The 57,671-nt window shown below is 70.4% G+C and carries 45 protein-coding genes (2 of these 45 only partly in view); 21 read left to right on the top strand and 24 right to left on the bottom strand.

Features of this window, described 5'->3' with window-relative positions:
• A protein-coding gene (locus WMF14_RS27335) for a DUF6688 family protein (protein WP_437790726.1) crosses the window boundary here: on the bottom strand, positions 1–378 show its start. The gene continues 864 nt to the left of window position 1, outside the view; 378 of the gene's 1,242 nt are visible here — the first part of the coding sequence; the start codon lies at positions 376–378; the stop codon falls past the left edge of the window.
• Positions 379–726: 348 nt separating this feature from the next.
• On the opposite strand from WMF14_RS27335, the gene WMF14_RS27330 reads away from it, so the two are divergent.
• Positions 727–2,109, top strand: coding sequence for a hypothetical protein (locus WMF14_RS27330; protein ID WP_437790724.1), 1,383 nt, complete (start codon positions 727–729; stop codon positions 2,107–2,109).
• Between the two features lie 150 nt (positions 2,110–2,259).
• Here the strand turns inward: WMF14_RS27330 and WMF14_RS27325 are convergent, their stop codons facing one another.
• From WMF14_RS27325 to WMF14_RS27305, 5 genes are all read right to left on the bottom strand, one after another.
• Complete coding sequence (locus tag WMF14_RS27325; RefSeq protein WP_437790722.1) at positions 2,260–4,245, bottom strand: hypothetical protein; 1,986 nt, start codon at positions 4,243–4,245, stop codon at positions 2,260–2,262.
• Positions 4,246–4,478: 233 nt separating this feature from the next.
• The gene (locus tag WMF14_RS27320) at positions 4,479–5,318 is read right to left on the bottom strand and encodes an ABC transporter ATP-binding protein (RefSeq protein WP_437790720.1); all 840 of its coding nucleotides are present in this window, start codon (positions 5,316–5,318) and stop codon (positions 4,479–4,481) included.
• Between the two features lie 4 nt (positions 5,319–5,322).
• On the bottom strand, positions 5,323–6,135 hold the full coding sequence (locus WMF14_RS27315) for an ABC transporter permease subunit (protein ID WP_272093825.1): 813 nt from the start codon (positions 6,133–6,135) through the stop codon (positions 5,323–5,325).
• The gene (locus tag WMF14_RS27310; RefSeq protein WP_437790718.1) at positions 6,132–7,175 is read right to left on the bottom strand and encodes a sulfonate ABC transporter substrate-binding protein; all 1,044 of its coding nucleotides are present in this window, start codon (positions 7,173–7,175) and stop codon (positions 6,132–6,134) included. Before WMF14_RS27310 ends, WMF14_RS27315 begins: the two co-directional genes overlap by 4 nt.
• Entirely contained in the window at positions 7,172–7,507 is a 336-nt protein-coding gene (locus WMF14_RS27305) for a hypothetical protein (protein ID WP_437790716.1), read from the bottom strand. The genes WMF14_RS27310 and WMF14_RS27305 overlap by 4 nt, the downstream gene beginning before the upstream one ends.
• A gap of 2 nt (positions 7,508–7,509) precedes the next feature.
• Here WMF14_RS27305 and ssuD point away from each other — a divergent pair, with 2 nt between their 5' ends.
• Complete coding sequence (gene ssuD / locus WMF14_RS27300; protein WP_272093822.1) at positions 7,510–8,649, top strand: FMNH2-dependent alkanesulfonate monooxygenase; 1,140 nt, start codon at positions 7,510–7,512, stop codon at positions 8,647–8,649.
• A 25-nt stretch (positions 8,650–8,674) separates the two neighbouring features.
• Here the strand turns inward: ssuD and WMF14_RS27295 are convergent, their stop codons facing one another.
• On the bottom strand, positions 8,675–10,396 hold the full coding sequence (locus WMF14_RS27295) for a S8 family serine peptidase (protein WP_437790714.1): 1,722 nt from the start codon (positions 10,394–10,396) through the stop codon (positions 8,675–8,677).
• 316 nt (positions 10,397–10,712) lie between these two features.
• On the opposite strand from WMF14_RS27295, the gene WMF14_RS27290 reads away from it, so the two are divergent.
• A complete protein-coding gene (locus tag WMF14_RS27290) occupies positions 10,713–12,287 on the top strand; it encodes a hypothetical protein (RefSeq protein ID WP_437790713.1) in 1,575 nt (524 codons plus the stop codon).
• A gap of 26 nt (positions 12,288–12,313) precedes the next feature.
• Here WMF14_RS27290 and WMF14_RS27285 read toward each other — a convergent pair whose 3' ends face one another.
• From WMF14_RS27285 to WMF14_RS27270, 4 genes are read right to left on the bottom strand one after another with little or no spacing between them, the layout of a single operon-like run.
• Entirely contained in the window at positions 12,314–13,879 is a 1,566-nt protein-coding gene (locus WMF14_RS27285) for an APC family permease (protein ID WP_272093819.1), read from the bottom strand.
• The gene (locus WMF14_RS27280) at positions 13,872–17,663 is read right to left on the bottom strand and encodes a 5-oxoprolinase/urea amidolyase family protein (RefSeq protein ID WP_437790711.1); all 3,792 of its coding nucleotides are present in this window, start codon (positions 17,661–17,663) and stop codon (positions 13,872–13,874) included. Before WMF14_RS27280 ends, WMF14_RS27285 begins: the two co-directional genes overlap by 8 nt.
• Positions 17,660–18,334, bottom strand: a complete 675-nt coding sequence (locus tag WMF14_RS27275; protein WP_272093817.1) for an urea amidolyase associated protein UAAP2 — start codon at positions 18,332–18,334, stop codon at positions 17,660–17,662. Before WMF14_RS27275 ends, WMF14_RS27280 begins: the two co-directional genes overlap by 4 nt.
• On the bottom strand, positions 18,331–19,179 hold the full coding sequence (locus WMF14_RS27270) for an urea amidolyase associated protein UAAP1 (RefSeq protein WP_272093816.1): 849 nt from the start codon (positions 19,177–19,179) through the stop codon (positions 18,331–18,333). Before WMF14_RS27270 ends, WMF14_RS27275 begins: the two co-directional genes overlap by 4 nt.
• Positions 19,180–19,463: 284 nt before the next feature.
• On the opposite strand from WMF14_RS27270, the gene WMF14_RS27265 reads away from it, so the two are divergent.
• Entirely contained in the window at positions 19,464–20,270 is an 807-nt protein-coding gene (locus WMF14_RS27265; protein WP_437790709.1) for a TetR/AcrR family transcriptional regulator, read from the top strand.
• A gap of 316 nt (positions 20,271–20,586) precedes the next feature.
• Here the strand turns inward: WMF14_RS27265 and WMF14_RS27260 are convergent, their stop codons facing one another.
• Both WMF14_RS27260 and WMF14_RS27255 read right to left on the bottom strand, forming a co-directional pair.
• The gene (locus WMF14_RS27260) at positions 20,587–22,350 is read right to left on the bottom strand and encodes a cytochrome-c peroxidase (protein WP_437790707.1); all 1,764 of its coding nucleotides are present in this window, start codon (positions 22,348–22,350) and stop codon (positions 20,587–20,589) included.
• Positions 22,351–23,409: 1,059 nt separating this feature from the next.
• Positions 23,410–24,372: a glycoside hydrolase family 5 protein gene (locus tag WMF14_RS27255; protein ID WP_437790705.1), complete on the bottom strand. Its 963-nt coding sequence runs from the start codon at positions 24,370–24,372 to the stop codon at positions 23,410–23,412.
• Between WMF14_RS27255 and WMF14_RS27250 the strand changes: the two genes are divergently transcribed.
• Complete coding sequence (locus WMF14_RS27250; protein WP_437790704.1) at positions 24,350–25,495, top strand: hypothetical protein; 1,146 nt, start codon at positions 24,350–24,352, stop codon at positions 25,493–25,495. The two genes, WMF14_RS27255 and WMF14_RS27250, sit on opposite strands and share 23 nt — an antisense overlap.
• 50 nt (positions 25,496–25,545) lie before the next feature.
• On the opposite strand, the gene WMF14_RS27245 is transcribed toward WMF14_RS27250, so the two are convergent.
• The 5 genes from WMF14_RS27245 to WMF14_RS27225 form a co-directional block, all read right to left on the bottom strand.
• Positions 25,546–25,743 carry a hypothetical protein gene (locus WMF14_RS27245; protein WP_437790702.1) on the bottom strand — a complete coding sequence of 66 codons (198 nt, stop codon included), beginning with the start codon at positions 25,741–25,743 and terminating at the stop codon, positions 25,546–25,548.
• A complete protein-coding gene (locus tag WMF14_RS27240) occupies positions 25,740–26,714 on the bottom strand; it encodes a GAF domain-containing protein (RefSeq protein ID WP_272093811.1) in 975 nt (324 codons plus the stop codon). Before WMF14_RS27240 ends, WMF14_RS27245 begins: the two co-directional genes overlap by 4 nt.
• A 204-nt stretch (positions 26,715–26,918) precedes the next feature.
• Positions 26,919–28,142, bottom strand: a complete 1,224-nt coding sequence (locus tag WMF14_RS27235; RefSeq protein ID WP_437790701.1) for a pectate lyase family protein — start codon at positions 28,140–28,142, stop codon at positions 26,919–26,921.
• A 59-nt stretch (positions 28,143–28,201) separates the two neighbouring features.
• Positions 28,202–29,458, bottom strand: coding sequence for a pectinesterase family protein (locus tag WMF14_RS27230; RefSeq protein WP_437790699.1), 1,257 nt, complete (start codon positions 29,456–29,458; stop codon positions 28,202–28,204).
• A gap of 216 nt (positions 29,459–29,674) precedes the next feature.
• Complete coding sequence (locus WMF14_RS27225) at positions 29,675–31,408, bottom strand: hypothetical protein (protein WP_437790697.1); 1,734 nt, start codon at positions 31,406–31,408, stop codon at positions 29,675–29,677.
• Positions 31,409–31,544: 136 nt separating this feature from the next.
• Between WMF14_RS27225 and WMF14_RS27220 the strand changes: the two genes are divergently transcribed.
• The 4 genes from WMF14_RS27220 (at position 31,545) to WMF14_RS27205 (ending at position 36,200) form a co-directional block, all read left to right on the top strand.
• A complete protein-coding gene (locus WMF14_RS27220) occupies positions 31,545–32,180 on the top strand; it encodes an RNA polymerase sigma factor (protein WP_437322914.1) in 636 nt (211 codons plus the stop codon).
• A gap of 166 nt (positions 32,181–32,346) precedes the next feature.
• Positions 32,347–33,735, top strand: coding sequence for an IS1380 family transposase (locus tag WMF14_RS27215; protein ID WP_437789980.1), 1,389 nt, complete (start codon positions 32,347–32,349; stop codon positions 33,733–33,735).
• A 245-nt stretch (positions 33,736–33,980) separates the two neighbouring features.
• Positions 33,981–35,177: a FecR domain-containing protein gene (locus WMF14_RS27210; protein ID WP_437790695.1), complete on the top strand. Its 1,197-nt coding sequence runs from the start codon at positions 33,981–33,983 to the stop codon at positions 35,175–35,177.
• 3 nt (positions 35,178–35,180) lie between these two features.
• The gene (locus WMF14_RS27205) at positions 35,181–36,200 is read left to right on the top strand and encodes a hypothetical protein (RefSeq protein ID WP_437790693.1); all 1,020 of its coding nucleotides are present in this window, start codon (positions 35,181–35,183) and stop codon (positions 36,198–36,200) included.
• 28 nt (positions 36,201–36,228) lie between these two features.
• Here WMF14_RS27205 and WMF14_RS27200 read toward each other — a convergent pair whose 3' ends face one another.
• The 5 genes from WMF14_RS27200 to WMF14_RS27180 form a co-directional block, all read right to left on the bottom strand.
• Positions 36,229–37,590 (bottom strand): pectate lyase family protein, encoded by a 1,362-nt coding sequence (locus WMF14_RS27200; protein WP_437790691.1) that lies wholly within the window; start codon positions 37,588–37,590, stop codon positions 36,229–36,231.
• A 272-nt stretch (positions 37,591–37,862) separates the two neighbouring features.
• Positions 37,863–38,813 carry an STAS domain-containing protein gene (locus tag WMF14_RS27195; protein ID WP_437790689.1) on the bottom strand — a complete coding sequence of 317 codons (951 nt, stop codon included), beginning with the start codon at positions 38,811–38,813 and terminating at the stop codon, positions 37,863–37,865.
• A gap of 286 nt (positions 38,814–39,099) precedes the next feature.
• On the bottom strand, positions 39,100–40,662 hold the full coding sequence (locus tag WMF14_RS27190) for a DUF1552 domain-containing protein (RefSeq protein WP_437790687.1): 1,563 nt from the start codon (positions 40,660–40,662) through the stop codon (positions 39,100–39,102).
• A 64-nt stretch (positions 40,663–40,726) separates the two neighbouring features.
• Positions 40,727–42,178, bottom strand: a complete 1,452-nt coding sequence (locus WMF14_RS27185; RefSeq protein ID WP_437790685.1) for a DUF1592 domain-containing protein — start codon at positions 42,176–42,178, stop codon at positions 40,727–40,729.
• A gap of 453 nt (positions 42,179–42,631) precedes the next feature.
• A complete protein-coding gene (locus WMF14_RS27180; RefSeq protein ID WP_437790684.1) occupies positions 42,632–43,288 on the bottom strand; it encodes an RNA polymerase sigma factor in 657 nt (218 codons plus the stop codon).
• A gap of 874 nt (positions 43,289–44,162) precedes the next feature.
• On the opposite strand from WMF14_RS27180, the gene WMF14_RS27175 reads away from it, so the two are divergent.
• Both WMF14_RS27175 and WMF14_RS27170 read left to right on the top strand, forming a co-directional pair.
• Positions 44,163–45,158 carry a zinc-dependent alcohol dehydrogenase family protein gene (locus tag WMF14_RS27175; RefSeq protein WP_272093799.1) on the top strand — a complete coding sequence of 332 codons (996 nt, stop codon included), beginning with the start codon at positions 44,163–44,165 and terminating at the stop codon, positions 45,156–45,158.
• Positions 45,159–45,389: 231 nt separating this feature from the next.
• Positions 45,390–46,175: a hypothetical protein gene (locus WMF14_RS27170; RefSeq protein ID WP_437790682.1), complete on the top strand. Its 786-nt coding sequence runs from the start codon at positions 45,390–45,392 to the stop codon at positions 46,173–46,175.
• Between the two features lie 98 nt (positions 46,176–46,273).
• Here WMF14_RS27170 and WMF14_RS27165 read toward each other — a convergent pair whose 3' ends face one another.
• Positions 46,274–47,941, bottom strand: coding sequence for a hypothetical protein (locus tag WMF14_RS27165; protein ID WP_437790681.1), 1,668 nt, complete (start codon positions 47,939–47,941; stop codon positions 46,274–46,276).
• 501 nt (positions 47,942–48,442) lie between these two features.
• Between WMF14_RS27165 and WMF14_RS27160 the strand changes: the two genes are divergently transcribed.
• The 10 genes from WMF14_RS27160 to WMF14_RS27115 all read left to right on the top strand — a co-directional run.
• Positions 48,443–48,922: a hypothetical protein gene (locus WMF14_RS27160; protein ID WP_437790679.1), complete on the top strand. Its 480-nt coding sequence runs from the start codon at positions 48,443–48,445 to the stop codon at positions 48,920–48,922.
• A complete protein-coding gene (locus WMF14_RS27155; protein ID WP_437790678.1) occupies positions 48,919–49,308 on the top strand; it encodes a hypothetical protein in 390 nt (129 codons plus the stop codon). Before WMF14_RS27160 ends, WMF14_RS27155 begins: the two co-directional genes overlap by 4 nt.
• Positions 49,309–49,927: 619 nt before the next feature.
• Positions 49,928–51,127, top strand: coding sequence for an MFS transporter (locus tag WMF14_RS27150; RefSeq protein WP_272093793.1), 1,200 nt, complete (start codon positions 49,928–49,930; stop codon positions 51,125–51,127).
• Between the two features lie 222 nt (positions 51,128–51,349).
• Positions 51,350–52,576, top strand: coding sequence for a flavin-dependent oxidoreductase (locus WMF14_RS27145; RefSeq protein WP_272093792.1), 1,227 nt, complete (start codon positions 51,350–51,352; stop codon positions 52,574–52,576).
• Positions 52,573–53,019, top strand: a complete 447-nt coding sequence (locus tag WMF14_RS27140; protein WP_437790676.1) for a DUF3237 family protein — start codon at positions 52,573–52,575, stop codon at positions 53,017–53,019. Before WMF14_RS27145 ends, WMF14_RS27140 begins: the two co-directional genes overlap by 4 nt.
• 435 nt (positions 53,020–53,454) lie before the next feature.
• Complete coding sequence (locus WMF14_RS27135) at positions 53,455–54,411, top strand: hypothetical protein (protein ID WP_272093790.1); 957 nt, start codon at positions 53,455–53,457, stop codon at positions 54,409–54,411.
• A 291-nt stretch (positions 54,412–54,702) separates the two neighbouring features.
• Entirely contained in the window at positions 54,703–55,680 is a 978-nt protein-coding gene (locus WMF14_RS27130) for a fumarylacetoacetate hydrolase family protein (RefSeq protein WP_437790673.1), read from the top strand.
• Positions 55,677–55,799: a hypothetical protein gene (locus WMF14_RS27125; RefSeq protein WP_272093788.1), complete on the top strand. Its 123-nt coding sequence runs from the start codon at positions 55,677–55,679 to the stop codon at positions 55,797–55,799. Before WMF14_RS27130 ends, WMF14_RS27125 begins: the two co-directional genes overlap by 4 nt.
• 38 nt (positions 55,800–55,837) lie before the next feature.
• Entirely contained in the window at positions 55,838–56,989 is a 1,152-nt protein-coding gene (locus WMF14_RS27120) for a 4-hydroxyphenylpyruvate dioxygenase family protein (protein WP_437790671.1), read from the top strand.
• Positions 56,989–57,671 carry the 5' portion of a homogentisate 1,2-dioxygenase gene (locus WMF14_RS27115; RefSeq protein WP_437790669.1) on the top strand. The gene runs 478 nt beyond the window's last position, so the window shows 683 of its 1,161 coding nt (coding positions 1–683); its start codon is at positions 56,989–56,991; the stop codon falls past the right edge of the window. Before WMF14_RS27120 ends, WMF14_RS27115 begins: the two co-directional genes overlap by 1 nt.

The following is a 57,671-nucleotide window of genomic DNA, read 5'->3' as shown; positions in this document are numbered from 1 at the left end:
TTTCCGGCGTCGTGACACGACATAGGCGAGCGCGGTGAGGGCGTGCAGCGCGATCAGGCCGTGGACTTCCGGTTCGGCGAGCGGCCGGAACGCCGTCGTGCCGGCGTCGCATGCCGGGACAACGCACGTCCCGGGGGCATCGTGGCTGTATGCCATGCCCCAGGCGGGCAGGAGGATCAGCGTGAGCACCTCGGCCGCCACCTGGAAGGAAGCGCGCCCCCGGCGCCGTATCGCGCGGTACGTCCATACGGTCAGGCCGATCCAACCGGCCAGCCCGAGCGCTCCGGCGACGAAGATCGCGCCATCGACTCGGACCAGCATCGCCGCGCCGAAGAGCAGCGCCGCGAGCGCCGGAACGCCGTAGCCGGTGGCGACCAAGGCGGCGAGGGCACCGTCTGTCAGCGAGAACGGCGGCTCGGTCGGCGACTGCTGCGGCTCGGTCGGCGACTGCTGCGGCTCGGTCGGCGACTGCTGCGGCTCGGTCGGCGACTGCTGCGGCTCGGTCGGCGACTGCTGCGGCTCGGTCGGCGACTGCTGCGGCTCGGGCGGTGGCTGCTGCGGCATGCGTCCACCATGGTAACGGCTCCCGTCGCAGGAGATCCATCCTGCGAGGTGGAGGGCGCGTCCTTCGCGAGCCACGTCGCACGTGGGAGAGCGAGCCGTGCCGGCTGCTCGCGCAGCGAACCCCGCGTCGAGCGGATGCTGATAGGATCCATGGGATCTGGCATGAGCCCGGACCGAAAGCGCCCTCCGCGCCCCGCAACCTCCGCCGAAGAGCGGCCGCTCCGGCGGCGGGCGCACGCGATGGTCGAGGATCTCCTTACGTCGGCCATGAGCCACGAGGAGCAGGTGAGGCTGGCGCGCGTCGTGCTCAGGTCCGGTTCCCGTGAGGCGATCAACCGGCTCTTCGAGTACTTCCAGCGCTGCCAGGCCGAGACCCGGTGGGGAAGAGACAACCCCCTGCACGAGATCGCCGGGGCAATGCGCGTCCAGGCGATCAGGGCCCTCCGGGGCCCGCCCGGGCAACACAGCCGCAATCACAGGAGCGCGCTCCTCGTTTTGTGGGTAGCCGGTCGCCCAGGCGATGTTCCGCTCCTCGTGTCGCTCCTGGCAGCGCAGGACCCGGACGGCCTGGATCGCGACATCTTGCCGGTACTTCAGCACGTCATTTCGGGCTACGAACCCAGCGATCCCGACCTCATCGCCGCGATCGAGCGGTTCATCGAGCGGACAGCGTCGCTGCAGGACATCCACGCCGCGTCGCTCGTCCTCCGCGAGTACCGCGTTTCGGAGGCCGAGTCGGCGCTCCAGCGGGCCCTCGCCTCTCCGGATCCGTGGCGGCGCGCTCCCGTGATGGCGGCCCTGGTCGTCAGGAATCCAGGACAGCACTGGCACGCCGGCGAGGCGTTGCTGGCCGCGCTGAAGCTCGAAGCGCGGACGGCGGAGGCCTGGGACAAGGATTCGGTCCAGAGGGCGCTCGCCGAGGCGCTCGACGGGGCCAAGGAAGGGTTCGAGTCCAGGGAGGAGGTCGGACTTCCCCCGGTTCCCGAGGCGTGGATCGAGGAGCTCGACCACGTGCCCGACGAGGACTGCGCCGCGTTCCTCGACAGGCTTGGACGGGAGTTCACCCTGGATCAGGCGCCCCTGCTCCCGCGCCTCCAGACCGCGTCCCTGGCCCGGAAAAAGGCGCTGCTCCGCGCCCTCGGGGCCGTGGCGACCGGCGGAACCCCGTTCTTCCATGCGGTATGGCCTTTCACCTCCGATCCCGACGAGGAGATCGCGGCGCTGGCCATCGCCGCGTGCGGGACCACGCGCTCGGATCAGGCAAGGATGCGGCTGACGGCGAGGCTCAGGGGCGCGATCGCGAGGGACGACGCTGCCGCCGCAAGGCCGCTCCTGACCGGCCTGCGCGGCTGTCTCCACGACGGCGCGGTGTGGAGCGCGGCGCTGTCCTTGCGCTGCGAGATCGCCCGGAGGTTGGCGATCGAAGGGCTCGAGCACGGCGCCGTCCTGCGCGGGCCGGCGATCGAGCTGCTGAACGAGGCTGCGAGGCGGGAGAGCAACCAGGGGCTTCGCCGGCGGATGGACCGTCTTCTCCGGGAGCGCTGACCCCGGTGACGGCGGCGGGGGCGTCTACGGCTATCACCATCCCCCGTGACGTGGTTGGGTCCGCGACGGCCCATCGCCCGTGACGTGGTTGAGTCCCGCGCCCGTGACGTGGTTGAGTCCCGCGATGCGAGGGACCGCGCGGACGCGGCGCTAGCGCCTCGCGGGGCCCAACAAGCGCCCGTCGGCCGGCGGCGTCGGCCCGGAGGGCGTCTCCAGCACGAGCTCGCCGCCGTGGGTCAGCACGTGCCAACGTGCGTCCGGCGGCGCGGGCGGCGGGGGTCCCAGCCCTCCCTGGACGTCCGGTGCGGGCTTTGGACGCACACGGAACCGCACCTGCCCGTCCCGCATCTCCATCAGCGTCAGATCCTGGTCGACATCCACGTCGCGCGCCAGGGTGAGCGCCGGCTGCCCTGGGCGATCCAGCGTCACATCGAGGCGTCTGCCCGCCGAGGCCGTGGGCGAGCTCGCGATGAGCGCCGCGCCCCCGGGAGCGGGAAGCGCCGCGACGCCGTCCGGCGCCGTGACCCGGCGCCACGCCTGCGGTGTGCCGAGCGGCAGCGGGCTGCGCACGAGCGCCTGCAGCGGCTCGCGCTGCCGGGCGCTCGCGGGCGGCGTCGGCTCGAGCAGGAGCAGCGTGCCATCCGGCGCCGCGGCGATCCCCTCGAGCGCCTCGGCCGGGGTCGCCTGGCTCCCCTCCGCATGCCATGCACCTTGCGCGCCCCGCACGAAGAGGACCGCGCCCCCGCTGCCTCCGCGGCAGATCAGCACGCCGATGCCGGCGGCGTTGTGCAGCGCGACCGGCTGCGGGCACCCCTCGGGCGCCGCGACAGGCGTCACGGTGCTCGCGATGTGGTCGACGACCGCGAACGTCGGTGGCCGCGTGAGGTGCGCGGCGCAGTCGCTGCCGGGCGGTCGCACGCTCGTCGGTCCGCAGATCCCGTCGCCGAACGTCGCGATCCGTGTGCGCGTCGGCTGTGGCCGCGGCGCGGCGCTTTCGAGCAGGCAGAGCGCGCCTCCGCACGAGACGCCAGCCTCGCCGATGAGCCCGATACCGCCCACGACGCCATCGTCGTCGCTTTTGCACGGCGGTTCCCGCCCGACCGCGGTGTCGCCGCGCCGGGGCGGCTCGGGCGCTGGCGGGACGACGGCCGAGCGGAACGAGCCGGCCGCGGTGGCGCGGATCGCGGGGGAGAGGTGCAGCGCGACGCCGAACGAGGGTCGGGCGTAAAGGCCAGCAGCGGCCCTGGTCCACGCCTGGCCATCGCGGCTCAGCACGGCGGGGCAGCTCGCATTGCCGTTCCAGATCCAGGATCCTTCGCGCTCGATCGATCGCGGCTGGAACGCAGATCGCTTCCAGGTCTTCCCGCGATCCAGCGAGAGGAACGTGTCGGGCTCCGCCGGCTGCTGGCCGCGCGCCGGCGCCTCGACCACGGCCGCGAGCACGCCGTCGGGTCGCACGAGCACCGCGCGCACCGTCTTGCCGGGCGCGACCACGGCCGAGGTGAAGCTGCGGCCCTCGTCGGCGGAGACGCTGACGCGCTCTCCCGCCGCGGCCGCGATGAGGGCGCCGGCGGCGTCCCAGGCCGTCGCGCCAGGCACGCTGCTACGCGGCACGAAGCCGCCGTCCGGCCTCAGTGCATCGCGGACGCCGGCGGCGCGGTGGAGCACGCCATCCGGCGTGGCCCCATAGAGCGTGTCGATCTGCGGGCCGGCGACGCCAACCCAGGTGAAGCGAGCGGGCAGCTTCAGGGGGCCGACGACGCCGAGCTTCTCGTCGACCGCGAAGGCTCCGCCCGCGGGGTCGGCGCCGCCTCCCTTCGCCGCGAAAATCGCGACGTGCTCGCCGAGGGCGATCTCGGTGTGCTCGCGGAACGGGTCCCGACCAGCCCTCGCCCGCTCCTGCGCTCCGAGGGCCGGCTCGACCCAGGTTGCCGGCGGGATCGCGGCGATCGGCAACGTCAGTGGGGCCGATGGATCCACGGCCGGCGCGCCCGCGGCGCGCGCGGGCGTTTCCAGCGGGGCGGGGGGGATGGCGACCGAAGCCGGCGCGAGCGCCGCGGGGGCCGACCCGGCGGCGGGACCACACGAAGCAGCGAGAAGCGTGAAGGGAAGGAGCGCGAGCCGCGAAGCCACCATGCAGGGAGGGTCTCCTGGTGCACCCTTACCAAGCTTCCTGACGGGAATCACCAGGCGGTGCGCTCGCGGCGCGCCGCGCTGGTCATCGCCTCGGCCATCTGCTGACCTGGACCCGCGCACACCGCGCACACCGCGAACGCCGAGCCCCGCGAGCCAATGCGGCGAACGAGCCGCAGGCGGCGCCCGCGCCTAACGCTCCTCCGGCGCCTGTGGCGCCTGAGCGAGGCATCCAGTCAATGACGAGCGATCCCGAGGCCGGCGGGGGCCAAGAGGGTCGTGGGATGCCTGGCGGCGTCCTCGCGCGGGGCGCGCCGTGACAGCCCTCCTGCTTCCGGAGATCTCCTGAAGATCGCGTCGAGGAGCACGCCGGCGAGGCGGCCGACCTCCGGGAACTCTCTGGCCCGGGGGCGCGGCAGATCCACAGCGACGCTCTCCACGACGCGCCCCTCGTCGAACACCAGCACGCGATCTCCGAGCAGGACCGCCTCCTCCACGTCGTGCGTCACCAGGATGGCCGTGAAGCGGCGCTGCGCCCACAGCGACTCGACGAGGCGTTGCGCCCCGATCCGCGTCAGGGCGTCGAGCGCGCCGAACGGCTCGTCGAGCAGCAGCACCTTCGGGTCGTGCACGAGCGCGCGCGCGAGGGCGACCCGCTGCCGCTGACCTCCCGAGAGCACGCCCGGGTAGTCGCTCAGCCGATCTCCGAGCCCGACGCGGTCGAGCACGTCGCGCGCGCGCGCGTCGCGCCCTCTCGGCCCGCCGATGCACGTGTTCTCCAGCACCGTGCGCCAGGGCAGCAGCCGGGGCTCCTGGAAGACGACGCGCACGGCCTCCCGCGCCGCGACCTCCCTCGAGGCCAGGACGCGCGCCGCGCCGCGCGTCGGCTGCTCGAGGCCGCACAGGACGCGGAGCAGCGTGCTCTTGCCCGAGCCGCTCCGCCCGACGATCGTCACGAACTCGCCAGGGCGGATGTCGAGATCGATGCCCGAGAGCGCGAGCCGGTCACCGTACCGCTTGTCGACCTGCTCCAGCACGACGCGCGCGCCGGCGGTCTGATCGCCCGAACCGCTCATTCGCTCACCTCGCCTCGAGCCGCTGCAGCGGCGGCTGCCACGGTAGGAGTCGGCGCTCGAGCCACCGCGCCAGGGAGTCGGCCAGCTTGCCGAGCAGGGCCCAGAGCACGATCGTGAGCACCAGGAGATCCATCTGCATGAACTCGCGGGCGTTCATCGCGACATAGCCCAGGCCCTGGCTCGCGCCGAGGGTCTCCGCGACGATGAGCACGAGCCACGAGAGCCCGAGCGCGAAGCGCAGACCCACGAGGATCGAGGGGAGCGCGCCCGGGAAGATGACCTCCCGGTAGAGCGCGAACCCCCGCACGTCGTAGACCTGCGCCATCTCGATGAGCTGCGGATCCACGCTGCGCACCCCGTGGAACGTGTTCAGGTACACGGGGAACAGCACCGTGATCGCGACGATGAAGAGCTTCGCGGTCTCACCGAGCCCGAACCACAGGATCACGAGCGGCACCAGCGCCAGCGCGGGGATCGCCCGCAGCATCTGCAGCGGCCCGTCGATGACCAGCTGGAGCGGGCGCGAGAGCCCCGTGCCGAGGCCGAGCGCGAGCCCGATGACGGCGCCGACGACGAGCCCACCGACAGCCCGCAGCGCGCTCACGCCGAGGTGCGCGGGCAGCTCGCCGCTCCTCGTGGCGTTCGAGGCGGCGACCAGCACCTCCACGGGCGACGGCAGCAGGGTCTTCGGGATGATCTGCAGCCGCGACAGCACCTCCCAGAGGATCACGAGCGCCAGCGGGGCCAGCCAGGGCGCGATGCGCACGCCGAACCCGCGCACCGCGCCGCCTCCGATCGGCGCTTCGCCGGCCGTCATCGCGCGCCTCCGCTCGCGGACGCCGGCAGGAGCGCCTCCTCGACGCGGATGTCGCGCGGGATGATCGCGAGCTTGTGGAACGTATCGGCGATGGCCTGCTGCTTCTGCACGATCTCGGGCGTGATCGGCAGTATCTGGAACGCGCGCCGGTGCTCGGACCGCAGGAATGCCTCGTACGAGATCCCCGAAGATTTCGCGAGGAGCTGCGAGGCTTCCTCTCGGTGCCCGTCCTCCCAGGCGCTCAGCGCGCGGTACTCGTCGAACACGATCTGCAAGAGCGCTGGCTGCGCTTCCGCGAACTCTCGCCGGACGACATAGAAGAGGCGGTTGTCGACGAGCCCCTCGCCGTCCTGGAGGACACGGGCCCCGGCGAGCTCGGCCGCTGCCAGGAACGGATCCCAGATCACCCAGGCATCGACATTGCCACCCTCGAACGCGGTCCGCGCATCGGCGGGGGCGAGGAAGACGACCTGGATGTCGTCCAGCGTCAGCCCGGCGCTCTCGAGGGCTCGAACCAGCAGGTAATGGACGTTGGAGCCGCGGTTGAGGGCGACGCGCTTGCCTTTCAAGGCCGCGAGCGTGCGGATCGGAGAGTCCTTCTTGACGACGATCGCCTCGGCCCTGGGCGCCGGCGCGTCGGTGGCGGCATAGACGAAGGGCACGCCGCCCGCCTGCGCGAACACCGGCGGCGTCTCGCCGACGTGGCCGACGTCCACGGCGCCCGCGCGCATCGCCTCGAGCAGCGGAGGACCGGCTTGAAACTCGACCCACTCGGCGCGGGCGTTCCTCGCCTCGAGCGCCTTCGTCAGGGCCTCCGCGCGCTCCTTGAGGAGAAACGGCGTGCCGATCTTCTGGTACCCCAGCCGGACCACCACCGCCGCCCGCGTATCCTCCGCCGTCTCCCTGGCGCTCACCGCCTTCTCGCCCGTGGCGCCCGCCTCGCCGCCGTCGCGGCCGCACCCGAGCAGCAACCAGCTCGAGAGAGCTGCGCAGCCCAGCAGCGCGGAGCGGACCGTCGTGAACGAGATGTACCTGCTCATGAGGGCTCTTTCGCCTCCTCTACAACCCACGTCAGCACGTAAGGATGATATTGATGATGTAAAATTGCATCTGCGACGGATTCGCGGAGTAAACCTTGGTCCAGCAGCCGCTGTGCCAGGTCCACGCGTGGCGCTCCGCCGGGGAGCACCCGTGGAGGAGCGGTCGACTGCTGCTCCAGAAGCAGTCGATCAGCACTCGGTGTTGCTAGGGCAGCAGCGGCCCGCCCGGCGAGGTTCGCTGGCGCCGCGGGCCCCAGCGCGCCGCGGCGCGCGGTGCGGATCGTGCTCTCGCGCGCCTGACCCGGCGAAGCACGGGCGAGGAGCTTCTCCATCGATGAACGTCTTCTGGTTTCTCCCGACGCACGGGGACGGCCGCTACCTTGGCACCGCCGAGGGCGCGCGCCCCGTCACGCTCCCTTATCTCCGTCAGATTGCGCAGGCCGCCGACGACCTCGGCTATCACGGCGTGCTGATCCCCACCGGGCGATCGTGCGAGGACGCCTGGGCGGTCGCGTCGGCCATGATCCCGCTGACGCAGAGGCTCCGCTTCCTCGTCGCCGTGCGGCCGGGCGTCGTGTCGCCCACGTGGGCCGCCCGCATGGCGTCCACGGTCGATCGCCTGTCCGACGGCCGCCTGCTCGTCAACGTCGTGACCGGCGGCGATCCGGCGGAGTCCGAGGGGGATGGAGTCTTCCTGAAGCACGATGAGCGCTACGTCGTCACCGACGAGTTCCTCGGCATCTGGCGGCGCGTCATGGCCGGCGAGACGGTCGACTTCACGGGGCAGCACCTGCGCGTGAAGGGCGCGAAGATCCTCTTTCCACCGCTCCAGGCGCCGCACCCGCCGCTCTACTTCGGCGGGTCGTCGCCCGCGGCGCACGCGCTCGCGGCGCGCCACATCGACGTCTACCTGACCTGGGGAGAGCCTCCGGCCGCCGTGGCCGAGAAGATCGCGGACATCCGCCGCCGCGCGGCCGCGGAGCAGCGCACGGTGCGCTTCGGGATCCGCCTTCACGTCATCGTCCGCGAGACGGCCGAGGCGGCGTGGGCCGCCGCGAACGGCCTGATCCGGCACCTCGACGACAGCACCATCGCCGCGGCGCAGCAGGCCTTCGGGCGCCTCGACTCCGAGGGGCAACGGCGCATGGCGGCGCTGCACAAGGGGCGGCGCGACGCGCTCGAGGTGAGCCCGAACCTCTGGGCCGGCGTCGGGCTCGTGCGCGGCGGGGCCGGGACGGCGCTCGTGGGTGACGCGGAGACGGTCGCGCAGCGCATGCAGGAGTACGCGGAGCTCGGGATCGAGACGTTCATCCTGTCGGGGTATCCGCACCTCGAAGAGGCCTATCGGGTCGCCGAGCTGCTCTTCCCGCGGCTCCCCGTCGAGCGGAGGGCTGCAGGCCTCCGCCCGAACCTCACGGGGCCGTTCGGCGAGATCATCGCCAACGACATCGTCCCGCACCGATCGCAGAGCTGAGGCGGCCGATCCCGCCCCGAGACGATCACCTCGTCAGATAGGCCTCCCAGGTTCCAGGCTCGGGAGCGAACGGTCGATCCTGCTCCAGGTCCCTCGCGCCATCGGTGTGCGCTTCGCTGCCGACGCTCTCGTCGTCCTCGCCGGAGCGTGGCTCCAGGCCAACCCATGAGGGTTTCTGGATCCTGAGCTTGAACACCGGCAGGGCGCCGATGAAGCTGCGCGTGGCCCTGCGGTAGATCGCCCGGACCACCTCGGCGGCGACCAGATCGGGCTCGTCGACCAGGATCTCGGCCGCCACGTGAGCGACGATGGGCGCGGCCATCGATGTCCCGCTCATCCTCTCCAGGAAGAACGAGTTCCCGCACCGCGCCTCCGCGGCCTCGGCCAGGGTCCTCAGCTCGTCGTCGCTGGGATCTTCCTTTCTCAGGACGTCGGTCTCCTTCACGGGGCAGATGCCGCTCGGGACCGTGGAGAGCACGTCCTCGCCCAGGGTGAACACCACGTCCAGGCCGCTCAGAGGGATGTTGCTGAACGCCGCCAGGTCATCATTCTCGCGCAGCGCGCCCACGCAGAGCACGTTGGAGGCGTCGATCCCGCAGGGGTAGTGCACGCGCGTGCTGCCGTCCAGCCAGGTCCTGGAGTTGCCGGCCGCGACGACGAAGAGCACGCGCGGGTGCCGGAGCACGGTCGTCCGGAGGCGCTTCGCCAGCGTCCTGAGCATCTCCTGTCGCTCGGGCGTGTCGTTGCCCGGAACCTCCCACGACATGTTGATCACGCGCGCCCCGTCCTCCACGGCGGCCTCGATGACGGCGGAGGTCTCCCGGGCCAGTTTGTCGACGGCATCTGCGGGCGGCTTCTCGTCCTTCGGGATCCTGTTGCTGGGCATCACCCGATAGGCCAGAAGCCCGATATCGGGCCGGTCATAGACCATCAGCCCGGCCACGTGCGTCCCGTGCTTGACGTTCCTGCTCAGCTCCTGCCCGACGTTGCGCGACGGATGGTAGAAGCGCGCCATCTCTGGAAAGGCATCGACGAGCCGTGAGGCCGTCTTCCACGCGGCCATGGACGCGGCGCGCGAGCGCTCGTCGAGCCGCTCGTCGTAGCGCGAGGTGCGCGCCACATAGGGAGCCGGCCACACGTCGTCGCCGATGAGGTCGCGCCCCAGCGCCGCCGGCGTCCCCGCGGCGTCCAGCGAGAAGTGCATGTTCTGCAGGAGCAGAGGATGGTTGTAGTCGACGCCGGCGTCCAGCACGGCGACCAGGACCCTGTGCCGCGCGTTCTGGCCGCGGAAGTCGCGCGGCGTCGGCGTCGGATCGACGACGGCGCGATCCTCGGGCGTGGCGATCCGCTGATCGTCGATCCCCGTCACGCATCCGCTCGCCGGGAGGAGCGCGTTCAGGGCTGCCAAGACGCCGATTTTTCCGGTGAATCGCGCGTGGGAGAATGCCGGTGATCCTGGGCTCTTCGCGTGGCTCATGGCAGCACCATCCTCGGCTCGCAGGGTGTACGTAATGCCCTGTCGCACGATGAACAAGGTTGTGCCGAGACGGATTGTTGTGTCGATTCTCCCGGATGTGGGGGCCGCTCGAATCACGATCTCGGAGGGGGCGATCCAGCTGGAGACGCAGGAGACGCAGGGGGAGGGGTAGGCGGCGGAGAGCTCGCCGGGCTCCCATCCCCGCAGGCGTGCAGCGCCATAAAAATTCAATTTCACGATAATTGCGCGCCAGCGGTTCGAGCTGGGCATGCGGCGCCCCCAGCGCGGCGAGTTCGTCCTGAGGTCGGCGAGGACGTTACGATTTTCTGAAGGGCGACGGGGGCTAGCGGCATCCAGTGACCAGGAGAGGGTTCAATGAACCTGGTCCGCGGGGGCCCGCGGCTGGGGCTTGACGTCTCCGAAGCGTCTCGACTTTCCCCGGGCTCGCTGCCTTCCAAGGCGGCCTGGTCGATCGTCACGTCGTGAGCTCCGAGCCTGCGCGTGGGCTCGAGGTCTGGAGCCCGTGACTCCACACACGCTCGCGTCCGGCACTGCCACGCGCTCTCTTCGACACCACAGAGGTACAATGCGCAACGTTCCGTTCACCCATCGCAGCGGGTTTCTTCTTCTCTGCCTCGCGGTCTCCGCCTGCGGCGCTGCGATGGAGGGTGAGGCGGACGAGGTCGAGACGATCTCCGCCGTCCAGCAGCCCGCTGTCATCGGCGATCGCAAGGTCGCGGCGATCTTCATCCGGTTCAATACAAGCCCGACTCCGACCTACACCGTCAACGACGTGCGGGACCGCCTCTTCAACAACGCGGATTCGACCAGCAAATTCTTCCATGAAGCCTCCTACGGGAAGATGAACCTGACCGGCCACGTGAACGCCGACGGGGACTATTTCGGCTGGTACACGATCAACGCGGCGCCCACGAGCTGCTCGCTGCGACCCACCTACGCGGCGATGGGCAGGGCGATCGCCGCGACGGCGGACGGCTATGTGGAGTCCAATTACCAGCACACGATGTACTTTTTCTCCGAGAGGCCGGCGGGTTGTACCGACGGAGCTGCAGCCCTGGGCTCCAGTACCTATTTTTACAGCCCCGCCGACTCTGGCACCTTCGCGCACGAGCTGGGACACAACCTGGGGCTGGGACACTCCGACCTGCTGAATTGCGCCGACGCTTCTGGGAACTGGGCGTCGATGAGCTCGAGCTGCGCGCAGCCCAACCTGCCTGCGTGCGCAAACAGCGGCCAGCTCAACCCGGGGAACACGAGCTGTGTGCAAGGGTACGGCGACTCGTTCAGCACGATGGGGGCGCAGTTCCTGCACTACAATGCTCCGGAGAAGGCGCTGCTCGGCTGGTTCGATCCGGAGAACACGGCGACCGTGAGCGCGAGCGGGACCTCCGTCGTCAGCGTCGAGCCGATCGAGGAGCCTTCGGACGGCGTGCAGCGGCTCGTCGTCCCCATCCCCGGCGGGGACGAGACGTACCAGGTGGAGTATCGCCAGCCGCTCGGCGTCTTCGACTCCCAGCGGTTCACGGCGGGTTCGCCGGTCGCTCGCGGAATCCTCGTGCACCGGGGCACGCTGGAGGGGACCCCGACGCGCATCGTCAACATGACGCCCTCCGTGCCGATCGACGTCCCTCATTATCCCGCGAACGTCTCGCGCGAGGCGCTCCCCTGGGGTCATACGTTCGTCGATCGCGACGCGAACCTGGCCATCTCGTTGCTCGGGGTCTCGCCGTCCGAGGCGACGGTCAAGGTGACCCGCGGCACGGCGGCCGCGCCGATCCCCGCCTGCGCCGACGCGCCCAGCCACTGGTACCTGAAGTGCGGCGCGACCGGCGTGACCTCGATGAACGCAGCGACAGAGCTCACGGCGGTCGGCGATGCCCTCGCGCTCACGTACCAGGTCAGCCAGGCCATCGCGACCCAGAATGGCGGAGACGTCTGCATGCTCGTCCAGACGCATACCGCCGGGCAGTCGGATCCGTGCACGCAGTACTGGGTGCCGGCCGGCGGCACGCAGGCGTCGGGCGAGACGAAGACCGTCTCGCCCAACCTCGCCGGATTCCGCATCACCTACCCTGCGTCCGGGAGCTACAAGGCGTCCCTCAGCGCCGCGGGCGCGCTCAGCGTCACGCCCTCTCCCTGATCCACTCGCCGCCGGAGCAGCCCCCTTCAGGAGGTCAGCGACGCCGAGCGCTCCCCGGGCTGGCCGATGGCAACCCGCGCTCCTGCCGGCCTCTGTGTCGCGACGAACACCCCGAGCCCGATGACGAGCGTGGCGGCGACCCCGAGCACCGGGAAGTACTCCATCCACGTCGCCTCGGCGCCGTCGGGTCGCGGCCAGGCGATGTTCGCGATGAGCGCGACCCCCCAGGCCACGGCCGCGGCGTTCAGCGCGAGCCCGGCCCGGCCCAGGGAGAACACCCCGGCCGGCGCCCCCGCGAGGCCCGGCCACCGGCGCAGCCGGCGGAGGAGCATCCCCGCCGTCACGACCAGGTACGAGAGGTTCACGAGCAGCACGGCCGTCTCCGTGATGAGCACGAAGAGCTGCGCCTCGCCGTAGTTCACGACGAGCATGCCGCTCGCGAGCGCGCCGACGACGATCGCCGGGGCGACGGGCGTCTTCGTGCGCCGCGACACGCGCGACAGCGCCGGCGCGCACGGCAGCGCGCCGTCCCGCGCCATCGAGAAGGCCAGGCGCGAGGCGCCGGTCTGGATCGCCAGCGTGCAGACGCACACGGCCAGCGCGACGTCGACGAGGAAGACCTTGCCCAGCGTCGGGCCGAGCGCGCCGACGACCACGTAGGCGAGGCCCTCCGTGGCGAGGCGGCCGTCGGTCAGGCTCGGCGCCGCCATCAGCGCCGCGAGGAGGAGCAGCGCGCCGCCCACCCCGGAGGCCACGACGGCCTTCAGGATCGCCCCTGGGACGATCCGACGCGGGTTCTGGGTCTCCTCGGCCAGCGAGCCGGCCGAGTCGAAGCCGTACAGCACGTACGCCGGCATCAGCGCGGCCGCGAGCAGGCCCGCCGCCCCGGTCCCCAGCGACGACGGCGGCCCGTAGATGGGCTCCAGCACCACGCCGGGGCCGCGCACCGCGCTCAGGAACAGCGCCACGAGCAGCAGCGCGACGCCGCCGAGCTCCGCCATCACGCCGACGTCGTTGACCCAGGCCATCACCTTCACCCCGGCCATGTTGATCGCCGTCGTCAGCACGATGAGGCCCGCGCCGAGCAGCACCGCGTTTGCGGCGCCGTCGCGCGACGTGAGCGAGGGGTCGCCTCCAAGGAGCTGGAACCCGCTCCAAACGCTTGGCAAGATCGCTTGCAGCGCGATGGCCGCCGCGGCGACGCTCACGACGTCGCCGACGAGCTTCAGCCAGCCCGCGAGCCACCCCGGCGCGCCGGCCCAGACGCGGCGCCCCCACGGGTACACCGAGCCGGCCACGGGGTAGCGCGAGCCCATCTCGGCGAGGTTGAGCGCGACGGCGAGCTGGCCGAGGAAGACGACCGGCCACGTCCAGAAGAACCGGGTCCCGCCGAAGGCGTACCCGATCACGAAGAGCTGGAAGACCGTCGTGAGGATCGAGACGTACGAGAAGCCCGCCGCGAAGGCGGACAGGCTGCCCAGGTCCCTCCGGAGCTCCTGGCGGTAGCCGAGGCGGGCGAGGTCCTCCGCGTCGCCGCGGTCCTCCGCGACGGACGCCGATGCGGGTGCGGCGGTCGAGATCGGGTCACGCATCGGCCGACACCCCCACGAGCGGCTGGCCTGCGCTGACCATCTGGCCCGGGCGGCAGCCGATCCAGCCGACCGCGCCGGCCACGTCGGCCACCACGGGGAACTCCATCTTCATCGCCTCGAGCACGGCCACGCGCTGGCCCGCCTCGACGCGCTGCCCTTCGGCCACGTCGACCTTCCACACGCACGCGGTGAGCGGCGCCGTGACCGGCAGCACCCCGGCCGGGAGGGCGTCCTCGGCGGCGGACGAGGCGCCCTCGAGCCGGGCGCCCGCGCGGCGCACGCGGTCGAACTCGCCCTCCGCCTCCCAGCGGGCGCGCTCGGCGTCGAACGCTGCCCGCTGCCGTGTCTGCGCCGCGCGGATCGCCCCGGCGTTCTCGGCGAGGAAGCGGTGGTGCTCGCCCAGGTCGAACGTGGTCTCCTCGATGCGCACCTCGCCGCGCCCGGCCACCATGTCGGCGCGGAGGTCGAGCAGCTCCTCCGGCGACACGAGGTGGAAGCGGAGCTGGTCGAAGAAGCGCAGGAGCCAGGGCCGCTCGCGCGTGGTCTGCCGGAACGGCCGGTGGCGGCTCCAGACAGGCACCGTGCGGCCGAGGAACTGGTACCCGCCCGGCCCCTCCATGCCGTAGATGCACAGGTACGCGCCGCCGATGCCGACGGCGTTCTCGGGCGTCCACGTGCGCGCCGGGTTGTACTTGGTCGTGACCATCCGGTGGCGCGGATCGATCGGCGTCGCGACCGGCGCGCCGAGGTACACGTCGCCGAGGCCGAGCACGAGGTAGCTCGCCGCGAGGAAGATCTCCTGGACCGCCGCGATGTCCGGCAGCCCGTTGACCCGGCGGATGAACTCCAGGTTGCTCGGGCACCAGGGCGCGTCGTCGCGGACCGCGCGCATGTAGCGCTCGATCGCCTCGCGCGTCGCCGGGTCGTCCCAGCTGAGGGGCATGTGGACGACGCGGCTCGGGATCCGGACCTCGTCCTGGGCGGGCAGGTCGGCCTCGACCTCGCGGAGCAGGTCGAGGGCCTTGGCCACGGTGAGGCGCGCGCAGTCGACGTGCACCTGGAGCGAGCGGATGCCGGGCGTCAGGTCGATGACGCCGGGGATGCGCAGCTCCTCGAGCCGCGCCATGAGCAGGTGCGCGCGCACGCGCAGGTCGATGTCGAGCACCGGCGGGCCGAACTCGACGAGCACGTAGCGGTCGCCGCTCTGGCGGAAGACCACCGCGGGCCGGTCGTCGCGCGCCGGCACGCGGCCCAGCACGGGCTCGCCGCGCGGCCGCCGCGGCGCGGCCGGCGCGGGAGCCGCGAGCGGCGCGGGCGCCAGCGCAGCCCTCGCCGCGACCGTGGTTGCGCCGTTCCCGACCGTGGTTGCGCCGTTCCCGACCGTGGTTGCGCCGTTCCCGACCGTGGTTGCGCCGTTCGCTCTGGCCGCGAGCGGCGCTGGCGCCTCCTTCGGGGCTCCGCCGCGCAGGGCCACGAGCGCGTCGCACCGCTGCGCCAGCGCGTCGGCCTCCGCGGGCACGATCGAGCGGAACCGCACCTTGTCCCCGGCGCTCAGCTGGCCGAGCTTCCACCGCTCGGCCGCGGCGACCGTGAGCGGACACACGAACCCGCCCAGGCTCGGGCCGTCGGGGCCGAGGAGGACGGGCATGTCGCCGGTGAGGTCGACAGCGCCGATCCCGTAGGCGTTGTCGTGGAGGTTCGAGGGGTGCAGCCCGGCCTCGCCGCCGTCGGTGCGCGCCCATCTCGGCGCGGGCCCGACGAGGCGGACGCCGGTGCGGGCCGAGTGGTAGTGGACCTCCCACTCGGCCTCGTAGAGCTGCTCGATCCCGTCGCGCGTGAGGAAGTCCGGCGCGCCGTGCGGACCGTCGAGCACGGCGAGCTCCCAGGACCTGCCGATCTCCGGCCGGGCCTCGGGCGGCAGCGCGCCGGGGTCGAGGGAGGGGTCGACCTCCTCGCCGAGGCGCAGCACGTCGCCGGGGCGGAGCGGCCTGCCGGCGTGGCCGCCGAAGCCGCCGAGGGTGAACGTGGCGCGGCTGCCGAGGTGCGCCGGCACGTCGATGCCGCCGCGGACGAGCAGGTAGGCGCGCGCGCCCGGCCCCCGCACCGGCCCGCAGGCCACGGTGGCGCCCGGCGCGACCTCGACCGGCGTCCACGGCGCAACCTCGGTGCCGTTCACGAGCACGCGCATCGCGGCGCCCGCGGCGCACACGATGGCGCGGCGGTGGAACACCAGCGTGGGCCCGTGCACCTCGCACTCGAGCCCCGCGGCGCCGGCGGGGTTGCCCACGATGCGGTTGCCGAGCCGGAACGACAGATCGTCCATCGGCCCGCTCGGCGGGACGCCGACCGACCACAGGCCGAGGCGCCCGGGCCAGTCCTGCACCGTCACCGCGCCGGGCGATGCCGTCACCTCGATCGTCGGCGGGCGGAACGGCAGCGACGCGAACGTGCCCGTGTGGTGCCGGACCCCGCGGAAATCGGGGTGATCGAGCGCGACCGCGACCCACTCCCGGTTGGTCTCGATCCCGCCGATGCGGGTCTCCTCGACGGCGCCGCGCAGCGCCGCGACGGCCGCGGCCCGGTCCGCGCGGTGCACGAGGAGCTTGGCGAGCAGCGGATCGTAGAGCGCGGAGACCTCGGTGCCGGTCTCGACCCACCCGTCGACCCGCACGCCGCCGCCCTCGGGAGTGCGCACCTCGGTGAGCAGGCCTGCGCTCGGCAGGAAGCCCCGCGCCGGGTCCTCGGCGTAGAGGCGGGCCTCGATCGCGTGGCCCCGGAGCGCCGGGTCGCCGCCCGCGAAGAACGCTGTGTCGCCCGCGGCGATGCGCAGCATCCACTCGACGAGATCGATGCCGGTGCAGAGCTCGGTCACGCCGTGCTCGACCTGGAGGCGCGTGTTGACCTCGAGGAAGTAGTGCTCGGCGCGGGCCGGATCGACGAGGAACTCGACGGTGCCCACGTTGCGGTAGGCGACCTTCGCGGCGAGGGCGCGGGCCGACTCGGCGAGGGCGGAGCGCAGCCGCGGCGGCAGGTCGGGCGCGGGCGCCTCCTCGAGGACCTTCTGGTTGCGGCGCTGCACCGAGCAGTCGCGATCGCCGAGGACGAGCACGTTCCCGCGGCCGTCGCCGGCGATCTGGACCTCGACGTGCCGGGGCGCCGCGAGGAAGCGCTCGAGGAACACCTCGCCCGAGCCGAAGTTCGAGCGGGCGAGGCGCTGGACCCGCTCGAACGCCGCGGGGAGCTCCGCCGGCCCGTCGCAGCGGGCCATGCCGATGCCGCCGCCCCCGGCGCTCGCCTTGAGCAGCACGGGGTAGCCGATGGCCGCGGCCTCGGCGGCGGCGTGGTCCGCGTCCCGGAGGACGCCGGTCCCCGGCAGGAGCGGCACGCCCGCCTCGACGGCGATCTCCCGCGCCCGGTGCTTGTTCCCGAAGGCCTCCATCTGGCCCGGCGTCGGGCCGATGAAGACGATGCCCGCGTCCTCGACGGCGCGCGCGAAGTTCTCGGATTCGCTAAGGAATCCGTAACCCGGGTGGACCGCGTCGGCGCCGGCGCGGCGGGCAGCGTCGAGCACGGCGTCGATGCGGAGGTAGCTCTCGGCGGGGGTCTGGCCGCCGAGGCGGACGGCGTGGTCGGCGAGCCGCACGTGGAGGGCGGCGCGGTCGGCGTCGGAGAACACGGCGACCGACGCGACGCCGAGGCGCTTCAGGGTGCGGAGGATCCGGCACGCGATCTCGCCGCGGTTGGCGACGAGGACGCGGCGGAAGGGCGGGGTCATGGCGCTCATGGCCGCACCACCACCGCGCGGATCGGGGTCGGGTTGAACGCGTTGCAGGGGTTGTTGATCTGCGGGCAGTTCGAGACGAGCAGCAGCAGATCGAGCTCGGCCCGGAGGTCGACGTGTTTGCCGGGCGCGGAGAGGCCATCGACGATGCCGAGCGTGCCGTCGGCCTCGACGGGCACGTTCATGAACCAGTTGATGTTGCCAACGAGGTCGCGCTTGCCGAGGCCGTAGGGCGCGGCGGCGAGGAGGAAGTTCTCGACGCAGGCGTGCTGGTGCTTTGTGTGGTGGCCGTAGCGGACGGTGTTCGACTCGCACGAGCAGGCGCCGCCCGAGGTGTCGTGGCGGCCGCAGCTGTCGTCGGTGACGGTCATCATCACGCGGCCGCGGTTCGAGCGGAGCCGCGCGCCGGTGGTGAGGAAGATGTTGCGCTGGGCGACGAGGGTGTCGGCGGCGCTGTAGCGCTCGGCGGTGTCGGCGAGGACGTAGGCGAGGAAGTCGACGGCCTGGTTGCCCTCGAGGTCGATGACGCGGAGGATCTCGCCGGCGCGGACGATCTTGGCCCACGGCGCGCGCGCCGGGACGATCTCGTCGGAGACGAGGGCGCCGGACAGCCCGGCGAGGGCGGGGTCGCGCAGGGCGGCGACCGGCTTCCCGGGGGTGGCGGCGGGGCTCATCGCGCGCCTCCTGCCCGGAGGCCGAGCGCGAGCTCCTCGGCGGTGTTCTCGAAGGCGCGGCGCGCCTCGGGGGTGGCGTTGCGCAGGGGGTCGTCGTCGGCGGTGGGGCGGCCGCGCCACGCGGTCAGGCGGACCTTGCCGGCGCGGTAGGTCGGGCGCGGGTCGAGGCGGTGCGGCACGACGGCGACGCTGACGAGGACGTCCTGCTCGGCGCGGAGCAGCACGTGGGCGCCTGGCCGGGAGGAGTCGGGCAGGAAGGTGATGGCGCCGTCGGCCTCGATGCGGACGCCCTTGAAGAGGTTGATGGCCGTGGGCAGGTCCCGCTCGGCGAGGCCGTGCTTGGCGAGGGCGAGGAGGAGCCGCTCCCGGCCGGAGCGGAGGGCGCCGCCGTGGGCGTCGCTGCCGTGGCGGGACTCGATCTCGGCCGGGAGGGAGGTGCCGCAGAAGGTGTCGTGGCGACCCGCGGTGTCCTCGAGGAGGGAGGCGAGCACGCGCCCCATGTCCGAGAGGAGCAGGTAGCCGGGGCCGGGATAGGCCTGCCACTGGAGCTTCACTGTGTCGGGGAGGCAGAGCCGCTCGATGGGGCGGTCCGCGCGGTGGAGCACGAGGGCGACGCAGGTGTCGCCCTCGAGGTCGACGAGCCGGAGCCGGCTGCCGACAGGGAGCGTGCGCGCCGCGTAACCGCCGGCGCCGAGGGTCTCCTCCCAGAGGACGTCGCGCGCTTCGACGCCCGCCGGCGGATCGCCGATCGACGTGCTCGGCACGGTGGGTTGCGTCTCGACGACGCTGCCTTCCTGGGCGCGCGCGTGCTCGCGCGCGGCGTACGTTGTGGCCGTTTCAGACATCGCCCGCCTCACTTTCGATAGAGAATCGAAACTACGGGCCGACTATCCGGGGCCGGGGTTTCCAGGCTGTTTCGCTGGGGTAAAATGCAGGCGCGCGCGCTTTTTCCCGGAAGTGGTGAATTTTCTCGGTGGCGGTGTGGGTGGTGGATTGGGTGAAGAGCGGATGGCGCAGGGGGGCGAGCGCGGAGCCGATTGACGCGCGGGAGGGCGAGGCGGCATGAGGGCGCGGTGGCGATTGCGCGGCTGCGCGATGGCCACCTCCGACGATGATGACGAAGACAGAGATGGCTCCTCCCCCGAAGACCGACGCCAGGCACAGCGTCGAAGGAAGGCAGCCGGCGGAGGAGGGGCGGACCGCGGGAGGCGAGCAGAAGGCCGAGGGGAGCCCGCGCCGCATGGGCCGGCCGCGCAAGGCGCCGCAGCGGAGCGATCTCGCGCCGCGGGAGCAGATCCTGCAGGTGGCGGGCCGGCTGTTCGCCGAGCGGGGGGTCGCCGAGGTGTCGATGCTGGAGGTCGCGCAGGCGGCGGGGCTCCGGCAGTCGTCGCTGTACTACTGGTTCCGGCGCAAGGAGCTGATCGTCGCGGAGATCCTGCAGCAGGTGAACCGGCTGCCGCTGTCGTACGCGCGGAGCCTCGAGGCGGCCGGTGAGACGGCGGACGTGCAGCTATGGCGCTTCGTGCGCTTCGACGTGCAGACGGTGTGCGGCTTTCCCCTGGAGATCACGGAGATCCACCGGTTCAGCGAGCGGGATCCGACGGCTTTCGCGACGTACTGGGCCGAGCGGCGCGCGCTGACCGAGGCCGTGGCCGCGATGGTGGGGCGCGGGATGGGGGAGGGGAGGTTCCGCGAGGTGGACGCCTACCTGTGCGCGCTGACGGTGCTGGCGCAGGACGAGAGCGTGCAGAACTGGTGCCGGCCGGAGGGAGGAGGGCGCGTGCATCCGCTCGCGGCCAGCGATCCGGGGGCGGTGGGCTACGGGCCGGAGCAGATCGCGGAGCTCGTCGCGGATCAGACGGTCGGCGGGCTGCTGGTGCGGCCGTCGAGGCTCGCGGCGCTCCGGAGGAAGGCGGGGGGACCCGACCCAGGTTGAGGCGACCCGACCCAGGTTGAGGCAGGGGGAGCCGACCGAGGTTGAGGCGACCCGACCCAGGTTGAGGCGGCCGGCCCGACCCGGTTGAGGGGGGAGGGGGGAGCCGACCCGGGTTGAGGCGACCAGGGGGCCCGACCGAGGTTGAGGCGGCCCGACCCGGGTTGAGGCAGACCCGACCGAGGTTGAGGCAGACCCGACCGAGGTTGAGGCGACCCGACCCAGGTTGGGATCGGAGGCGGACCCAACCGAGGTTGAGGCGACCCGACCCAGGTTGGGATCGCCAACCCAGGTTGGGATCGCCGCCGCACCAGGGCGCTCAGAGCGGGTTGAAAGGCGCAAGCCCGGGGAGGTCCTTCGGCTTGCGCCCTGCGGCGCCGACCGCCGGGACCTCCTTGATCTTCTCGCGAGCACGCCCCGTGCCGTCATCCACCACGGTCCATTCATTCCAGAAGTGACCGTCGACGACGAACAGCTGCGGGTGATCGAACGGCGCCTCCTCGAACCGCACCCGCTCGTCCGTGAGCGTCGCCAGGAACGCCACGAGCGCCTTCTTCTCCTCTTCCGTCAGCCCGAGCGGCTGAATGTTCGGAGCGAGGTTCGTCCCGTTGGGCCCGAACCCGGTCGTGTCGCCGCCCTCCCGTTCGCGCCGGCCGCCGCCAGCGTTGTAAAATTCGACGACTTGCCGCAGCGTCAGCGCGCTTCCGTTGTGAAAATAGGGGCCCGTCAGCTCGACGTTCCGGAGCGTCGGGACCTTGAAGGCGCCGTCGATCGTATCGCGCTCGCCCGGCGCGATTGGCACCCCTGGATCGACCTCGAACGACGCCGGCTCGATGCGGAAACCATCCGGGGCGCCCTCGCCCTCGGCCAGCAGCTTCCCTTGCCGCGTGAACGAGAACGGATGACCGAAGGGGTCGACCCCTCCGACGCCGATGTCCTCCTCGGCCGGCCGAACGCCAATGTTGTAATAGCCCCTGTCGTAGAGCGCGGCGCCGCCGTTCCCGACCCGCATCCGCGAGATCAAACCGCCCACCTGCGCCTCGCGCTGCAGGCGGGTGGCGGCGCTGGTGAACTCGGGGCCATGGTGGCAGTTGATGCACCTGCCCTTGCCCTGGAAGATCGCGAGCCCCGCGCGCTCCTGGTCGCTCAGGGCGGCGCTGTCCCCTTCGGCAAAACGATCGAACCGGCTGTTGTCGGACACGAGCGTTGCCTCGTAGAGCTGGATGGCGAGACCCCAGAAGAGCGAGAAGTTCGCTTCCGCGAGCGACCGATCGCCGACGCGCTGGTCCGACCGCCAGTACGCGTCCACGAAGGCCCCTTCGACGAGCTCTCCATAGGACGGAGCGAGCCCTTTCCCGCTCGGATCGCGGAGCTCGCCGAGGATGCTGTCCGTGGGGTCGACGATCTGGTCAGCGAGCGGCCTGCGCGGCAAGAGCTTCGCAGCGACGTCGGCGTACGTCCTCCCCTCACACGACATCTCGAAGGGGTTGATCGGCGGTCCCACGGCCTGAGATGCGAGGCTCGAGTTCTCCAGGTCGACCTTCTCGGGGACCAGGATGCCGTCGCGCACGGCGTGGACGGCGGCGTCCGGATCCCGCTTGCCGAACGGGTTCACTCCGTTGAAATGGTTGCTCGCGCGTCCATCCCAGAAGTTGCGGAAGTTGAACACCGCATTGATGACGGTGGGTGTCTGCCGCGGCTCGACGCGCCGCACGTTCACCCCTTGCACCTGGAAGATGTCCGGCAGCAGCGTGCAGTCGTCCTTCGCGCTCCCGGGCACGATGCCGTTGAATCGAGCATGGAACACCCCCTGCGAAGAGATGACGTCGTCGGCATCTGCGGGGAAGTCGCGGCGGAAGGTCCAGTCGCTCGCCACGAGCGCGTAGTTCGGTCCGCCCTTCCCGTCCGACCTCGTGGCCTCGAACCGCGTGCGCCGCTCGGGATCCTGGTTGTTGAGCCCGGGGTTGATCTGGTTTCTCTTGCGGTGGTCGGCGCCGGCGTGGAAGTGGCATGTCGCGCACGCCACGCCGTCGCTGCCGACCTGCATGTCCCAGAACAGCGCCTTTCCTAGGGCGACGGCCATCTCCCTGCTCTTGACGTACCGGGACAGCTCGCTCGGCTCGGGGATGGGGACGCCTCGGAGCGAGCCGAGGGACGGCGGCGGAGCGGCCGGCGCGGGCGTCGCGCCGTCGTCCGGCGGATCCGACGGCGGCGAGTCACCGCTCCCTGGCGCGACCGGCGACGAAGACCCCCCGTCCCCGAGCGACGAAGACCCGCCGCCCCCGAGCGACGAGGAGCCGCCGTCCCCGAGCGACGAAGGCCCACCGCCCCCGAGCGACGAAGACGGTCCGGGTCTTCCGCATCCCGAGCACGGAAGCTCGTGTCCCTGGGGCAAGCAGCCGGCGGTTGACGATAGACCCATCAGGACGCTGACGATCCACGCCCCGATCCCGCCCGTGCGCGGGTCTTCAGAACGAGCTCTAACCATCACGAGGAAGCCTCCTTCGCTGCTGCGCGAGTGAATGACAGGCGGCGCGCACCAGCGTCCTCGCGGGACACCGCGGGTCGCCGGCATGTTCGTCCGTCCTGCGATGAGCGGATGTCGTGAGCGCCGACGCTCGACGGGGTTCCGCCCGGCATCGTTCGAGTCTCTTCAAGCCATCCGATCTTCAGCAAGACAGCGCGTGTCCAGGGCGCGCATCGACGTCTCGTCCTGCCTCGCCTCGGCCGGGCGTCTCCTCGTGTCGCGAGCGCACCGGCTCGCGCGGGGGATTCGAGGGAGAAGACGGCCTCTGTCGAGGACCGGACGAAGTGGGATGAAGGGACAGGACATATCCCTTCATCGCGCCGTCACCGCGCCGAACAGGCGCGGCCGTGTGCGTCGCCGAAACCCTGACTCATCGACCGAGTTCGGGCAATGTCGTCGATGAGGAAGCGCAGGAGTGAGCCGATCGAGCCCGGATCGCCTGGTGATCGAGGCGAAGGCGAGAGGGCTAGACTCTGGTCTTCGAGGAGGCCTCGAAGGAACGGGAAGCGCGCCGCGGGAGCTTCGCTGTCCGTGCCCGAGGCGACGTGTCGCCGCGCGATCGACCCGGGCGGAGCGCCCCCGTCCTCGACGGCGCCCCTCGGCCGGCCTCCCGCGTCAAGGCGCCTGGATCTTCTGCTTCACCCACCGCCCCGACTCGGTCAGCTGGCCATCCGACCACGGGCCGCCGGCGTTCGCTCCGGGCCTGAGCGCGGCGCAGGACTCGGCCTTATCGACGACGGACCAGTTGAGCCAGCTGATGCTGTTGCTGGCCATGAAGTCGAGCCACCGCTGCGACTCGGCGAGATCCAGCGCGCCGTTGCCGCTGGAAGCGCAGGTGCCCCACTCGGTGACGAACAGCGCGAGGCCCGCGGACAGCGCGGTCCTCGCCTTGGTGCGCAGCGCATCCTTGTGCGTCGCGGCATAGAAGTGGAGCGTGTAGGCGATGTTGTCGTAGCTCGTGATCGGGTTCCTGGAGGCGACGTCCACGTCCTGCGACCAGTTCGGCGACCCGACGATCACCAGGTTGTCGGAGCCGGCGCCGCGGATCTCCCGGATCACCTCCTCGGCATACGACTTCACCTGCTCCCAGGTCTCGGTGTCGGGCTCGTTGAACACCTCGAAGATCACGGCGGGCTCATCGCCGTACTCGATCGCCATCTCCCGGAAGAAGCGCTTCGCGGCCTCCTTGTTCCGGATCGCGTCGTGATCGTGCCAGTCGATGAGCACGTAAATGCCCCTCGCGATGGCGGCGTCGACGATCGCCTTGACCTTCCGCTTCTCCGCGTCCGGGTTGTTGACGTAGCCGAGCCCCGATGTGTTGGCGGTCATCGCGGCGCGGATGACGGTCACATCCCAGTCGTTCACGAGCGTGCCGACGGCGGACGCGTTGTAGAACTTCTCGCCCTCCCACACGCTCCAGAACATGCTCATGCCCTTGAGCTGGAGCTCTTCCCCGTGCTCGTCGACGACGCGGTTGCCCATCACCTTCAGGCGGCCGTGCCGCTCCACCGGCGTCCTCGCGAGGGGGCCCGTGCCGGTCGAGGTGGTCGAGCTCGTGGCGCTTGAGGTGGTGGTCACGCTCGACGTCGAGGCATCGCCGCCACCCATGCCGCCGGCGCCGCTCGAGGAGGCCGACGAGGAGGTCACGGCCGACGTCGAGGCATCGCCGCCACCCGCGCCGCCGCTGGCCGAGGAGGCCGACGAGGAGGTCACGGCCGACGTCGAGGCATCGCCGCCGCCCGCGCCGCCGGCACCGCTCGAGGAGGCCGACGAGGAGGCCACGGCCGACGTCGAGGCATCGCCGCCGCCCGCGCCACCGGCACCGCTCGAGGAGGCCGACGAGGAGGCCACGGCCGACGTCGAGGCATCGCCGCCGCCCGCGCCACCGGCGCTGCTCGAGGAGGCCGACGAGGAGGCCACGGTCGACGTCGACACGCCGCTGCTGCCCGAGGAGGCCGACGAGGAGGCCACGGTCGACGCATCGTCGCCGCCCGAGCCGCCGTTGCCGCCCGAGCCGCCATGGCCGCCTGAGCCGCCATTGCCGCCCGAGCCGCCGTTGCCGCCATTGCCGCCTGAGCCGCCGTTGCCGCCTGAGCCGCCGTTGCCGTCCGAGCCGCCATGGCCGCCCGAGGAGGCCGACGCCGTCGCATCGACGCCGCCACTCGAGGAGGTCGACGCCGACGCCACGGTCGATGCGTCGCCGCCCCCTGATGTCGATTCTCCCGACGGGCTTCCGCACGCGACCAGCACCATCGCGGGCAAGGCGAGCTGCAGAAGGCCGCGCGTCCACTTCGGCCCGGTGAACAGTCCAGGGGTCAAGTCATGGCTCATCGTATTCTCCAAGGAAGGCGCCTCGAACGGCGCGCCCGGCCGCTATCGCGGGCGTCAAGCAAGGACATCGGCAAAGAAGGCGACCCGCTGCATAGCAGGCCCGGCGCGACGGGTGAAGGTGAAAGTGGGAGAATTACCGAGCCATGCACGTCTGGACGCGCGATCTGCACGATGCGCGATCCGCACGCTCCCTCGCGGGACCACGCTGCACCCCTCTCGTGGGCGTCTCTCTCGGAGCCTGCCGGCGCGAGGGACCGGCGGCCCCTCTTCCGCCCCCCTCTGCACCATGCACAGCAGAGCGGCGGTCTCCCGCACAGGAGACGGGCCCAGATCGGCGTTTTCGGCGCGCAAGCGCACTCCGGTGCGCTGAGCACCGAAAACGTCGAGGTGGGCCCGTATCCGAAGCGGGTGACCGCCGCTCTAGGCGCGTCGGAGGATGTCGTGCAGCGCGCCTTCCAGCCGGCGCTCGACGTCGGGGTCGTCGAGCGTCGGCGTGATCTCCTCGGGCACGACCCGCGCGCGCATGATGACCCGCGCATAGATGAACGCGTCGCGCGCGTTCGGAGGGTCCTTGTCGCCGATACAGGAGCGGAGCAGCTGGTACGCTCGGCCTTTCACCACGCCTCCGCTGTCCGCGCCCGCTCGACGGTGGTGATGATCCGGCGCACCGCGGCGGTCGCGGTCTCGTGCGCCGCGAACGCGTCCCGCACGACGTGCGCGGCCCTCGCGGCGATGCCCTCGTCGAGCGTGCCCCCGAGCACGCTCTCGGCGAGCCGGACGAGCGGGCTGATCTCGACCATGTCCCGCGTGAGGGACCGCGTCGCCTGCGCGAGCTCGGACGCGGCCTCGGCCGGAGCGGAGCGCGAGAGGGCCATGGCGTCGTCGGCCAGCTCGGCCGCGATACCGAACATGTCCCGGTAGCAGTCGACCGCCGCGCGCAGATCGTCCGGGCTCGGCGCGATATGCGGCGCCTCCGGCAGCGTCGCCGCCGCGCGCTGCGCCTCGGCGATCACGGGAGCGATGGCCATGAGCGCGCGCTCCAGCGCACGCGCGGTCTGCCCGAACCGGGCGAGGCGCTCCCTCGCGGTGCGGCTCGGCGGCGGCGTGTCGCTCTCCAGCGCCTCGATCCGCGCGCCGGCCTCGGCGGCGAGCCGCTTGAGGCCCTCGATGACGCCCGGCTCGAAGGTGCGCGGCACGAGGTCGATCACGCAGAGCGAACCGACCACATGCCGGCGCACCCGCACCGGCACACCCGCGTACGCGCGGATGCCGTAACGCTCCACCAGCTCCTTGGGCACGCGCTCGTCGTGAACGGCGTCCTCGACGACGAGCGGCTCCTCGTGGCGCACCACGAGCTGGCAGAACGAGCTGCTCCGTGAGGTCGCGCAGCTGACGCCCAGCTCGGGTGGCAGGCCGCGGTGCGCGCGGAACAGCTGGATGTGTCGGACCACCAGGCTCACGAGCGCCATCGGCGCCCGGGCGAGCTCGGCCGCCCGCTCGACGCAGGCGTCCAGGATGGTGTCCGCGTCGTCGCGCAGCAGCACGTGGTGCAGCTCGGCGAGGCGCGCGGGATCGTTCAAATCGGCCATGGGGGTGCTCTTGCCGGGGCGACATGGCGGGCTCGACCGCGAGCGTCGCCATGCCCGCGCCCGGCCCACGACCTTACCGCAACCCGGCGCCTCGAGCTGCCCCCGCGGGCGCTTCATCGGCTCGGTGCTCCAGGAGACACGACCCCACCGGCGTCCACCTCCGGGCGGCCTCGATCGTCCCCTGCCTCGTCGCGCTCCCGCGGCTCAGAGGCCGAGCTCGGATCTCGGGCCTGCGCACCTGGTGAGCAGGGCTTCGACCTCGTCGGCGGGATCGAGGGAGTACTCGTAGAATTCGCTCGGATCGAAGAAGGAATACGTGATTCCGGTCGACTCCTTGGTCCCCGTCGTGGAACGGTAGATGTTCCCCGCGGCGACCAGCGTGCCCTCGTCGTAATAATGAGGGCTCTTCACGGTGTCGAATACGCTGTTCTCGAGCACCATGTTGGTGCGGTTGCGCGCGTAGTTGCCGTAGGAGCCGATGCGCTGGAGCCAGTTGTTATAGAGATGGGCGCGGAGCACGTTGTCCGTGCTGGGATTGCGCTGGTTCAGGTCGCGGAACCAGTTGTGATGGATGGTCATCTGCGCGGTCAGGCTCTCCGTCCAGCCGATCCCGAACGCCTTGTTGTGGTCGCTCAAGATGCTCCAGGACACGGTGAGGTAGGAGGTGTCCTTGCGGCTGTCGATCATGCCGTCGCCGATGTGGTGGAGATGGCAGTGATCGATCCAGACGTGGTGGGCCGTGTCCATCTGGATCCCGTCGAAGTCCTGCGTCTTTCCTTCCCAGTCTCCTTCGACGAAGGTGTCGCCGATCGTCAGGTTCCGCAGGATGACATTGTGCACTCCGCCTCCCAGGAAGAACCCACCCTGGGAGATCTCCGCCGTCGCGCCGGCGCCCACGATGGTCTTGTTCGATGCGACCGAGATCTCCTTTCCCTTGGGGGACATCGTGATCTTTCCCTGGATCCGGATCACATAGGGCTCGGGCGCGCCGGCGTAGTGTTCGAGATCGGCCTGGGTCGTCACGGTGACCGTCGCGCCGCCTCGTCCGCCATAGGTCCCGTCCTGGCCCTCGCCGCTCACGCTGGCAAAGCCCTCCAGCGTCAGGGGACACCCCTCGCTATCGACCGTGCCGTCCGCTCCTCCGGTACCGCCGCCCGTGCCACCCGAACCGGCGCTCGATTCGCCGCCGCCCGAACCCCCTGAGCCGGTCGCCGAGCCGCCGCCACCCACGCCATCAGGGCCCAGGTTTCCACCGGTCGCCGAGCCGCCTCCGCCTGCTTCACCTCCCGTCGTCGCGCTCGTGCTCCCGCTTCCTCCTGCCAGCGAGGCAGCGTTTCCCGAGCCGTCGGGCCCTGAAGTCCCGCAGGCAAAGGCGAAGGCGAGAGGAGAGACAGCAAGGAGGAAGGAGGCGACGCGGCTCTGCGTCATGGCGCCCTGGCCTTTCTTTGGTCGCAAGCGATGAGGGTGAGGGGTGACGAGCGGCGCTCTCAGTCCGCAAACGTGGGTTTCCAGGGCGCGAGCATGTTCTCGACCGTGTAGCGCGCGGCCTCGGCCGCGCTGAGCTGGCTGGAATCGGGGGCTCGCTGGCTCGCCTTCGCGCCGGGTCCCGTGGTCATGTGCTCGGCGAAGCGCGCCGTCGCGAGCGTGTTGTCGCCCATGCGGACCCAGCCGACGGGCGCGATGTGCGCGCCGAGCTCGGTCCCGAGATAGGTGGTCGCGCCGTAAGGGCGCCAGTTGCGACCCAGGGCGACCGAGCCGGATCTGACGGAGCTGGCCGCCGTGGCCCGTCCTCCCAGGAACACGATGCCGAAAGGAGTCGATTCGTCCGTGCTCGGCGCTGTGATCGCCGAGCCGCCCGCGGCGTTGTGCATCGTACAGTCCTCGAACACGGCGGTGGCGCCGCCGAAGATGAAGTCGACGCTGCCCTCGATGGTGCAGTCCCTGAAGTACTGGGTTCCGCCCTTCACATAGAGGGTGTCCTGGTAACCGAGGGCCCGGCAGCGGCGGAACTGCACGCGGCTGCCGGTGACGAGGAGGGCCACGGCCTGCACGCCCGGGCCCGTGCTGTTGGCGAAGGTGATGTTCTCGGCGGAGACGTCGCTCGCGGAGATATTGACGCTGAAGCTCCCCGACGTGCCCAGCGTGCCTCCTGCGCCGTTCGAGGTGTTCGCGTTGTCACCGTAGGTGAGCACCGTCGTCTCCGCCCGACCTGTCTGGCCGCAGAGCGTCACGTGGGGACGGTCGACGACGAGCTTCTCGGAGTAGGTCCCGGGGGCGATGCGAATGACGGTGGGCGTCGTGTTCGATTTAACGACGCTGTTGATCGCGGCCTGCACCGAGGTGAAATCGCCCGATCCATCGCGGTTCACCTCGATGAGGGCTCCACCCGTCACGCTGTTGCAGTCGGACGTACCGCCGCCCTCCGAGCCACCGTCCCCTGAACCACCTTCACCCGAACCGCCGCCGCCTGAACCACCTTCCCCTGAACCGCCGCCGCCGTCGTCGCCGCCGGTTCCGCCGGTCCCCACGCCGGCGGCTCCGTCGGCGCCAGCGCCTCCCGAGCCGCCGGACGACGCCGCGCTGCCGCTGCCCGTCGTGCCGTTCGATTGCCCGCCGGAGGCGGCGGACGAGCCACCTCCGGCGGACGAGGCCGGATCATCGGCGCCCTGCTCGCTCGAACACGCGAGGGAGCAAGAGAGTGCGAGAAGGGAAGGGAGCGCCAGGTAGAAGCGAGGACGCGGCATAGGAAAGTTCTCCGAAACGGAAACAGGTGCGCATCACGTGCGCCTCAGGAGAGCGAGTTGCTCGACGAAGGTCAGACCCGCCAAAAAAGGGACGGTCCTCGCGGAGCCGCCCTCGGGGCCTCGCGCTCGAGGTGTGGAGCGGAGCGCTCTCGGCGCCGCGCGGCGGTGCCTGAGCGAGCTGCGCTTTCTGGGGCGGCCTGCTCCCGCCCCGCCTCTTTACTCGCGTGCGAGCGGCAGGGCCCAGGGCCCTCCGGCTCCGGCGCGAGAGATCACGTGGGGCAACGCGTCGCTCGCCCGCTCGGGCGCGTAGTCGTAGGGGGGCTCGAAGACGTCATCGGCTGGCTCCCCGTTCCCGCCCAAGTGAACGTCGCTCTCGTCGCGGTAGAGGTTCGAATCAGGGGCGGCCAGGAGACGCCCGCGGCCCGTCCCGTCGCTGCAGTCCGAGCGCCGCGTCGCTGCCTCGGCGTTCTCGAACACGCTCGCCTCGAGCAGCAGCTGCCCCTCACAGGAAGCCCCGACCGCCCAGTCCGAGATGTTCGAGAACACATTGTTGAAGAGGTGGACGCGCGCCAGGGAGCCGGTGGCGAGGGGGGCGCGCGTGCTCACTTCATCGAAGCGACAGTGGTGCATCGTCACCTCGGCGTCGGTGATCGTGCAGGCCCAGCGCTCGCGGCCGCTGCACTCGGCGTCGTTGCTGCCGTCGAAGTGGGCGTAGGAGAAGGTGACCCCGCGCGTGCCCGCGAGGACGTCGGCGAAGGCGTCGCTGATCCACCTGGCGGTCGTGTGATCGATCCAGACCCTGGAAGGTTGCGTCAGCGTGAACGCGTCGCCCGCTTCGTGCAGGTGCGCGTTCACATCGTAGAGGGCGAGGTTGCGGAGGATCACGTTCTGGCTCTCGCCGAGGGCCATGCTCACGCCCGGCAGCGCCGCGCCGCGCCCGAGCCCGACGAGGGTCTTGTTGGAGCCGAAGTGCAGGACGCGATCGTTCCGCGTCGCCCCGACGAGCGCGCGCTCGCAGGTCGTATCCCCGGTGAGGACCCGATAGACCGTCTTCTCGGGATCTTCCGAGCAGGTGCCTGGACAGACCTCGATGTCCTCGACCTCCGAGCCTGTGCGGCGGAAATCGTGGATGCCTTCGGCAAGCAAGAGCACGGCCGGCTCGTCCGAGCGGGCGAGCCTGTCGAGCTCGGTCCAGCTGGAGACCAGCACGGGTGTCGCCCCCGCGCCCCCCGTGGTGCCCTCACCAAAGCCGATCGCGTCGATCCGTATCACCTTCCGGAGGGCGATGGGCCCCCTCGTCCCGGGCGCGGGCCCGATCCAGCGAGCCTCCGTGCTCGCGGGGAAGGCCGCCTCTGGATCGCAGCCCGGCAGATCTCCAGCGCTCCCCAGCTCGCGCGCCGACGTCCAGCCGCTGTCGTCGTAGCCGGGAGCGGCCCAGTCGCCCTCCGGCGCGGTGCTCAGCTTCCAATCGCTGCCGCTCCCATAACTGCGCTCGAGCTCGTCGAGGTGGACGAGCGCCGCGGGGGTCCCCGCTGCAGCATGAACGCTCACGGCGATCACGTTCTCTCCCGGCAGCAAGGAGAGGGGCACGAAGATCGGAGCGCGCGCCGACTCGCTCGCGGCGATGAGATCCCCGTTCACATAGACGCGGAATGTATCGCGCGCCGTGATGGAGAGGCCGGGGCCCTCGAGCGCGCCGTAGCTCGTGCCGACGAGCGGCGAACTCGCGAGCTCCTCTCCCTCTCCGAAGGCGGCCCCGGGAGGGAGCTCCGCTGCGGGCGGCTCGCCGTCGCAGGCGAGCTCCGAGAGGGAAGGAGAGCCGCCGCCGACACCCACGTTCCCCGCAGGTCGGGTGGCCGTCTGGATGAGCTGGTCCTCACAGGAGAGCGCCCAGGCCAAGGCCGAGAGCGCGGCGACTCGGAGGAGCCAGGTGCGGCAGGAGAGGCGCATGGCGAACAGGGCAAAGCTTGGGGGCGATGTCCGAGAGCGCAACCCAAATGCTCCGAGTCGCCCGCTCCGATCCAGCGTCCTGGCGGCGGCTGAATTTTTCTGGAGGGTCGGGACGCCCCCAAGTAACTAGGAGAGAGTGGCTCAACCCACGCGCTCCGCCCCGCCGCCCGGACCCACCTTGGCCCGCTTCCCCGCCGACAAGCGGTCGGACGCGAGCCTGGTCGCCGGCGCCGCCGCCGGAGAGCGCGAGGCCCTCGCCGTCATCTGGGACAGGTATTCGGGTCTCGTGCGAGGTGTGCTCTACGGCGCCCTCGGCCCCGACACGAGCCTCGAAGACCTGGTCCAGGAGGTCTTCCTGGGCCTGATGCAGGGCGCCGCGCGCATCCAGGACGGGGGAGCCCTTCGCGGCTATCTCGCGTCCATGGCCGCGCGGCAGGCGGCGCTCGAGATCCGGAAGCGCAAGATACGCCGCTGGGTGGGCCTTTCCCCGAGCGGAGAGCTCCCCGAGCGCGCCCTCGCGCGCGTCGACTTCGAGCATCGCGAGGTGCTCAGCGCCCTCCACCGTGTGCTCGACAAGCTGAGCACGCGACGGCGCATGGCCTTCGTGCTGCGCCACGTGCAAGGCCTGGAAATGCTCGAGACGGCGGCGGCGCTCGGCGTGTCCGAGTCGACGGTGCGCCGTGAGCTCGAGAGCGCGCGCGCGTTCTTGCTCAAGGCGCGCGAGCCAGCCCTCCAGGAGTTCCTGTCCCGGTGTGAAGGACTTTGGCCATGAGCGAACCCGAACGACAGCTCGATCCCGTCGCGGCCCTCCTGCAGAGAGCCGCTCAGCTGAGCGTGGATTTCGCGCCCAGAAATCCGATCCGGGGCGTGAGAAATCCGGCGCTGTAAAAGGAACGCCTTGAAAGAAAGGCTCGGCGTGGCGACCCGTCCGGGTTGCTATGACCAAACGAAGGCACACGCCGAGCACCTCCAAGGTGCGCCGGCGCGAACTCGGGTTCAAGAGGAAAGGCGACGGGCGGCACCAGGAGCGAATCCGGCGGCCAAACCCTGCCATGATTCACATCGCGCCCACGGAGAAGAATCTGACGGGCATCGCAGGGCTTGCCCCATTCGGCGCCTTCATCCGGGAGCTTGGCGTCGACGCGGCCTTGAGCCGCAGGTTCTTCCGGCTGAAGTCGGGTCGCTCGGTTATCTACCCGATGGCCGCGCAGATGCGCCTGCTGATGGACGGCGCGCTCGCCGGCGAGGAGCGCGTCTTCGGCATCGAGGCGCTCGCCGTCGATCCGCTCTTCGTACGCCTCGCCGGCGGGGTCGTCCCGAGCATCGACACCGTCTACCGGGACCTGTGCCGCTTCGACGACGATGCGCTCGAGGCGCTGCACAGCATGGTCGTCGATCACGGGCTTGCCCTGGTTGCTCGCCGAAAGCACCGATTCGTGCATATCGACGTCGACACCACCGTGGAGCCGCTCTTCGGAATGCAGGAGGGGGCGCGGCCGGGCCCGAACCCGCGCTACCACGGCCGGCCGAGCTATCATCCGATCCTGGCGCGGATCGCCGAGGTTGACGCCATCGTCGGGGCCAAGCTGCGACCGGGCGACACGAGCTTCGGCGAAGCCGATGTGCCCTTCGTCGAGAAGTGCATTGATCGCGCGCGCGCCGCAGCTCCGAGTGCAGCCATCTACGTACGGATCGATGGCGCTGGGGATTGCAGCGCCTTGATGCACGCCGTTGCTGCGAAGGGATGCTTTTTCCTGACCAAGGCGCGGATGAGCCCCGATCTGGTGGGCAGGATCGCGTACGCCACCGGATGGCGGACCATCGACCGAGATGCCGACGGTCGTCCTCGACGGCAGGTGACCGAGGTGCTCTTCCGGCGCCGCGATTGGCCCGATGGGGTCCGCGTCATCGCCGTACGCACACGCGACCGGGAGAATGGCAAGCAGATCAACCTTTGGGAGGGGCTCGACTACACGGTGCAGGTCTTTTTGACCAACGAGCCGGTCGAAGCGCCGGAAGACGTCGCGGCGCGGTATGACCTGCGCGCGGGCATCGAGCCGCTCATTGGCGAGCTCAAGCACGGGTGGGGATGCGGTCGCGTGCCGAGCCACTGCTTCAACGCCAATCATGCCGCGCTGCTGCTGAAGCTGCTGACGGCCAACCTGATGCGCCGCTATGTGCTGGAGCACGTTCCGCACCTGGCGAGCTGGCGAACGCCGTGGCTGCGCCGCGCGCTGATCCTCGTTCCGGGAAGGTTGGCCCGGTCGGGTCGGGGCACGACCCTGCACGTGCCGACGTGCTCGCAGCTCGCCCGCTGGCTCAATTGAAAATGAAACCAGCCGAAATGATCGTGGGGGGTAAGGGGGGCGTGCGCCTTCGTGACGCTCTGGGCGTCAGCCAATTGTAGTTTAAACCGCACGCGCTTGGCCGAGCGCCGCTCGCACGGCGCCTTCGGCTCGCTCGTGCCCCCCTGGGCGCGAAATCCACGCTGAGCGAGCCGGAGCGCCGCGAGGCGCGCGCCGCCTTCCTGCGCCGCGTCGACGAGGAGCAGGCCCGCGCGAGCAAGGCGCGGGTGGTCGTTCGCTGGGTGGCTCCGCTCGCCTTCGCCGCGAGCGTGCTGATGGCCGTCTTCTTCTTCTGGCGAACGGAGCGAGGTCTCGATTACGTCGTCGAGGGCGCCGTGAACGAGAGCGGTTATGTGCGTGCGCCCGTCGATCACCCGGCCGCCATCACCTTCTCCGATCAGACGCGGATCCGGGCCGCGGCAGGGGCGCGGCTTCGCATCGACGAGATCAAGAACGAGCGCGGCGCCCGCATCTCGGTCGAGCGCGGCCGGGTCGAAGCCGAGGTCACGCACACCGGGCACAGCGATTGGCGCTTCGTGGCGGGTCCCTTCGTGGTCCGCGTGGTGGGCACGCGCTTCGAGCTGCTCTGGGACGCCGATCGCGAGCGGCTCGAGGTGATCCTGCGCGAGGGCGCTGTCGAGGTGGAGGGCTACTCCGGCTCTGGGGTCGTGAGCGTGCGCGCGGGGCAGCGCTTCGTGGGGGACGCTCAGGCGAGGACCCTGCACGTCAGCGACACGACGGCGCAAGGCCCCGACACGGCGGCGCAAGGTCCCGACACGGCGGCGCAAGCCGCCGACACGGCGGCGCAAGGTCCCGACACGGCGGCGCAAGGCTCCGGGCCCGCGCCTCCTGCAGCGCAGGGACAGCACGCCGAGGTCGCGGCGCCGCCGCCGGAGTCCGCTGCTCCCCCGGCGCCGAGCGCCGCTGAAACCCCGGCGCCCCTCGTCGCCCCGCCGAGCGCCAGACCGCCCTGGAGCAAGCTCGTTTCCCAGGGCGAGTTCCGGCGCGTCGTCCAGGAGGCCGAGGCGCGGGGCACGCAGAGCTGCCTCACCTCCTGTGATGCCGCCGATCTGAACGCCCTGGCCGACGCCGCCCGCTACGTGGGGCAGAACGAGCTCGCCGAGCAGGCCCTGCTCGCCCTGCGCGCGCGCTACGCATCGACCGCGGGGAGCCGCGCAGCCTTCTTGCTCGGGCGCCTTCACGAGAGCCGCGGCGCCGCCGCGCGCGCCAGGACCTGGTACGAGACGGCGCTTCGCGAGGCGCCGGGCGGCGCCTTTGCCGCCGAAGCGCTCGCGGGAAAGATGCGCACGGTCCAGAGCCTCGAAGGACCGGCCGCCGCGCGCGCGGTGGCGCAAGAATACCTGCGCCTCTATCCGAGCGGGGTCCACGCCAAGACGGCTCGACAGCTCGCCGCTCAGCCCTGATCGATGGTCCGGCGGGCACGAACGCTCCTCGTCCTGCTCCTGCTGCTCGTCTGCCCTCGAGCGGCGTGGGCGCAGCGCGTGCTCGTCGTCCGACCGGATCCGCGCGATTCCACGCTCTTCGAGGCCTTCGGACGGCTCTCTGCCGAGCTGGAGCTGCAGTCCTTCGAGGTCATCGTGCTCGGGAGCGCTGCGCGCTCGCCCGGAGCCGAGGAGCTCGAGCAAAAGGCGCAGGAGAGCGATGCCTTCGCGGCTGTCGCGCTTCGGCGCGACGGAAGCGGCACGGCCGCCGAGGTGTGCATCGTGGACCGCGTGACCGGCAAGACGACCACACGCAAGCTCCTCATCGATCCCTCCAGCGATGGCCCGATGCTCCTCGCCGTGCGCGCCGTCGATCTCCTGCGCGCGAGCCTCCTCGAGCTTGGCTCGGGCCAGGCGCCCGCTCGGGATGTGCTCGGCGTCGAGGCCCAGCCGCCCGCCCCCGAGGTGCTCCGCTTCTCCCGGGAGCCGCCCCGCTTTCACGTGCGCACGGGAGGGCTCGTCCTCTTCACCCCTTCGGTGGGCGGCGGCGTCGGCGCGCAGATCGGGGCGCACACCCGCCTCGACGAGCGCTTCCGTCTCGGCCTGCTCCTGGGAGGTCCCCTCTTTGGCGCCGAGTTCCGTGCAGCAGGCGGCGCCGCCCGGGTGCGCCAGGAGCTCGCGCTCCTCCGGGCCAGCTGGAACCTCGGGCAAGCAGCCGGCGATCTCCACTGGGAGTGGGGGCCGCTCCTCGGGATCGGCGCCTACCACCTCCAGGCCACCGGTGATGTCGAGCCGCCGCTCGTGGGGCGCAGCGAGGAATTCTTCAGCTTCGCCGCGGACGCGGGGCTCGGCGTCCAGTACTTCTTTCATCCGAGCGTGAGCCTCGGCCTCGAGCTCACCTGTCTCACGCTCCTGCCGCGTCCCGTCATCGCCGTCGAGGAGGAGCGCTCCGCTCCGCTCATCGCGCAAGCCCTGGGCACGCTCAGCCTGGGGGTTTCGTTCTGAGGACGCGTGGCGCGCCGCCCTCGAGGCGTCACGGGACGAGGGAGTTGATGTACTCCTCGAGGTTCGTCCAGCCGTCGCCGTTGCGGTCGCCATTGCGATCCTCCGGGTCGCCGGGGTCGAGCGCCGCGGAGACCTCCCACGCATCCGGCATCCCGTCCTGATCCGTGTCCCTGGGCGCAGAGCCCCCCGGGATGTCTCCAACGGCGTTGGGGAGGCCGAGGCTCTTCTCGTCGCTGATCGTGGCGCCGTCGGTCCCGAGGGACGCGAGCTCTTCCATCACGAAATCGTCGACCGGATCGCGCCAGAGAGACGCCCCGGCGTGATTCATCACGTGGTCGAAGGCGTCCTCTGCGCTCATCGCGGGCACGTCGGGGACCTCCACGCTCGGCGCCGCCTCCCAGGTCACCGAGCCGAAGTCCCCTTGGCCGAGCAGGCGGCCGTTCAGGACACCGTCCTTGTTGCTGTCGTACCAGTTGTCGACGGCATAGAGGTGGTACTCGGGCGTGGGGCTGTCCAGGGTACCGCCCTTCGTCTCCGGGCCGGTGATCAGGTAGTTTCCGACCATCGCCCCGTCCGAGCGTCCGCTCGTGTCGCCCAGGATGTAGCCCGAGGCGACCCAGTTGTAGACGACGTTGTTGACGAACTGCAGCGTCCCGCGGGCCTTGGGATTGCGGGAGTTGTTGTCGATGTACAAGGACCGGATGATCGACGTGGCGCTCGTGTTGACGATGCCGCCCGTGCTGTGGGTCTGGAGCCCCTGAGCGACGATCGCGTCTTGCAGCGTGATGTTGTAGAGCTCCGCCCCGCTCTCCCGGTTCAGATCGAAGGTGCCGTCGCGCCCCCAGCTCAGGGAGCAATGGTCCCAGATCACATCGTGACCGTTGGCCATGGTGACGGTGTCCTTGCCGGACTCGCCGATCTTGCCCATGCGAAACCGCACGTAGCGAACGATCGTGTTCGAGGCGCCCGAGAACGATGTGCCGTTCCCGTAAATGGTGATGCCGCCGCCAGGCGCGGTTTGCCCGGCGATCGTCTGATTGTTCTTGAACACAAGGCGGGAGTCGATCTTGATGACGCCGCCGACGTCGAAGACCACGGTGCGATGCGGCTGGCTGATGGCGTCCCGCAGGGAGCCGGGTCCCGAATCGTTCAGGTTGGTGACATGGTAGACGTCACCGCCGCGGGCGCCGGTGGCCATCCGACCGAATCCCTGGGCACCAGGGAACGCCCCGAACTCGACGGCGCCTGACCCGCCCGTCCCAGCGCCGCCGCCCACACCCGGGCTCGGCGCACCGCCGGCCCCTCCAGGTCCCGTCGTCACCCCGGAGGAGGCGTCGCTGCCCGACGCCTCGCTGCCCGGCGTCGCTCCGCCCGCGCCAACAGGATCCATCGAGGGAGCTCCGCCGCTCCCGGAGCCGTCGTGCGGCGTCTCGGAACACGCCCACGCGGCTGCGCCCAGAGCAAAAAGTGCCAGCCGAGAAAGGCTCGCCCGGCCTGGCAGGCCTCGCGCCCAGGTCTTCATGCCCCCGGAGTTGATCGAGCTCCCGCTCACCTTTCAGAAATCGTCACCCGCGGCGCAGGATGGCGTGCTGCGTCGCACGCGATATCGCCAAGGCCCACGCAGTGTTGCCAGTGGGCTCAGCCGACGCGGGCGCGTCGACCTCAACGCGGCTGGCTCAACGCAAACGCGATGCCGCTCTGGAGCGAGCCCATCGTGACGATGCTGCCCAGATCGACGCCGAGCGCCACGAGGATCTGCGCGACCTCGGGGCGAATGCCGGTGAGGACCATCTGCGCGCCGAGCAGACGCACGGCCTTCGCCGTCCGGATGAGCGCGTCGGCGACGTGGGAGTCCACGTTCGATACGCCCGTGATGTCGAGGATCACCACCCTGGACTGCTCGGCGCTGACGCCCTGGAGCAGCCGCTCGAGGACCGCCGCGGCGCGGCTCGAGTCCACCGCGCCGATGAGCGGCATGATGACGGCCCGATCGCTGATGCGGAGCAGGGGGGTCGACAGCTCGCGGAGCGTGGCGGCCTGGACCCGGATCATCTCGTCCTTCAGGCGGACGCGCTCCTCCTCGGCGCGCTTGCGCTCGGTGAGGTCCGCCGTCACGGTCGCCAGCGCCATGGGCTCCCCGGTCTCCGGGTCCCTGATCAGGAAGGAGTTGTAAAGGACCGGAATCGCAGCCCCGGTCTTGAAGTGCCTGAACCTGAACTCCCCGACCCAGCGGCCGTGCTCCATCGTCGCGGGCATGATGTGCTGCTCGATGTAGGGGAGGTCGTCGGGGAAGAAGAAGCTGCCGATCGTCACCCGCGGCAGCTCGCTCGCTTCGAGGCCGACGAGCTCCCGCCCTGCCTCGTTGAGGTACTGGGCGACCCCTTCCATCGAGGCGATGCCGATGAAATCCGAGCTGTTCTCCGTCACGGCGGCGAGCCGCTTCTGCTCCGCCTCGATCTCGAGGAGCTGCGCCTCGCGCTCGTGCAGCGCCCGGATCTCCCGCCTGTGCTCGGCCAGCTCCCGCTCGCGCTGGGCCAGCTCCTGCTCCAGGCGGACGACGCGCTCCCGCAGCGCCGAGGCGTCGCTCGGATCGAGTCGGCCATCCATGCTCATGGCGCTCCCCTCATGCCAGCTTGTTCACACACGCTCGCCCCTGCGCGGCGCCCAGCACCACAAAACGTGTTCCTGCGAACCGCCGTGTGTCCGAGGCGTGGTGAACTTATAGGCGAGAGGAAGGCCTACGATCTACTGGAAAGCCAGGTTGGATGGATTTGATGCAGTCGTGGCTTGCTCACGTTGGGGCCCAGCCATCAACATTGCAGATTTTCCACGCGGCGGCCGGGCGCTGCCGGCACGGTGCGCGCATGACCGTCCGCGCGGGTCACCGTGAGTCACCGCGCTACCGCAGGATCTCCTCGAGGAGCGCGTTCTTCGCGCCGCGGCGATCCTCGCCGAACGACGTGACGCCCAGGCCGTAGTACTGGTTCATGATGGTGAACCACAGATCGCGGAGCTGGCGATCGTTGCCGAGGGCGTCGTAGGCGACGTGCGCGTCGTTCAAGAAGACGCCGTCTCCGCCGAGGAGCACGATGGGCAGGTCGTACCCGTCGTGGTCGTGCGAGCGCATCTCGCTCATGTGCACCATGACGCAGTGATCGAGCACCGTGCCGTCGCCCTCGGGGATCGCGTCGAGCCGCTGCGCGAGCTGCGCGCTCTTCTGGTTGAGCCAGCAGTTGATCGCCGCGTAGTCGAGGTTGCTCTGCGTGACGATCTTGTACTGGCCGTTCTGGGTCGCGCGGTCCAGGTTGCCGGCGGCGTGCTGGGAGGAGTGGTAGTGCAGGCTGGCCTCTCTCCTGTACGCGAGTCCCACCTTGGCGCGGACGTCCTCCGGGATGCACCGGTACTCGAACTCGGAGCGCATGTCGTCGTGCATGTGGGTGATCACGCGCGTCACGTCGCATTGAATGGCCATGACGATGAGGTCGATCATGACCTTCGCGTGATCTTCGTGCTTGTACGGGCCGGCTCCCGTGTTGTCGTTCTCGTTGAGCCCCTCCGCCTGGCCCGGCGGCTCGGGGACCACGCCGGGCTGGCTGATCGGGCTGCAGCCAAGGCCCATCGAGGGGTTCATCGTCGACTGGACGCGGGTCGCGTTCTTCTCGATCTCGCGCAGCGAGTCCAGGTATTGCTGGACGATCTTGCGATCGTCGGAGCCGACCCGGTTCATGAGCGAGTTCGCGTCCGCGAGCACGCCGTCGATGACGCTCTTCTCGGTCGCCGCGCGGCGCTCCGCCTCGATCCTCGCCTGCTCGTCGGTCTGCCCTGGCACGGACCCCGCCGCGCCCGCGCCGACGAGCGCGTCGAACACCGCCTTCGGGTTGACCGAGCGCTTCAGCGGCTCGCTCGGGCTCTTCCAGGAGAGAACCTGATTGTAGGCGTAGCTGCGCTGGTCGAAGAAGCCGGGCTTGACGCCGAGCCCCGTCTGCAGCGACGGGATGCGGGTTGCCTGCTCCGGGCCTGCCTTCTGGACGATGAGCTGGTCGACCGAGACGCCGTTCCCCACCCACTCGCCGAGGTCCCGGCGCGCCTCCCTCCCCAGCTGATCGGCGTCCACGCAGGTCGAGAGCGCCGCGCCGAGGCGCGAGTGCGAAGGCTCGATGTAGGGGTGCTGCTCCGTGCTCCACGTGTAGTTGCCGAGGCGGCTGATCATGAGCATCTTCGACTTCACCGGCGCGAAGTGCTCGAGCACCCTCGGCAGCTTGAAGTCGGCGCCCTTCAGCGTCTTTCCGAACGCCGGGGCCGTCTCCCACCAGTGATGGGGCGCCCCGTTCGGAAAGGTGCAGAGCACGAACCGCTTCGGGGTGCCGGGCTCACCGCCGCGCGCGCTGCGCGGCGCGAGGCTCTCGAGAAACGGCAGCGCCAGGCAGACGCCCGCGCCGCGCAACAAGTTTCTGCGTGTCATCAAGCGTTTCATGTGCGCATCGCTCCTTCGTGCCTCGTCGTGTGCAGAAACAACGCGTGCGGCCTCACCGCGCCTTGTCCTTCGCTCGAAGGCGGAACGCATCGCTGGTCACCACCTGCTTCGCCAGATCCGCGATCGTGCCGCCGGCCCAATGCCCGGCGATCTCCTTGATCCTCGTCCTGTCCCCGGCGCTCGGGCGCCGGCGCAGGGCATAGCTGAAGAGCTGCTCGGAGGGGCACGTCCCCGAGCGGGCGGCCTCCACGAGCGCCGGCACGAGCCCGGAGATGTCCTCGAACGCCGCGCCCTCGTACACCCCCGTCGCGTCGATCGGGTCGCCGTTCGGGTACTGGGTCCTGTAGGCGCCGATCGGGTCGAAGTTCTCCAGGCTCAGCCCGATCGGGTCGAGCACGTCGTGGCAGCCCGCGCAGTCGGGCGACGCGCGGTGCTTCTCGAGCTCCTTGCGCACGTTGGTGACACCGCCCGTGTCCCCGCTCGCGGCGCCGAGCTCCGGGATATCCACGTTGGCGGGCGGCGCCATGGGCGCGCAGAAGAGCTGCTCCAGGATCGTCTTCGCGCGGGACGTGGGAGAGGTCCGGTCGGCGCGGGACGACAGCGTCAGGAACGCTGGGAGCGTGAGGAACCCCTCGCGCAGGCCCTCGGGGTCGTTCGCATAGAGCGGCTCGATCAGCCGGCTCTCCGGGTGGGGCGCCGTGAGGAACTCGGACCACGGTCGCCCGCCGGTCGTGAATTCGGCGAAGTACTCGTTGACCTGGTCGAGCATCGCGCCCTTCATCTCATCGTTCCAGCTCGGGAACTGGCTCGTGTCGGCGTTGTGGCTGGGGAGCGTGCGCGTGCCGAGCCACTGCCCGAAGAAGTTCTGGAAGAAGGCGGCGCTCTTCGGGTCGTCCAGCATGCGGTCCACCTGCTGCTCGAGCTCGCCCGCGGTGGCCAGCTCATCGCTCTCCGCCGCGTCGAAGAGCTCCTCGTCCGGGAGCGAGCTCCAGAGCAGGTACGAGAGGCGCGACGCGACCTCGTAGCCGTTGAGGGCGCCCGGCGATCTCGCCGAGTCGGGGCCCAGCTCGATCCGGAGGATGAAATGCGGCGACGTGAGCACCGTCCGGACGACGTGCTGCACCGCCTCGACGGGGGACATCTCGAGGGTGGTCCGCGCGTCGTCGTACTGCGCCGCGTACCGGTCGACCTCCGCCGCCTCGAGCGGGCGCCGGAACGCGCGCAGCCCGAAGCGCTGGATGATCTCGCGTGCGCACCGGTCGTCCGTGCTCTCTGCCGGGTCGCACACGAGGATCTTGGCGCGCTGCTCCTCGTGCGAGAACGCGTCCTCGGCGAGCGTCCTGGCGGCGTCGTAGTACCCCTGGACCAGGACCTGCGAGAGGTTCGAGAGCGCGTTGACGTTTGCGTCGAAGCCCTTCGCGCCGAAGGCCGGGAATCCGTCCGCGGGCCGCAGGCCCGTTCCCAGGAGGTGGGCGACGGTGGAGTTGTACTCCGACGCTGTCATGTGGTGCAGAGGCATCCTGTCTACAGCGATGGCGGCACCCTGGTCCGGGGTCTGCCCCGGACTCTGCTCGGAAGAGTCATCACCCCCGAGGGTGCCAGTGCACGAGATGCTCAGGAGGCATCCCCCGGCAGCGATCCAGGGACTCGCGAACACTCGGTCCAGTCTGAATGTCATCGTCGGCTCCCGCGTGTGGAATCGGCAGTTTCGTCTTGTGACCGGAGCGCGCTGTTTTCGTGATCAAATCGACCGGGTGCGGGCATAAACGCGAAGATCGCGGCGGGTCGTATGAATCCAGGGTCGGCGGCAAGCGGCATCGGCCAAGCGCCTGCTCGACCTGCGCGCTCGGCGCGAGCGCGCCCTCCACGGCCGCGCGCATCGACCGCCTGTCCTCGTCGGTCGGCTCGTCCGCGTCGCGAAGGGGCGCTCAAGAGCGCCCGCTCGCCGGTCCCCAGCTCATCCATGGCGGCCTCCTCGGATCTTGGCGTGGTGGCGGTGCACCGCGTCGGAAAATGCCTGTCGAGCGGCCCTCAGCCGCGCATACACGGTGTTGACGTTGACCCCGATCCCCTGCGCGATCTCCGACGCCGGAAGCTCTTCCAGCTCGGCGAGGAGGAGCACGACGCGCTTCTCCTCGTCGAGCGACGCCAGGAGATCGTGCACCACGCGCGCGGCCTCCGCCCTCTTCATGGCCTCGTAGGGGCTGAGGTCGCTCGGCCCCGCGAGCTGCTCGGGATCCACGATCTCTCCTGTCCCGCGGTGGGCCGGGCACTGGCGGCGCTGCGCTCTCCGGTGGGCCTGTACGACGTTGACCACGATCCCGAAGACCCACGTCTTCAGCGACGAGCGGCCCCGGAACTCCGGGAGCCGCCGGTGCACGACGGCGAACACCTCCTGGCATACGTCCTCGTGCGCGGAGGCGTCCGCGACGAGGCGGCGCACGGTCCGCCAGACCAAGGGGAAGATCTCCTCGTACACCTCTGCGAAGTCGAGCGGCGCGGCCTGTACGCCGGCCGCGGAGACCGCGTCGGCGGGCGGAGGCGTCGACGGAGCGATCGCCGCGCGGGCGGTCACGGGCTGCACCTTGCCGCCGGTAGCATCGGAGCTCGCCAAGATACCCTACCACACGCGGGGGCCCGCCAGCCGCAAGCATGCCAATGCGCCGCGACGAGATCGACGCGGCAGCCGTCGCAGGTGGCGAGGGAGGCGTCGATGTACGCGAACGGATCCGTCTTTCGGCCGCCGCCGTAGAAATCCATTCTGTGCGAGCCTCCCGGATACCAGAACCTAGCCATGCACCGAAGAGTGCCGCCTTCACCTTGCGAGGCTCGCTCGTCCGAATCTACTGCTCCGAGCTCGCCCTTCGAGAGGGGTTGCAATCCGCATGGAACATCTCCCCCGTTCCTGGCTCAACCTCTCGAGAGCGCGGCATGGACGGCCCTCTCGGGCGGGCCGGGTTTCAACAGGACAGCGCCGCGCGTCAGGGGCGGGGAGAGGGAGACATTGATGATAAAGCGATGCTATTCAACAGATGAACCGCCGCTGTAATCGCTGCTGCACAAAGGATGATACCGGCCAGGACTGCGATTCCAGTCGCGGGCCATTGATTGAGCTCACCGTGACTCGCATCCGCGACGACCGAGCGAATCCATGGCGATGTCGTTCGGGACATGAAGGTCTCGGTGCGCATACCGACCCCTTCAGCGGGGAAGCAAAAGGATACCCGCTGGGGCCGATTGTGAACGCTCACATGCGCAGTGTCAACTCCTATCGGCGGGACCGCGGAGCTCCTCGATCCTGGGGAGGACACGGCTGGCGGGGCTCCTCCGGAGCGCCGTGTCAAGAGCAGCGGGCGGCGGACGTCAGGGCACAGGATAGCGTCGCTTCCCGTCGAGCAGGCTGGGCTCGGCGATCTTCTGGGCTCACACACGGGACGGGGGGGGCGCTGGCTGCAATACACTCGGCTCGGAAACCTCGGCTCGGAGCCATGCGCGCCCTCGTCCTGAGAGCCCCGAAGAGTCCGCTCGTGCTGGAGGATCGGCCCGCTCCGCGGCCTGGTCCCGGTGAGGTGCTGCTCCGCGTGCGCGCCTGCGCCGTGTGCCGCACCGATCTGCACGTGGTCGACGGCGAGCTGCCGGACGCCAGGCTGCCGCTCGTGCCGGGGCACCAGATCGTGGGCGAGGTCCTCGAGGAGGTGCCCGCGGCGGGCGAAGGGCCGCGGTTCGCGCTGGGCGCGCGCGTGGGTGTGCCCTGGCTCGGCTGGACCTGCGGCGTGTGCGCGCATTGCCGCGCAGGGCGGGAGAACCTCTGCGACCGGGCGCGCTTCACCGGGTACCAGATCGACGGCGGGTATGCGGAGCTCGCGGTCGCGGACGCGCGCTTCTGCTTCCCGATCCCCGACGGCTTCCCCGACCTCTCGGCCGCGCCGCTGCTCTGCGCCGGGCTCATCGGGTACAGGACGCTGCGTCTGGCGGGGGACGCCGGGCGGATTGGCATCTACGGGTTTGGCGCCGCCGCGCACCTCGTGGCGCAGGTGGCCCGCTTCGAGGGTCGGCGCGTCTTCGGGTTCGTCCGGCCGGGCGACGACGCGGCGCGCGCGTTCGCGCTGTCGATGGGGGCCGAGTGGGCAGGCTCTTCCTTCGATGCGCCGCCCGAGGAGCTCGACGCGGCGCTGATCTTCGCCCCGGCCGGCGAGCTCGTGCCGGCCGCGCTGCGCGCCGTACGCAAGGGCGGCGCCGTGGTCTGCGGGGGAATCCACATGAGCGACATCCCCTCGTTCCCTTATTCGCTCCTGTGGGGCGAGCGGGTGCTGCGGTCGGTGGCGAACCTGACGCGCAGGGACGGCGAGGAGTTCCTCGCGCTCGCGCCGCGGGTGCCCGTGCGGACGGAGGTCAACGTCTACCCGCTGCTGGCGGCCAACGAGGCGCTCGACGATCTGCGGAACGGTCGCTTTTCGGGGGCAGCGGTGCTCGTGCCGCCGTGAAACCAGCTCCCCGAGCGCCGCGCCGATCAGCCGTAGGAGGTGTGCTGTCTGGGACGTGTCGGCGATGCGCTCGCGACGCGTGACTCAGGCGCAGCCTGGTATTCGTTCCAACTTTGTCCGGATACGTAGTTAGTCCAACAAGTCAATTCCACGGAGGCGCCCAAGGACCTAAGCTGGCCAGGGGGGGTGTTGCTCATGATGGTTCGAAGCGTCCTGGTTCTGTGTCCTGCCATGATGACGTCGCTGGCCGCTTGCGTGGGCGTGCAGGAGGGGGAAGAAGGGGAAGAAGACGATGTCGGCGTTGTCGAGCAGGCCGCTTTCGTCGAGAACGCGCTGACGTCGAACGCGCTGACGTCGAACGCGCTGACGTCGAACGCGCTGACGTCGAACGCGCTGACATCGAACGCGCTGACGTCGAACGCGCTGACGTCGAACGCGCTGACGTCAAGCGCGCTCCGGGATCCGCTCGCGCGCCAGCTGCTCAAGTACGTCGTGAGCTGCGCCCTGCCGAGCGGCGCGCGCTTCGATATCAACATCGATGGCGTCGTCTATGCATTCGATGGTGAGCTCGGTCTCCACAAGAGATGGGGCGACAAGGACGGCTCCTGCGACAACGCGTGCAAGGCCTGGGTGTCCGCATGCGTCCTGTCCAGGATCAATCACCTCGGGATCGCGACCCCGATCTCGATGCGAGGGAACAGGTGCGAGCTGTCCTCCGACTCCACGGAGCGGACGGCGTACTCGAACCGCGAAGGGGCATACTATGGCAACATCTTCGCGAGCCCGCCGAACTACTACGCCTGCGTATCGCCCGAGAAGACCTCGATAGAGCGTGTGTGCGGGGCATCGCTGGACGACTGCGCTCTCAGGGTCGTCGGCAGTTGCCGCGACGCGTGCGACAAACCGCAAAGCGATGGAAGCTACCCGAACTGCCGCGATCGCGCCCGCGATTCGTACGGCAAGTTCCCGAGCGGCACGATCTCCTACGCCGGCTCGGTCACCATCTTCTTGAAGTAGAGGACGCGACGGCGGGCGCAGGGCGCCCCAGCGGCGCTCAACCCGTCCCCGCCCGCGCGACGAGCACCGCCTCGGGGCCGGGCGGCTCGGCGAGACCGTCATGGATCCAACGAGGAGATGTCCTCGTCGAACGCCGCCTCGGCCTCGCCGAGCGCGACGTCTTCGACGTCGCTCGGGAGCAGCGCGGGTACCTGGACGTGGCGGGTAGGCACGGGCGCCGCAGGGAGGTTGAGCCTCAGCGACTGTTTCATCTCTGTGAGCGTCCTCAGGAACATCGTGAATAGCTCTTTCATGAGGACCTGGTATACCGGCGCGCGCGCCGCGCTCGTATACCCGACGGCCAGCGATGCTCCATGGTATAAAAACGGCGCAGGCGCCGTGACCTCGTAGCCCGGGCTGTCAGCGAGCACCATCCTCAGATCTTTCAGCGGGCATGATCGCACCACGAGGTTATGCCCCGGGGGGATGCGATCCTTGATGGAGGCCCATGTCGTGCACGCTTGCGTCAACCACTGGCCTTGGTCGGAGGCCTGCCTGAGTTTGTCGCCAATATAGTTCGCGCCCGCGAGCAATCGTCCATATTCGATGCCGCCGCCGAGGTCGCCGAAGAGGTCCGCCATGGTGAGCTCGCCGTCGACGACCTCCTGGAGCTGGATCAGGGTGACGGGGATCATGGCGCGCGCGTGCCGCGGCTCCGCGACGAAGAGGATCGCGGCCATGGAACACAGGAATTCCATCATGGAGAGCTTGACGTCGATCTTCTTGGCGTGGTTCGAGAGCCACCATTTCTCGCTGAACTGCAGCGCGCTGGTGCTCTGGTCGAGCCTGACCCCGCGCAGGAACCGCGCCTTCACGCCCTCAAGCGGCACGACCTGTCGTTGCACGTCCAGCGACGGCATCTCTCCCTCCACGAGGCCGATGAGCACGCGAGCTATTATTTGCTGGTCTTGCGGAGAAAAGCGCGCGAGCCCTTGCCAGATCTCGTTGTATGACAGGTCGAGCACGCGCACCTGCCAGCGGGCATCCGTGGCGCCGACGCAGGGCGTGACGATGCGCGTGGTGCCCTTGCCCGAGGAGTCCTTCTGGTTGATGGCCAGCACGGAGCAGAACGGCCAGTTCAGGATGGTCGCGTGGTGCATCGTGCGGTCTGGGTGCTGCGCGTGCACCGCGTTCACGGCCTTTCGGACCTCGATCAGCTCCTCCGTGGCGCCGAGCAGACCGCTCTTGCCGACGTCGATGACGTGGCATCGTTTTACTTGCAGCAGCGGGGTCTCTCCCCTGTGCGCGAGGCGCGTGAACTTCTTGACGAGGCGAATCTCCCAGGGCTTCGTGTCGGCCTCCTCGATCCAGGGCATCGAAAAGAGGTTCCTCTTGTGGACGTGGAGGACGTCCTTGACGTGGAGGATCTGTGAATTGAGCATCTGGCAGCAGACGAACTTCATCTGGGGCGAGCTCCGGAAGGCTTCGTAGAGCTCGTGCCAGTGCTTGGCCTCCTTCAACGCGAGGAGCATCGCGAGGAGGTCATTGGGGGACGATGCGCCCAGGGTAGAGCCGAACAGATTGGTGACCATCTCTTGAAGCGCCGCCGGCGGCGGAGCGCCGATGATCCTCATCATGCCGTGGATGTATTCGGATCGGAGCAGGGGTTCGAAGTCCTCGTCGTCCTCGTCGGGTGGCTCGACGAGCCGAGGCGATTGGAGGTGGCCACCCGCGTACTGGAACGTCCAGATGGGGAACCGGCCGACGGCCTGCAGTTGCTCGATCACGGCGAGGTCGCATCCATGGGCGCCCAGGTGGTTCTTTTCCTTGCCGATCTTTGCGCGCTTGCAGCAGAACCACCGATTGCATTTCGCGCATTGCGCGACGGCAGGGTTCGTGCACGGCCGGCTGCTGGCGCCTAGCACGAAGGCGCATCTTCCGCAGGGGTGCGCGGCCTCGTCGCGGTGGTCGCCGCAGACGAAGGTCTTGCAGGTAGTGCATTTGAGGGGGGTGCGCTCGCGGCATGTCAAAACCGAGCATTGTCCCCTGTTGACGCAATCGTGCGATGCGGTGCTTTTGTGGCGTCGACATAGGGGCTCGTGGCAGCGATCGCAGGAGAGCGCCGTGAGCGCTTCGCAATGGACGCACTGCTTCACGTCGTCCGGTGCGTGTGCGTTCGCGTGGTCGCCGGCGTGGGGCGCGCAATGAATCTGGCCGCAGAGGCGGCACGAGCTCGTCGCCGTCGTGGGACAGCGCGGCTGTGCGCAGTGCGGGGAATCGATGTGATTATGATGATTGATGCAAAGGAAGTGGCTGCACTTGGGGCATGGAGCCGCGGCGGTACCGTGGCAGACAATACAAGTCTGGCCACACGCGCCGCTGTTTTGGTGCCGGAGCAGGTGATGGCTGCAATAGCTTTTCCCGCAAGAGCAGCGGGCTCCTGGCTTTTCGCAGGCGCCGCACGAGGTGTGATTGTATTTGTTGTGCGGGATGGAGCATTCGTGGCACAGGACCATGGCGCACGCAGCGCATTTCTGCACGACCACGCTGTCCCGACTGCAGGTGCCGCAGATCTTTTTGCAATTGTGGTTGTGAAGGTGCGCCAGCGCCGTGCAAAAGTGCTTCTTGCAGCCGTCGCACTTCTTGACGGTGAAGGTGGTGCCGCAGTCGGGGAATTGACATTTGGGCATGACGGCCTCGTCCTTGTGCCGCGAATGGGCTACGGCTCCGCGAGCGGGATGCCTGGCCCGACGATCGCGGCCTCGTGAAAATCCAGCTCGGTCGCCTCCGCGAGGACGTGATCGATACGCGCTTCGGGCGGCACGCGCGGATCGGCGAGGAGCGCGCGCAGGCGCGGGTGCTCGTGAAAGCGGGGGTGGATGAGGACGCGCATGGCGGCCAGCCATACAACCGACCGGTGGTCGGAGAGGCCGAAGGCGAGGCCGATCTCCATGGACTCGCGGCAATGCTCGAACAACGCGTCGTCGCCGAGGTCCGCCACGAGGTCCCGGAGCTCGGCGCGCAGGTAGTCGCGCGCGAGGTCGCACTGCGCCCGGCGCTGCCGCTCGGCCAGCGCGCTCTTTTGCTCACGACGGATGATCATACCGTTCCGCAACGCATCATGGTCAGGAGAAGGCGTCAATCGGCGGGGTAGGGGCCATCTCGCGGCGTGCACCGCCGATGTCCTTGGTGATGGTCATGACGGGGATTGCGCGCGGCGCGCAACGGTCACCTGAGGCCCGCAGGCTGCGTGGGCGACCCCTTCGATTCCCGCAGGACCTCACGCTCACGCGCGACCACGGGACAGGCGACAGCGCGCTGGTCGAAGAGGCGGCCGGTTCGTCGCGAGCGCGCGCTCCACGGGTTCGTCCGCGATCACGGCGAGCGCCCGGTGAAGGAGCGTCGCGACGCGCTGCACCTTCGCCACGTGGCCGATCGACCGGTCCACCGCGCTCCTCGAGAGCGAAGCCGCGGCCCGCCTGGAGCCCCGCGGCGAGCGCGGCCTCCCACCCGCGGGGCTGCTCGCCGCGCAGGTCGCGGAGCAACGGCCGTCGGCGGCCTCTGTTGCATGACAGCGTCTCGCCCCCAGGCATAGGCGGGTATGCCTATGCCTCGATCCAGAGGGCTCGGGTACGAAGTCGTTGCAGTCACCTGCATCGTGCGATGCGAGGACGGACGGCGAACTCGGACCAGAACGCTCAATCACCGCATCTGTTCGGCTGCGGCCAGCTGCAACCATCCCGGGCAACGGGAAGGAAACGGGAGGTTTCCCCATGGGCGCATCGCCCCCTCACGCGCCGCGCGGCGCCGTCACGCTGTCGCTGTGCTTCTTGATCGCGCTGCTGGAAGGGTTCGACATCCAGGCCATCGGCGTGGCCGCCCCCCTGCTGATCCCCGCCTTGGGCCTGACGCCCGGGCAGGCGGGCGTCGTGTTCGGGGCCGGCATGGTCGGGCTGGTCTGCGGCGCGCTGGCCGGCGGCTGGATGGCGGACCGCATGGGCCGCAAGCCGCTGCTGATGATGGCCGTCGGCGTGTTCGGCCTGTTCACGCTGGCCACCGTCGTGGCGGGTGGACCGCTGTCGCTCGGCGTCTACCGGCTCCTGGCCGGGGCAGGCCTGGGGGCGGCGATGCCCACCCTGGTGGCCGTCGCCCTGGAGATCGCCCCGCCCGATCGGCGGACCCGCACCACCACCTTGATGTTCAGCGGCATGCCGGCCGGCGGCGCGCTGGCGGCGCTGTTCGCGGCCGGCTTCCTGGCACGGTTCGGCTGGCACAGCATCTTCCTGGCCGGCGGCGTGCTGCCGCTGCTGCTGCTGCCCGCCATCGCGCTTCTGATGCCCGACAGCCGCACGGCAGCGGCCGGCGGCGCCCAGCAGCAGGGCGGGGGGCAGGCGCTGTTCGGCCATGGCCGGCTGCTGGTCACGCTGCTGGCCTGGTTCACCTTCGGCCTGACGCTGCTCGTGCTGTATCTGCTGCTCAACTGGCTGCCATCGCTGGTGGCGGCCAAGGGCCTGGGCGGAAAGGGGGGTGCTGGCGCCGCCTTCGCGTTCAATGCCGGCAGCGTCGTCGGCTGCTGGGTCATCGGATTGCTGGTGGACCGGTTCGGGCCGCGCGTTCCCATCATCGCGGCCTATCCCGCCCTGGCCCTGGCGCTGTTCGGGCTGGCGGGGGCCAACAGCCTGCTTCCGGTGCTGGCGCTGGCCGGCCTGGCGGGCTTCTTCTTGCTGGGCGCGCAATATTCGCTCTATGGCGTCATCCCGCTCTATTACCCGGCGCGGGCGCGCGGGCTGGCCACCGGCGCCTCCATCGCCGCCGGCCGGCTGGGCTCCATCGGCGGGCCGCTGGTGGCGGGCCACCTGCTGGGCCAGGGCTGGGGCCCCGCCGGCGTGGCCATGGCCATGGTGCCGGTGGTGCTGTCGGCCGGGGTGGCCGCGGCGGTGATGACCATTCGCGGACGCTACGCAGGTGATTGAGGGAATGGCGGGGGCGATCGGCGCCCGGCCGCGCGCCGGGCGTCCTCCGGGCGGCGGGGCCTTCGGCCTGCGCGGTCCCGAGGGGCGCCGCCCGCCGGATCGTTCGAGAGGACTGGCTGCTGCTGGCGCTGGCGCTGGCGGTGCTGTTCGTCGCGCGCTTCGCCCGCGCGGAGGCAGCTTCAACGAGGGGCGGCGTCGAGCCGCATGTCTGCGGGAGGACTCATGCAGGTAATCGTCGCGGGCGCCGGGATCGGCGGCCTGGCCGCAGCTCTGGCGTTACACGCCGGGGGCCATGAGGTGACGGTGTTCGAGGCCGTGCCTACCATCCTGCCGCTCGGGGTCGGCATCAACCTCCTGCCGCACGCCGGCGAGGTGCTGGACGAGCTGGGCCTGGTCGAGGCCTTGATGGCCCACGGGGTGGCGACCCGCGAGCTTGTCTATTTCAACCGCTTCGGCCAGCGCATCTGGGGCGAGCCGCGCGGCCGCTTCGCCGGTCACGCCGCGCCGCAGATCTCCCTGCACCGCGGCGCTCTGCAGGGCGTGCTGTTCGACGCCGCCGTCGAGCGGCTGGGCCCCGACCGGGTGATCTGCGACCGGCGCCTCCTGGACCACGACGAGGGCGAGGGCCGCATCGCTGCGCGCTTCCTCAACCGCGAGGGCGTGGCCTGCAAGGTGTCCGCCGATCTCCTGATCTGCGCCGACGGCATCCATTCGGCGGCGCGCGCGGGCCTCTATCCGGACGAGGGGCCGCCGGTCTACGGCGGTCGCATCCTGTGGCGGGCGACCAGCGTGGCGGCGCCCTTCCTCACCGGCGCCAGCATGATCATGGCCGGACATCAGGACCAGAAGTTCGTCGCTTATCCCATCTCCCCACCGGGGCCGGACGGCCGCCAGACGATCAACTGGATCGCCGAGCTCACCGTCGCCGAGAGCCTGCGACGGGAGGACTGGAACCGGCGGGGCGATCCTGCCGACTTCCTGCCCAGGTTCGAGGCCTGGCGCTTCGACTGGCTGGATGTGCCCGGCCTGATCCGGGGCGCCGAGGCGATCTACGAGTTCCCGCTGGTCGACCGCGATCCGCTGCCGCGCTGGAGCCATGGGCGCATGACGCTGCTGGGGGACGCCGCCCATCCCATGTACCCGATCGGCTCGAACGGGGCGAGTCAGGCCATCCTGGACGCCCGCGCGCTGGTCCGCGCGCTCGCCGCCCACGCCGATCCGGTGGAAGCGCTGGCCGCGTACGAGGCCGAGCGCCTGCCCGCAACCGCCGCCATCGTCGCGGCCAATCGCGGCAACGGTCCGGAGCAGTGCATGCAGATGGCCCAGGACCGCGCGCCCGATGGATTCGACCGTATCGAGGACGTCTTCGCCCCCGGCGAGCTGGAGGCCATCGCCGCCCGCTACAAGGTGCTGACCGGCCTGAAGCGCGCCTCGGAGCCCCGCGCGTGAGCCCTCCCCTCGTCCCCCTGATGACGCTCGAGGTGGCTGTGGCCCCGCCGGTCACCGTCAATCCGAGCTCGCCCGGCCGGCGCTTCATCCCGATCGTCGGCGGCACGGTGGCCGGCGGCCTCGAGGGGCGGGTGCTGCCGGGCGGCGACTGGCAGACGATCTGGGCCGACGGGCGGATGGACATCTCCGCCCATTACATCCTCGACATCGCCGGCCATGGGACGGTGGAGATCGTCTCCGAGGGCGTCCGCGCCGGGCCGCCGGAGGTGCTGGCGGCGCTCGGGCGCGGCGAGGCGGTGGACCCCGGGCTCTACTACTTCCGCACCGCCATCCGTATGCGCACCTCGGCGCCAGGGCTTCTGCGGCTGAACGCCGTGCTGGCCCTGTCCGTTGGCGAGCGGCTGGCCGACCGGGTGCGGCTGACGGTGTACGAGATCGGCTAGGGGGCGCGAGCGTGGCCGAGATCGTCGAGATCTCGGATGGCCTGACACGGAGAACGCATGAGCAAACAGACGAGAGCGGCGACACGCCGGGGCGATGTCGGCGCAGGGTTCTTGGCCGTCATCCTCGGCATCACTTCCTTCCATCGCTCGGCACGGGCACAACCGCCGCCCGATGCGCCGCCGGCGCCCACGGGCGAAAGTCCGACGAGCGCGGCCCCCGCGACCGAACCCGCGGGCCCTCCCGCAGACGCGAGCGCGGCGCCAGCGCCGTCTGCGGAAGCCCACGCCGGCGCGCCGGCGCCGCAGAGCGCTGCCGGGTCCGGTGCAGCTTCGACGGCACCGCCGGCGGACAAGGAGCCATGGAAGAAGCCGGTCAGCGTCGCGGCCTGGGCCCGCGTCGGAGGTCGCTTACAGAACCCCGGCGCGCGCGAGAAGATGGACCGGCTGCTCGGGGACGGAGAGCTGGATCTGTCGTTTTCAGGCGAAATCAACCGATTCATCGGCCTGCAGGGCGCGATCGTCGCTCAGTTCGGGCCGACCCCGACCGGGGGCAACATCACGGGCAGCGTGACCATCCGTGACGTCATCGCCAAGTTCCAGTTCCATGATCTGCTGAACGTCTGGATCGGTCGCATGATCGTGCCGTCGGATCGCTCCGCCTTCTCCGGGCCGTGGTCGATGGGGCCGTGGAACTATCCCGGATTCTTCGAGCCCTATGCGCCGCCGATCGGGCCGAGGCAGGGGCCTTTCGGGCGCAACGATGGGGTAACCGCCTGGGGCAAGGCGGCAGGCGGCCTGTTCAAGTACTACGTGGGGGCCTTCAACCTGCATGACTCTTCGGTGAGCCCGCTCTACACGGCGAGGCTCAACTTGAGCTTGCTCGACCCGGAGCCGGCCTATTACCAGAAAGCCACGTACCTCGGCGAGAAGAGCATCCTCGCGCTGGGCGTGGCGGGTGAGGTGCAGAAGGAAGGTTCGGTCGAGCCGCTGCCGCCCCCTGCGGCGGGCGAGCCCCCAGGCACCCCGCGCAAGGACACCTATGGCGAGGTCAACGCCGACCTCCTGTTCGAGAAGAACCTCGGGACGGCGGGCACCATCACGCTCGAGGGCGCATTTTACAAGTACTTCGGCGACTTCGAGAGGTTCGACCATTCTTATTTTGCGCTCGCGAGCTACCTCACGCCGAGCAACATCGGCGTCGGGAAGCTGCAGCCTCTGGTCCGATTGCAACAAGCGAAGCCGAAGAACGCCGACTCCTATCTGCTCATCGATGCCCAGCTGGGCTACATCATCGAGGGGCACGCAGCGCGTGTCGCGCTCGGCTATCAAAGAAGCGATCTGTCGGGGGCGAAGGGGAACGCCCTGTTCCTGGGCGTCCAGCTGCAGAAGTGATCCCCGGGACGGTGGGGTTCCGCGCCCACGATCCGCGGCATAGGTGAGTATGCCTATGCCGCGAGTCAGAGGGATCGGGTAAGAGATCGTTGCAATCACCTCCATGGCGCGCTGCGCGAGATCGTGGGGCGTCGTGAAAACATCCAATCCGGTGTCCATGCGGATCCGTTCAACCGGTTACTCGGTGCACAGCGCGCAAACGAGGACGAGCCCTGGCAGGCGCGACGGGGCTCCTGCTCGTCCAGCGGAGGCGAAGAGACTGCCGGGGCGCCGAGAGGAGCTCGCTCGCGCATGAAGCTCGCCTCTCTCCGCGGCCCCGGCCGTGACGGCACGCTCGTCGTCGTCCGCCGCGACGGCCTCGCCCACGCCCCCGCCGGCGCGGCCTTCCCCACGCTCCAGGCCGCGCTGGACGACTGGGAGCGCGCCGAGCCCGCGCTCCGCCGCATCGCCGACGATATCGAGCGCGGCGGCGCGGCGGTGACCCCGCTCGCCGTGGAAGCGCTCGCCGCGCCGCTGCCCCGCGCGTACGAGTGGATCGACGGCTCGGCGTACATCCACCACATCGTGCTCGTGCGCAAGGCGCGCGGCGCCGAGCCCCCCGAGACGCTGACGACCGATCCGCTTGTGTACCAGGGCGGCTCCGGCGTCCTCCTCGGCCCGACCGACGACATCGTCCTGCGCGACGAGGCGTGGGGCCTGGATTTCGAGGCCGAGGTCTGCGTCGTCCTCGGCGACACGCCGCAGGGCACGCGCCGCGAAGAGGCCCACCGGCACGTCCGCCTGTTCCTGCTGGCCAACGACGTGACGCTGCGCAACCTCGTGCCCGCCGAGCTCGCGAAGGGGTTCGGGTTCTTCTGCTCCAAGCCCGCCACCGCGTTCTCGCCGTTCGCGATCACGCCCGACGAGCTCGACGGCGCGTTCGACGATGGGCGCGTCCACCTGCGGCTCCGCTCGACCTACAACGGCGCGCTCATCGGCGATCCCGAGGCCGGCCCCGAGATGCATTTCTCGTTCTTCGAGCTCATCGAGCATGTCACCAGGACCCGCAGCCTCACGGCGGGGACCCTCCTCGGCAGCGGCACCGTCTCGAACCGGGATCCGGCGCGCGGCGTGTCGTGCCTCGCCGAGAAGCGCATGCTCGAGATCCTGTCGGACGGGGCGGCCAGGACGCCGTTCATGAAGCCAGGAGACACGATCATGATCGAGATGCTGAATCGCGCGGGAGAGAGCCTGTTCGGGCGCATCGCGCAGCGGGTGGTACCCGGATGAGCGCCTGCGAGGTCAATCTCGCGCCGCTCTCGACCCTGCTGCGGATCGAGGCGGAGCGCACGGCGCTGCCCGCCTTCCAGGCGGCCCACGCCGACCGCCAGGTCGATCCGGTCGCCTAGCTCGCCCCTGCGTTACCCCCTCGCGACGGAGGATTCGAATGGCCAAGGTGGAGTCGATCGGCATCAAGCGGGTAGAGGCGCTGCACTACTACGTGCGCGACCTGGAGCGGAGCCGCAAGTTTTACACGGAGAAGCTCGATTTTCAGGAGATCGCCGCGAGCTCGCCGGAGCTCACGGCGGCGGCGGCGCAGCAGTCGGTCGTCTTCCAGGCCGGCGAGTGCGTCGTCGTGTGCTCGCAGCCCGCCGGCGAGGGCGGGCGGGCGTGGCGCTACCTGCGCAAGCACCCGGACGGCGTGGGCACGGTCATCTTCGAGGTCGAGGACGTAGGCCGCGCCTTCCGGCTGCTCGACGGCCGCGGGGGCACGCCGATCGACGAGATCCACAGAGCGACGGACGAGGGCGGCGCGTTCGCGTCGTTCTCGATCACGACGCCGTTCGGCGACACCACCTTTCGCTTCGTGGAGCGGCGCGGATATCGGGCGCTGTTCCCCGGCTGCGTGGCCTACGACGCGCCGCGCGGCGGCGAGAACCGGTTCGGGATCACCCGGTTCGATCACATCACCTCGAACTTCCAGACGATGGCGCCCGCCCTGCTCTGGATGGAGCAGGTGCTCGGGCTCGAGCCGTTCTGGAAGATCGCGTTCCACACGAACGACGTCGCGAAGGACGCGGACCACGGCTCGGGCCTGCGCTCGGCCGTGATGTGGGATCCGGCCTCGGGCGTGAAGTTCGCGAACAACGAGCCTTACCGGCCCTACTTCAAGAGCTCGCAGATCAACGTCTTCAATGAGGAGCACCGCGGCGACGGGGTGCAGCACGTGGCGCTCGCCGTGGAGGACATCCTCGCCGCCGTGCGCGCGATGCGCGGGCGGGGCGTGGAGTTCATGCCGACCCCGGCCGCCTATTACGACATGCTGCCCGAGCGCTTGCGGGAGCTAGGGATCGGGCAGATCGACGAGAACGCGGCGGCGCTGCGGGAGCTCGAGGTGCTCGTCGACGGCGACGGCGCGAGGTCCTATCTCCTCCAGATCTTTCTGAAGGAGTCGTCAGGCACGCACCGCGATCCCGACGCGGGGCCGTTCTTCTTCGAGCTCATCCAGCGGAAGGGGGATCGCGGCTTCGGCGCCGGCAATTTCCGGGCGCTGTTCGAGAGCATCGAGCGGCAGCAAAGAGCGGACGGGAGCGGCTGATGCTCGATCGCGTCGTCGCCGGGATCGTCCCGCCCAAGCACCACATCGCCCTCCGGAGCGAGGCGGGGGATCTCCGCTACGAGGAGTGCCTGACGCGGGCGGGCTTCGACGGCCCCTACACGATCGCCTACCACGAGCGCCGGCCGCACGAGCACCGGGTCGCGGAGGCCGCGCACGGCTTCACGCTGCCGGTCGCCGCGGCGGCGCGCCCGCTCGCCAAGCGGCACTACCGGTCGCAGGATCTGCCGCGGCGGGGCGGGCCCGCTGTCGACTGCCGCGTGCCGCTGCTCTTCAACGACGACGTGGTGATCGGGCTCGTCCAGCCAGACGCGGCCGATCCTGTGTACTTCGCGAACGCCGACGCCGACGAGCTGTTCTTCATCTTCCACGGGGGCGGCGTCCTGCGCACGATGCTGGGCGATCTGCGCTTCGAGCAGGACGACTACGTCGTCATCCCGAAGGGGCTCTTCTACCGCTTCCTCCCGGACGCCGCGCCCCAGCGCTGGCTCTCGATCGAGGCCGAGGACATCCATATCCCGCGCAAGTGGCGCAACGAGGTCGGCCAGCTGCGGATGGACGCGCCGTACTCGCACCGCGATTTCCGGCGGCCCACGTTCGTCGGCCCCCTCGACGAGGGCATCCGCGCGCTCGTCGTGAAGCGCGGCGGCGCCTTCCACGGCTT

Origin of the sequence: Sorangium sp. So ce693 (assembly GCF_051521375.1) — a bacterium.
GTDB classification, from domain to species: Bacteria; Myxococcota_A; Polyangia; order Polyangiales; family Polyangiaceae; genus Sorangium; species Sorangium atrum.
Note: the sequence above shows the minus strand (reverse complement) of the source record. Positions and strands in the feature narration are given on the sequence as shown.

Coding starts and splice junctions, on each gene's coding strand:
- WMF14_RS27330 (WP_437790724.1), top strand. CDS start 727: ATGAGCCCGGACCGAAAGCGCCCTCCGCGCCCCGCAACCTCCGCCGAA.
- WMF14_RS27325 (WP_437790722.1), bottom strand. CDS start 4,245: ATGGTGGCTTCGCGGCTCGCGCTCCTTCCCTTCACGCTTCTCGCTGCT.
- WMF14_RS27320 (WP_437790720.1), bottom strand. CDS start 5,318: ATGAGCGGTTCGGGCGATCAGACCGCCGGCGCGCGCGTCGTGCTGGAG.
- WMF14_RS27315 (WP_272093825.1), bottom strand. CDS start 6,135: ATGACGGCCGGCGAAGCGCCGATCGGAGGCGGCGCGGTGCGCGGGTTC.
- WMF14_RS27310 (WP_437790718.1), bottom strand. CDS start 7,175: ATGAGCAGGTACATCTCGTTCACGACGGTCCGCTCCGCGCTGCTGGGC.
- WMF14_RS27305 (WP_437790716.1), bottom strand. CDS start 7,507: ATGGAGAAGCTCCTCGCCCGTGCTTCGCCGGGTCAGGCGCGCGAGAGC.
- ssuD (WP_272093822.1), top strand. CDS start 7,510: ATGAACGTCTTCTGGTTTCTCCCGACGCACGGGGACGGCCGCTACCTT.
- WMF14_RS27295 (WP_437790714.1), bottom strand. CDS start 10,396: ATGCCCAGCTCGAACCGCTGGCGCGCAATTATCGTGAAATTGAATTTT.
- WMF14_RS27290 (WP_437790713.1), top strand. CDS start 10,713: ATGCGCAACGTTCCGTTCACCCATCGCAGCGGGTTTCTTCTTCTCTGC.
- WMF14_RS27285 (WP_272093819.1), bottom strand. CDS start 13,879: ATGCGTGACCCGATCTCGACCGCCGCACCCGCATCGGCGTCCGTCGCG.
- WMF14_RS27280 (WP_437790711.1), bottom strand. CDS start 17,663: ATGAGCGCCATGACCCCGCCCTTCCGCCGCGTCCTCGTCGCCAACCGC.
- WMF14_RS27275 (WP_272093817.1), bottom strand. CDS start 18,334: ATGAGCCCCGCCGCCACCCCCGGGAAGCCGGTCGCCGCCCTGCGCGAC.
- WMF14_RS27270 (WP_272093816.1), bottom strand. CDS start 19,179: ATGTCTGAAACGGCCACAACGTACGCCGCGCGCGAGCACGCGCGCGCC.
- WMF14_RS27265 (WP_437790709.1), top strand. CDS start 19,464: ATGGCTCCTCCCCCGAAGACCGACGCCAGGCACAGCGTCGAAGGAAGG.
- WMF14_RS27260 (WP_437790707.1), bottom strand. CDS start 22,350: ATGGCCGTCGCCCTAGGAAAGGCGCTGTTCTGGGACATGCAGGTCGGC.
- WMF14_RS27240 (WP_272093811.1), bottom strand. CDS start 26,714: ATGGCCGATTTGAACGATCCCGCGCGCCTCGCCGAGCTGCACCACGTG.
- WMF14_RS27235 (WP_437790701.1), bottom strand. CDS start 28,142: ATGACGCAGAGCCGCGTCGCCTCCTTCCTCCTTGCTGTCTCTCCTCTC.
- WMF14_RS27230 (WP_437790699.1), bottom strand. CDS start 29,458: ATGCCGCGTCCTCGCTTCTACCTGGCGCTCCCTTCCCTTCTCGCACTC.
- WMF14_RS27225 (WP_437790697.1), bottom strand. CDS start 31,408: ATGCGCCTCTCCTGCCGCACCTGGCTCCTCCGAGTCGCCGCGCTCTCG.
- WMF14_RS27215 (WP_437789980.1), top strand. CDS start 32,347: ATGACCAAACGAAGGCACACGCCGAGCACCTCCAAGGTGCGCCGGCGC.
- WMF14_RS27205 (WP_437790693.1), top strand. CDS start 35,181: ATGGTCCGGCGGGCACGAACGCTCCTCGTCCTGCTCCTGCTGCTCGTC.
- WMF14_RS27200 (WP_437790691.1), bottom strand. CDS start 37,590: ATGGATCCTGTTGGCGCGGGCGGAGCGACGCCGGGCAGCGAGGCGTCG.
- WMF14_RS27195 (WP_437790689.1), bottom strand. CDS start 38,813: ATGAGCATGGATGGCCGACTCGATCCGAGCGACGCCTCGGCGCTGCGG.
- WMF14_RS27190 (WP_437790687.1), bottom strand. CDS start 40,662: ATGACACGCAGAAACTTGTTGCGCGGCGCGGGCGTCTGCCTGGCGCTG.
- WMF14_RS27185 (WP_437790685.1), bottom strand. CDS start 42,178: ATGACAGCGTCGGAGTACAACTCCACCGTCGCCCACCTCCTGGGAACG.
- WMF14_RS27175 (WP_272093799.1), top strand. CDS start 44,163: ATGCGCGCCCTCGTCCTGAGAGCCCCGAAGAGTCCGCTCGTGCTGGAG.
- WMF14_RS27170 (WP_437790682.1), top strand. CDS start 45,390: ATGATGACGTCGCTGGCCGCTTGCGTGGGCGTGCAGGAGGGGGAAGAA.
- WMF14_RS27160 (WP_437790679.1), top strand. CDS start 48,443: ATGATGATTGATGCAAAGGAAGTGGCTGCACTTGGGGCATGGAGCCGC.
- WMF14_RS27150 (WP_272093793.1), top strand. CDS start 49,928: ATGGGCGCATCGCCCCCTCACGCGCCGCGCGGCGCCGTCACGCTGTCG.
- WMF14_RS27145 (WP_272093792.1), top strand. CDS start 51,350: ATGCAGGTAATCGTCGCGGGCGCCGGGATCGGCGGCCTGGCCGCAGCT.
- WMF14_RS27135 (WP_272093790.1), top strand. CDS start 53,455: ATGGACCGGCTGCTCGGGGACGGAGAGCTGGATCTGTCGTTTTCAGGC.
- WMF14_RS27130 (WP_437790673.1), top strand. CDS start 54,703: ATGAAGCTCGCCTCTCTCCGCGGCCCCGGCCGTGACGGCACGCTCGTC.
- WMF14_RS27125 (WP_272093788.1), top strand. CDS start 55,677: ATGAGCGCCTGCGAGGTCAATCTCGCGCCGCTCTCGACCCTGCTGCGG.
- WMF14_RS27120 (WP_437790671.1), top strand. CDS start 55,838: ATGGCCAAGGTGGAGTCGATCGGCATCAAGCGGGTAGAGGCGCTGCAC.